General features: G+C 70.8%; 46 protein-coding genes, 1 tRNA gene and 2 pseudogenes (1 of these 49 only partly in view). 25 read left to right on the top strand and 24 right to left on the bottom strand.

Annotated elements, in window-relative coordinates:
- Positions 1-45: the beginning of a TetR/AcrR family transcriptional regulator gene (locus HJD23_RS24665; protein WP_171116681.1), read on the bottom strand. The gene continues 555 nt to the left of window position 1, outside the view; the window shows 45 of its 600 coding nt (coding positions 1-45); the start codon lies at positions 43-45; the stop codon falls past the left edge of the window.
- A 189-nt stretch (positions 46-234) separates the two neighbouring features.
- Between HJD23_RS24665 and HJD23_RS24660 the strand changes: the two genes are divergently transcribed.
- Positions 235-3,465 (top strand): S41 family peptidase, encoded by a 3,231-nt coding sequence (locus HJD23_RS24660; RefSeq protein WP_171116679.1) that lies wholly within the window; start codon positions 235-237, stop codon positions 3,463-3,465.
- Positions 3,466-3,542: 77 nt separating this feature from the next.
- Here HJD23_RS24660 and HJD23_RS24655 read toward each other — a convergent pair whose 3' ends face one another.
- From HJD23_RS24655 to HJD23_RS24640, 4 genes are all read right to left on the bottom strand, one after another.
- Positions 3,543-3,719 (bottom strand): hypothetical protein, encoded by a 177-nt coding sequence (locus HJD23_RS24655; RefSeq protein WP_171116677.1) that lies wholly within the window; start codon positions 3,717-3,719, stop codon positions 3,543-3,545.
- Between the two features lie 75 nt (positions 3,720-3,794).
- Positions 3,795-4,679: an SDR family oxidoreductase gene (locus tag HJD23_RS24650; RefSeq protein ID WP_171116675.1), complete on the bottom strand. Its 885-nt coding sequence runs from the start codon at positions 4,677-4,679 to the stop codon at positions 3,795-3,797.
- Positions 4,676-5,602 carry an alpha/beta hydrolase gene (locus HJD23_RS24645; RefSeq protein WP_171116673.1) on the bottom strand — a complete coding sequence of 309 codons (927 nt, stop codon included), beginning with the start codon at positions 5,600-5,602 and terminating at the stop codon, positions 4,676-4,678. Before HJD23_RS24645 ends, HJD23_RS24650 begins: the two co-directional genes overlap by 4 nt.
- A complete protein-coding gene (locus HJD23_RS24640; RefSeq protein WP_171116671.1) occupies positions 5,599-7,125 on the bottom strand; it encodes an NAD(P)/FAD-dependent oxidoreductase in 1,527 nt (508 codons plus the stop codon). The genes HJD23_RS24645 and HJD23_RS24640 overlap by 4 nt, the downstream gene beginning before the upstream one ends.
- Before the next feature lie 124 nt (positions 7,126-7,249).
- On the opposite strand from HJD23_RS24640, the gene HJD23_RS24635 reads away from it, so the two are divergent.
- Together HJD23_RS24635 and HJD23_RS24630 are read left to right on the top strand one after the other, a co-directional pair.
- Positions 7,250-7,894 (top strand): MerR family transcriptional regulator, encoded by a 645-nt coding sequence (locus HJD23_RS24635; RefSeq protein ID WP_171116669.1) that lies wholly within the window; start codon positions 7,250-7,252, stop codon positions 7,892-7,894.
- Between the two features lie 267 nt (positions 7,895-8,161).
- Positions 8,162-9,403, top strand: coding sequence for a recombinase family protein (locus HJD23_RS24630; protein ID WP_240980801.1), 1,242 nt, complete (start codon positions 8,162-8,164; stop codon positions 9,401-9,403).
- Between the two features lie 59 nt (positions 9,404-9,462).
- On the opposite strand, the gene HJD23_RS24625 is transcribed toward HJD23_RS24630, so the two are convergent.
- Positions 9,463-10,266, bottom strand: coding sequence for an exodeoxyribonuclease III (locus tag HJD23_RS24625; protein ID WP_171116667.1), 804 nt, complete (start codon positions 10,264-10,266; stop codon positions 9,463-9,465).
- Positions 10,267-10,335: 69 nt separating this feature from the next.
- Between HJD23_RS24625 and HJD23_RS24620 the strand changes: the two genes are divergently transcribed.
- A complete protein-coding gene (locus HJD23_RS24620) occupies positions 10,336-10,812 on the top strand; it encodes a GNAT family N-acetyltransferase (protein WP_171116665.1) in 477 nt (158 codons plus the stop codon).
- A 102-nt stretch (positions 10,813-10,914) separates the two neighbouring features.
- Here the strand turns inward: HJD23_RS24620 and HJD23_RS24615 are convergent.
- The 7 genes from HJD23_RS24615 to galU form a co-directional block, all read right to left on the bottom strand.
- A tRNA-Ala gene (locus HJD23_RS24615) sits at positions 10,915-10,988 on the bottom strand.
- Positions 10,989-11,070: 82 nt separating this feature from the next.
- Positions 11,071-12,327 (bottom strand): gephyrin-like molybdotransferase receptor GlpR, encoded by a 1,257-nt coding sequence (gene glpR / locus HJD23_RS24610; protein ID WP_171116663.1) that lies wholly within the window; start codon positions 12,325-12,327, stop codon positions 11,071-11,073.
- A 184-nt stretch (positions 12,328-12,511) separates the two neighbouring features.
- Complete coding sequence (locus HJD23_RS24605; protein ID WP_171116661.1) at positions 12,512-13,129, bottom strand: GNAT family protein; 618 nt, start codon at positions 13,127-13,129, stop codon at positions 12,512-12,514.
- 26 nt (positions 13,130-13,155) lie between these two features.
- Positions 13,156-13,692 (bottom strand): MogA/MoaB family molybdenum cofactor biosynthesis protein, encoded by a 537-nt coding sequence (locus tag HJD23_RS24600; RefSeq protein ID WP_171116659.1) that lies wholly within the window; start codon positions 13,690-13,692, stop codon positions 13,156-13,158.
- Positions 13,689-14,201, bottom strand: coding sequence for a cyclic pyranopterin monophosphate synthase MoaC (gene moaC / locus HJD23_RS24595; protein WP_171116657.1), 513 nt, complete (start codon positions 14,199-14,201; stop codon positions 13,689-13,691). The genes HJD23_RS24600 and moaC overlap by 4 nt, the downstream gene beginning before the upstream one ends.
- Before the next feature lie 83 nt (positions 14,202-14,284).
- Positions 14,285-15,607: a gephyrin-like molybdotransferase Glp gene (gene glp / locus HJD23_RS24590; protein WP_171116655.1), complete on the bottom strand. Its 1,323-nt coding sequence runs from the start codon at positions 15,605-15,607 to the stop codon at positions 14,285-14,287.
- A 4-nt stretch (positions 15,608-15,611) separates the two neighbouring features.
- Positions 15,612-16,514 (bottom strand): UTP--glucose-1-phosphate uridylyltransferase GalU, encoded by a 903-nt coding sequence (galU, locus tag HJD23_RS24585; RefSeq protein ID WP_171116653.1) that lies wholly within the window; start codon positions 16,512-16,514, stop codon positions 15,612-15,614.
- A 94-nt stretch (positions 16,515-16,608) separates the two neighbouring features.
- Between galU and HJD23_RS24580 the strand changes: the two genes are divergently transcribed.
- Positions 16,609-17,235, top strand: a complete 627-nt coding sequence (locus tag HJD23_RS24580) for a 5-formyltetrahydrofolate cyclo-ligase (protein WP_171116651.1) — start codon at positions 16,609-16,611, stop codon at positions 17,233-17,235.
- A gap of 69 nt (positions 17,236-17,304) precedes the next feature.
- On the opposite strand, the gene HJD23_RS24575 is transcribed toward HJD23_RS24580, so the two are convergent.
- Positions 17,305-20,106 (bottom strand): penicillin acylase family protein, encoded by a 2,802-nt coding sequence (locus HJD23_RS24575; RefSeq protein ID WP_171116649.1) that lies wholly within the window; start codon positions 20,104-20,106, stop codon positions 17,305-17,307.
- Positions 20,107-20,285: 179 nt separating this feature from the next.
- On the opposite strand from HJD23_RS24575, the gene HJD23_RS24570 reads away from it, so the two are divergent.
- From HJD23_RS24570 to mscL, 6 genes are all read left to right on the top strand, one after another.
- Positions 20,286-21,803, top strand: a complete 1,518-nt coding sequence (locus tag HJD23_RS24570) for a potassium/proton antiporter (protein WP_171119021.1) — start codon at positions 20,286-20,288, stop codon at positions 21,801-21,803.
- 303 nt (positions 21,804-22,106) lie between these two features.
- Entirely contained in the window at positions 22,107-23,381 is a 1,275-nt protein-coding gene (locus tag HJD23_RS24565; protein WP_171116647.1) for an MFS transporter, read from the top strand.
- A gap of 67 nt (positions 23,382-23,448) precedes the next feature.
- On the top strand, positions 23,449-23,769 hold the full coding sequence (locus tag HJD23_RS24560; protein ID WP_171116645.1) for an FmdB family zinc ribbon protein: 321 nt from the start codon (positions 23,449-23,451) through the stop codon (positions 23,767-23,769).
- Positions 23,770-23,875: 106 nt separating this feature from the next.
- Positions 23,876-24,709, top strand: a complete 834-nt coding sequence (locus HJD23_RS24555; protein WP_171116643.1) for an S-methyl-5'-thioadenosine phosphorylase — start codon at positions 23,876-23,878, stop codon at positions 24,707-24,709.
- A 242-nt stretch (positions 24,710-24,951) separates the two neighbouring features.
- Entirely contained in the window at positions 24,952-25,530 is a 579-nt protein-coding gene (locus tag HJD23_RS24550) for a hypothetical protein (protein ID WP_171116641.1), read from the top strand.
- 129 nt (positions 25,531-25,659) lie between these two features.
- Positions 25,660-26,118, top strand: coding sequence for a large conductance mechanosensitive channel protein MscL (mscL, locus tag HJD23_RS24545; RefSeq protein WP_171116639.1), 459 nt, complete (start codon positions 25,660-25,662; stop codon positions 26,116-26,118).
- Between the two features lie 4 nt (positions 26,119-26,122).
- Here mscL and HJD23_RS24540 read toward each other — a convergent pair whose 3' ends face one another.
- A complete protein-coding gene (locus HJD23_RS24540) occupies positions 26,123-26,308 on the bottom strand; it encodes a hypothetical protein (protein ID WP_171116637.1) in 186 nt (61 codons plus the stop codon).
- 254 nt (positions 26,309-26,562) lie between these two features.
- Between HJD23_RS24540 and HJD23_RS24535 the strand changes: the two genes are divergently transcribed.
- The 4 genes and pseudogenes from HJD23_RS24535 (at position 26,563) to HJD23_RS24520 (ending at position 31,279) form a co-directional block, all read left to right on the top strand.
- Positions 26,563-27,801 carry a low temperature requirement protein A gene (locus tag HJD23_RS24535; protein WP_171116635.1) on the top strand — a complete coding sequence of 413 codons (1,239 nt, stop codon included), beginning with the start codon at positions 26,563-26,565 and terminating at the stop codon, positions 27,799-27,801.
- An 89-nt stretch (positions 27,802-27,890) separates the two neighbouring features.
- A pseudogene (locus HJD23_RS24530) lies at positions 27,891-28,924 on the top strand (P1 family peptidase).
- 161 nt (positions 28,925-29,085) lie between these two features.
- On the top strand, positions 29,086-30,312 hold the full coding sequence (locus tag HJD23_RS24525) for an Ig-like domain-containing protein (protein ID WP_171116631.1): 1,227 nt from the start codon (positions 29,086-29,088) through the stop codon (positions 30,310-30,312).
- Positions 30,313-30,532: 220 nt separating this feature from the next.
- A complete protein-coding gene (locus tag HJD23_RS24520) occupies positions 30,533-31,279 on the top strand; it encodes a DUF6227 family protein (protein ID WP_171116629.1) in 747 nt (248 codons plus the stop codon).
- A 114-nt stretch (positions 31,280-31,393) separates the two neighbouring features.
- Here the strand turns inward: HJD23_RS24520 and HJD23_RS24515 are convergent, their stop codons facing one another.
- The 4 genes from HJD23_RS24515 to HJD23_RS24500 form a co-directional block, all read right to left on the bottom strand.
- Positions 31,394-33,517 (bottom strand): fructose-specific PTS transporter subunit EIIC, encoded by a 2,124-nt coding sequence (locus tag HJD23_RS24515; RefSeq protein WP_171134074.1) that lies wholly within the window; start codon positions 33,515-33,517, stop codon positions 31,394-31,396.
- A 169-nt stretch (positions 33,518-33,686) separates the two neighbouring features.
- Positions 33,687-34,634 (bottom strand): 1-phosphofructokinase, encoded by a 948-nt coding sequence (gene pfkB / locus HJD23_RS24510; RefSeq protein WP_171116627.1) that lies wholly within the window; start codon positions 34,632-34,634, stop codon positions 33,687-33,689.
- Positions 34,631-35,392 (bottom strand): DeoR/GlpR family DNA-binding transcription regulator, encoded by a 762-nt coding sequence (locus HJD23_RS24505; protein WP_171116625.1) that lies wholly within the window; start codon positions 35,390-35,392, stop codon positions 34,631-34,633. The genes pfkB and HJD23_RS24505 overlap by 4 nt, the downstream gene beginning before the upstream one ends.
- A 186-nt stretch (positions 35,393-35,578) precedes the next feature.
- A complete protein-coding gene (locus HJD23_RS24500; protein ID WP_171116623.1) occupies positions 35,579-37,120 on the bottom strand; it encodes an MFS transporter in 1,542 nt (513 codons plus the stop codon).
- Positions 37,121-37,183: 63 nt separating this feature from the next.
- Between HJD23_RS24500 and HJD23_RS24495 the strand changes: the two genes are divergently transcribed.
- Positions 37,184-38,146, top strand: a complete 963-nt coding sequence (locus tag HJD23_RS24495; RefSeq protein ID WP_171116621.1) for a YafY family protein — start codon at positions 37,184-37,186, stop codon at positions 38,144-38,146.
- Between the two features lie 16 nt (positions 38,147-38,162).
- Here HJD23_RS24495 and HJD23_RS24490 read toward each other — a convergent pair whose 3' ends face one another.
- Both HJD23_RS24490 and HJD23_RS24485 read right to left on the bottom strand, forming a co-directional pair.
- Complete coding sequence (locus HJD23_RS24490; protein ID WP_171119019.1) at positions 38,163-38,762, bottom strand: TetR family transcriptional regulator; 600 nt, start codon at positions 38,760-38,762, stop codon at positions 38,163-38,165.
- Positions 38,763-39,316: 554 nt separating this feature from the next.
- Positions 39,317-40,315 (bottom strand): sigma-70 family RNA polymerase sigma factor, encoded by a 999-nt coding sequence (locus tag HJD23_RS24485; RefSeq protein WP_171116619.1) that lies wholly within the window; start codon positions 40,313-40,315, stop codon positions 39,317-39,319.
- Positions 40,316-40,498: 183 nt separating this feature from the next.
- Here HJD23_RS24485 and HJD23_RS24480 point away from each other — a divergent pair, with 183 nt between their 5' ends.
- Positions 40,499-41,017 carry a GNAT family N-acetyltransferase gene (locus tag HJD23_RS24480; protein ID WP_171116617.1) on the top strand — a complete coding sequence of 173 codons (519 nt, stop codon included), beginning with the start codon at positions 40,499-40,501 and terminating at the stop codon, positions 41,015-41,017.
- 38 nt (positions 41,018-41,055) lie between these two features.
- Here the strand turns inward: HJD23_RS24480 and HJD23_RS24475 are convergent, their stop codons facing one another.
- Positions 41,056-41,847, bottom strand: coding sequence for a class III extradiol ring-cleavage dioxygenase (locus HJD23_RS24475; RefSeq protein WP_171116615.1), 792 nt, complete (start codon positions 41,845-41,847; stop codon positions 41,056-41,058).
- Between the two features lie 116 nt (positions 41,848-41,963).
- Here HJD23_RS24475 and HJD23_RS24470 point away from each other — a divergent pair, with 116 nt between their 5' ends.
- A complete protein-coding gene (locus tag HJD23_RS24470; RefSeq protein WP_171116613.1) occupies positions 41,964-42,491 on the top strand; it encodes a MarR family transcriptional regulator in 528 nt (175 codons plus the stop codon).
- A gap of 94 nt (positions 42,492-42,585) precedes the next feature.
- Here the strand turns inward: HJD23_RS24470 and HJD23_RS24465 are convergent, their stop codons facing one another.
- Together HJD23_RS24465 and HJD23_RS24460 are read right to left on the bottom strand one after the other, a co-directional pair.
- On the bottom strand, positions 42,586-44,115 hold the full coding sequence (locus HJD23_RS24465) for an MFS transporter (RefSeq protein ID WP_171116611.1): 1,530 nt from the start codon (positions 44,113-44,115) through the stop codon (positions 42,586-42,588).
- 138 nt (positions 44,116-44,253) lie between these two features.
- The gene (locus HJD23_RS24460; RefSeq protein ID WP_171116610.1) at positions 44,254-44,898 is read right to left on the bottom strand and encodes a TetR/AcrR family transcriptional regulator; all 645 of its coding nucleotides are present in this window, start codon (positions 44,896-44,898) and stop codon (positions 44,254-44,256) included.
- 304 nt (positions 44,899-45,202) lie between these two features.
- On the opposite strand from HJD23_RS24460, the gene HJD23_RS24455 reads away from it, so the two are divergent.
- The 7 genes and pseudogenes from HJD23_RS24455 to HJD23_RS24425 form a co-directional block, all read left to right on the top strand.
- Positions 45,203-46,492 (top strand): M6 family metalloprotease domain-containing protein, encoded by a 1,290-nt coding sequence (locus HJD23_RS24455; protein ID WP_171116608.1) that lies wholly within the window; start codon positions 45,203-45,205, stop codon positions 46,490-46,492.
- Between the two features lie 206 nt (positions 46,493-46,698).
- Positions 46,699-48,372: an IclR family transcriptional regulator C-terminal domain-containing protein gene (locus HJD23_RS24450; protein WP_171116606.1), complete on the top strand. Its 1,674-nt coding sequence runs from the start codon at positions 46,699-46,701 to the stop codon at positions 48,370-48,372.
- A gap of 376 nt (positions 48,373-48,748) precedes the next feature.
- The gene (locus tag HJD23_RS24445) at positions 48,749-50,128 is read left to right on the top strand and encodes a non-reducing end alpha-L-arabinofuranosidase family hydrolase (protein WP_232107738.1); all 1,380 of its coding nucleotides are present in this window, start codon (positions 48,749-48,751) and stop codon (positions 50,126-50,128) included.
- A gap of 406 nt (positions 50,129-50,534) precedes the next feature.
- The gene (locus tag HJD23_RS24440) at positions 50,535-52,181 is read left to right on the top strand and encodes a lectin (RefSeq protein WP_171116602.1); all 1,647 of its coding nucleotides are present in this window, start codon (positions 50,535-50,537) and stop codon (positions 52,179-52,181) included.
- Positions 52,182-52,294: 113 nt separating this feature from the next.
- Positions 52,295-53,401 (top strand): ricin-type beta-trefoil lectin domain protein, encoded by a 1,107-nt coding sequence (locus tag HJD23_RS24435; protein WP_171116600.1) that lies wholly within the window; start codon positions 52,295-52,297, stop codon positions 53,399-53,401.
- A gap of 222 nt (positions 53,402-53,623) precedes the next feature.
- Positions 53,624-56,251, top strand: a complete 2,628-nt coding sequence (locus HJD23_RS24430; RefSeq protein WP_171116599.1) for an RICIN domain-containing protein — start codon at positions 53,624-53,626, stop codon at positions 56,249-56,251.
- A gap of 252 nt (positions 56,252-56,503) precedes the next feature.
- Positions 56,504-57,077: pseudogene (locus HJD23_RS24425) on the top strand (transposase); the annotation flags it as partial.
- Between the last annotated feature and the right edge of the window lie 594 nt (positions 57,078-57,671).

Raw genomic sequence — 57,671 nt, 5'->3', positions numbered from 1 at the left:
CTCGGGTGTGATGCGACTGCGACGCGCCGTTGCTGTCTCAGCCACGTGACTCACCCTTCCTGCTCAGTCGCCATCTCTGTACGACACGGTCTCGTACACGACGAATGTAGCGCAGGGGCCTGAGAAACGAAACCGTTTCGTACGTGTCCCGGGTCACGTGCCGCCCACCAGGCATTCCCGAGCGGCGTTTTGCACGACTTGCTCTGGTCCGTCCCCCGGGCGAAGCATGGGAAGGTGACCTATCTGCGTCTGCCCCACCTCAGCGGTGACCTGCTGTGCTTCGTCGCCGAGGACGACCTCTGGCTCGCCCCCCTCGACGGCCCGGGCCGCGCCTGGCGGCTCACTGTCGACCGCACCAAGGTCGGCCACCCGCGCTTCTCCCCCGACGGCCGCCGAATCGCGTACACGAGCTGGCGCAGCCTCGACCCGGAGGTGTTCCTGGTGCCGGTGGAGGGCGGCACCGGTCGCCGCCTCAGTTACTGGGGCAGCTCCGACACCCAGGTGTGCGGCTGGACCCCGGACGGCGACATCCTCGCCGTCGCCTCGCACGGCGAGCCGTTCTCGCACTACACATGGGCCTACAAGATCTCCACCGACGGCGACCCGGGCCGCAAGCTGCCCTGGGGCCCGGTCGCGGAGATCCAGGTCGCCGACATCGAGGACGGACACCGCACCCTCCTCCTCACCGGCACCCCGCCCCACGAACCGGCCTCCTGGAAGCGCTACCGCGGCGGCGCCACGGGCCGCCTCTGGCTGCACGGCAAGCGGCTGCTCGCCGACCTCGACGGCCATCTGCACTCCCCGATGTTCGTCGGCGGGCGGATCGCCTTCCTCTCCGACCACGAGAGCGTCGGCAACCTCTACTCCTGCGCCTACGACGGCTCCGACCTGCGCCGGCACACCGACCACGACGCCTTCTACGCCCGGCACGCATCCAGCGACGGCACGCGGGTGGTGTACCAGTGCGCCGGGGACCTGTGGCTCGTCGACGACCTCGCCGCGGACTCGGCGCCCCGCCGACTCGACGTGCGCCTGAGCGGTCCGCGCGCGGGACGCCGTACCTACCAGGTGCCCGCCGCCCACCACGTGAACGGCATCTCGGTCGACGAGACCGGGCGGGCGAGCGCGGTCGTCGTCCGCGGGAGTCTGTACTGGCTCACGCATCGCGACGGTCCCGCCCGCACCATCACCGACACTCCGGGCGTACGGGTCCGGCTGCCGGAGATGCTCGGCTCGGGCGGTCGGCTCGCATATGTGACGGACGCGGAGGGCGAGGACGCCATCGAGTTCGCCTATCTGCCGCGCGCCACCGGCGACCGCGAGCCGCGACGGCTGGCCCGGGGCGAGCTGGGCCGGGTGCTGGAGATGGTCTCCGACCCGGACGGCGAGCGGCTCGCCGTCGCCGCGCACGACGGACGGCTGCTGCTGGTCGACGCGACCGAGGAGTCGAACGGCGAGGTGACCGAGCTGATCCGGTCGATCAACGGGCCGGTGCGGGACCTCGCCTTCGCACCGGACGGTTCCTGGCTGGCGTGGTCGCATCCGGGCATCGGCCGGACGCTGCGGCAGATCAAACTGGCCCGGATCAAGGACCGTTACATCGTCGACGTCACCAACGGCCGCTTCGAGGACGAGAACCCGGTCTTCACCAGCGACGGCCGCTATCTCGCCTTCCTCTCCTGGCGCGGCTTCGACCCGGTGTACGACGTCCACACCGGCGACCTGTCCTTCCCGCTGGGCTGCCGCCCGTACCTGGTCCCGCTGTCCTCGGCCACCCCGTCCCCCTTCGCGCTGAACCCGGAGGGCCGCCCGGCCGCCGGCGGCCTTGACCCGTTGGACGAGGAGGAGCCGGGCGAGGGCGGTGCGGTGACCGTCGAGGTCGAGGGCCTGGAGAGCCGGGTCACGCCCTTCCCGGTCGCCGCCTCCAAGTACTCGGGGATGTCCCCGGTCGCGGGCGGCGGGCTGGTCTGGTTGCGGTGGCCGATCTCGGGCGCCCTGGGCGAGACGTTCGCCAACCCGGACGACCCGAGCGAGCGGCCGACCCTGGAGCACTTCAACCTCGCCAAGGCGAAGAAGTCCGAACTGGTCTCCCGCCTCGACTGGTTCTCGGTCAGCGGCGACGGCACGCGCCTGGTCCTGCTCGACGAGGGTGAGCTGCGCGCGGCGCCGTCCACCGAGGTCGGCGACAGCGACACCACGACCTGGATCGACGTACGTCGCATCATGCACGAGGTCGACCCGGGGGCCGAGTGGCGCCAGGCGTACGAGGAGGCCGGGCGGCTCATCCGCGCCTACTTCTGGGAGCCGGGGATGTGCGGCATCGACTGGGACGCGGTGCTCGACCAGTACCGGCCGCTGGTCGACCGGGTCGCCTCGCCGGACGAGTTCGCCGACCTGCTGCGCGAGGTGCTGGGCGAACTGGGCACCTCCCACGCCTACGTCTCCGCCGCCCGCCGCAACGAGGGCCCGGCCCACTACCAGCGCCGGCAGGGCCTGCTCGGCGCCAACTTCGTCCACCGCGAGGGCGGGTGGATGGTCAAGCGCATCCTCCCCGGCGAGTCCTCCGACTCCAAGGCCCGCTCCCCGCTGGCCGGTTCGGGCATCCGCGAGGGCGCGATCCTGACCCACGTGGACGGCCGCCCGGTCGACCCGGTGACCGGCCCCTACCCACTCCTCGCGGGCGCGGGCGGTACGACGGTGGAGCTGACGTTCACCCCGTCCGAAGGGGAGGGCCGCTCCCGCCGCGTCGCCGTCGTCCCGCTCGTCGACGAACGCCCGCTGCGCTACCAGGACTGGGTCGCCAAACGCCGGGCGGTGGTACGGAAGTTGAGCGGCGGCCGCTGCGGCTATCTGCACATCCCCGACATGGGCGGCTCCGGCTGGGCCCAGTTCAACCGCGACCTGCGCATGGAAGTGTCCCGGCCCGCACTGATCGTGGACGTACGCGGCAACGCGGGCGGCCACATCAGCGAACTGGTCATCGAGAAGCTGACCCGCACGATCCTGGGCTGGGACCTCACGCGCAACGCCCAGCCGGTGTCGTACACCTCGAACGCGCCACGCGGCCCGGTGGTGGCGCTGGCGGACGAGGCCACGTCCTCCGACGGCGACATGATCACGGCCGCCTTCAAACTCCTCAAACTGGGCCCCGTGGTCGGCCAGCGCACCTGGGGCGGCGTCGTCGGCATGACGGGCCGTCACCGCCTGGGCGACGGCACGGTCATCACCGTACCGATGAACGCGGCCTGGTTCGACGCGTACGGCTGGTCCGTGGAGAACCACGGCGTCTCCCCCGACGTGGAGGCCCTGCGCACCCCCCTCGACTGGGCGGAGGGCCGCTACGCCCAACTCGACGACGCGGTCCAACTGGCCCTGAACCTCCTGGAGACGGAGCCCGCGGCAGCGCCGCCGGACTACAGCCACGTACCGGACAGGTCGAGGCCGAAGCTCCCACCGAGGACGTGACCCGCACCCGAAAAACATGAACGCAGGGCACCCTCCGAAGAAGGGCACCCTGCGTCACGGGCGAAGCCGACTACGCGTTACGCGTCGTAGTCCTGCTCGAACCGGTCCTGCTCCTCGCGGCGCTGACGCTCCATCTCCTCGTCCTCGCGCTGCTGGCGGCCACGCTGGCCACGCTCCTTGGCCTCACCGGCCTTCTGCTTGGCCTGCTCCTGCAGACGCTCGGACTTCTCCTGGAACTGGTCCTTCATACCCATGTGGGTTCACTCCCGTGGGGGTGAGGGGATCTGGCACGACCAGATTCACACGGGTGATAACCCTGCGCATGTCGATCACTTACGCACCGTAGTGCGGTGCTGCTCGTCGGCCGCGCCACCCGCGCCCACCAGCCCCGTCCGCATCCCCCGCAGCCGGGGCGCGAACCGCCGCATCTCACGCTGCCCCACGGTCCCGACGAGCCCCGGCAAGTACCCGCGCACGCCCTGCATCCCGCGCAGCCACCACTGCCCGTACACATGGCTCGACCGCCGCTCGATCCCGGCCACGATCCGGTCCACCGCCGGGCCCAGCGGATACGTCTTGTTCGCCGGCCACGGCAGCCGCTGCCGCAACTCCCGCATGACGTCGTCCTGATCGGCCCCGCGCACCATGTCGGTGTCGGTCCACGACAGATACGCGACGCCGACCCGCACGCCCTGGTGGCCGACCTCGGCGCGCAGACTGTGCGCGTACGCCTCCACGCCCGACTTGGACGCGCAGTACGCGGTCATCATCGGCGCCGGTGTGATCGCGGCGAGCGAGGCGACCTGGAGCAGATAGCCCCGGCTCTCGATGAGCACCGGCAGGAAGGCGCGGGCGGTCACCGCGGAGCCGATGAGATTGACCTCGACGACCCGCCGCCAGGCCTCGATGTCCGAGTCCACGAAGGGCCCGCCGGTCGCGACGCCGGCGTTGGCCACGACGATGTCGACCTTGCCGAACCGCTCCTTGACCTCCTGCGCCACCTTCGTCATCGCGGCGTGGTCGGTGACGTCGGCGTACCAGTGGCCGCTCTCGCTGTGCAGCCGCGCGGAGACCTGCTTCAGCTCGTCCGGCTCCAGCCCGACCAGCGCCACCTTGGCGCCGCGCGCCGACAGCTTGCGGGCGAGCAACTCCCCGACGCCCCGCGCGGCCCCGGTGACGACCGCGACCTGCCCCTCCAGGCTGACCCTGCTCATGCGCCCTCCTTGACCGGTTCCTCCGGCGCGTATGCGGTGACGAGTTCGCGTATCTTCCCGGTGACCAGCTCGGGAGCCTCCACCGGTGTCATGTGGCCGAGCCCGGGCAGCTCCGTGAGCCCGACGCAGCGCGGCAGCGCGGCGACCAGCGCACGGGCGTGCACCGGGGGCGTGAGCCGGTCCTGCGCGCCGACGACGACCGCCGTGGGTGCCTGCAACTGCCGTACGCCGTGGTCGAGATCGAGCAGGCTCAGTACGTGCGACCAGGTGTGGCGCACGGTGCGCGGGCAGGCGTGCACGATCCGTGCGCACGCCTCCACCATGTGCGGGGCGGAACCGGCGCCCATGGTGGCGTACTTGAGGATCCTGCGCGCCAGGGGCGTGACCGGACCGAGGGGCGCGCGGGAGCCGAGGATGTGGCGGGTCAGCCAGGTCCGCAGCCTGCCCGCCCTGATCGGTACGACGGTCGACTCGGCGACCAGCCGCGAACTGCCCGTGCTGCACAGCAGGACGGCCGCCGCGTGCGCCCGGAAGCGTTCCCGTTCGGCCGCCGCCATCACGGTCATGCCGCCCATGGAGTGCCCGGCGATCACCGCCCGCTCCCCGGGCGCGAGCGTCGCGGCCAGTACGGCTTCCAGGTCGTCGGCGAGGGCCTCCGTAGTGCACACGCGGCTGGCGGGGCTGCGCCCGTGGCCGCGCTGGTCGTAGGCGATGACGCGGTGGTCGGCGGCGAGGGCGCGGATCTGCGCGGCCCAGAAGGCGGTGGAGCAGGTCCAGCCGTGCACCAGGACGACGGCGGGCGCGCGTTCGGGGCCGTGCACCTCGACGTGCAGGCGTGCGCCGTCGGCGGAGGTGATGGTCAGTTCGCGGGCGGGGACCGGTGGGGCGTAGGGGCCGGACGAAACGTGCAGGAGGCGGCTCATACGGTGGCCTCCTGAGCCTCGTCGGTGACTCGTGCCGCGGACGGGCTTCCCGCGGACGGGCGCAGCACCTCGTACTCCCCCAGATCCACCCGCCGCGTTGCGCGCCGGAACTCGCTCGTCGTACCGGGCCAGATGGTCGTGTTGCGCCCGCTCGCATCCAGGTACCAGCTGTTGCACCCACCGGTGTTCCACACCGTGCGCTTCATCCGCTCCTGCACCCTGTGGTTCCAGGCGCGGACGGCGGAGGGGCGTGCGTCGAGGGCCACGCGCCCGCCGAGCACCTCCAACTGCCGTACGTAGTCGGCCAGGTAGTTCAGCTGGGACTCGATCATCAGGATCATGGACGAGTTGCCGAGGCCGGTGTTGGGCCCGATGATCGTCATCCAGTTCGGGAACCCGGCGGCGGACGCCCCGCGCAGGGCCTCCATCCCGTCCTTCCAGGTCTCGGCGAGCGTGCGCCCGTCCGCGCCCACCACCCGCTCGGCGATCGGCATGTCGGTGACGTGGAAGCCGGTGCCGAAGACGATCGCGTCGACCTCGGCCTCGCTGCCGTCGGCGGCGACGACCGTCGAGCCGCGGATCTCGGTGAGCCCGCCCGCGACGACCTCCACATTGGGCTGGGCGAGCGCCGGATAGTAGTCGCTGGACAGCAGGATCCGCTTGCAGCCGATGCGGTAGTCGGGGGTGAGCCTGGCGCGCAGGGCGGGGTCCTTGATGGCGCGGGCCATGTTCCGCTTGGCCAGCTGCTCGACGAAGCCCAGCTCACCCGGGTGCTTGGTGAAGGCCTGGACCTGCAACTCCCGGATGCCCCACAGCAGTCCGCGCCGGAGCCGGGTGGTCAGCGGAAGGGCGCGGTGCAGTCGGCGCTCGGCGTCGCTGATGGCGCGGTCGACGCGGGGCAGCACCCAGGGCGGGGTGCGCTGGAAGAGGACGAGCTTCGACACGGAGGGCTGGATGGCGGGCACGATCTGGATGGCGGACGCGCCCGTGCCGACCATGGCGACCCGCTTGCCGCGCAGGTCGTAGTCGTGGTCCCAGCGGGCCGAGTGGAACACCGCGCCGGGGAAGGTGTCGAGCCCGGGGATGTCGGGGATCTTCGGGTCGGACAGCGGCCCGGTGGCGGAGACGACGAGGTCGGCGGTGAGGGTGCCGGAGGCGGTCTCGATCTCCCACCTCAGCTCGGCGGCGTCCCAGGTCATCCGCTTCACCTCGGAGTTGAAGCGGATGTGCGGGCGCAGCCGGAAGACGTCCGTCACACGCTCCAGGTAGGCGCGGATGTGCTCCTGTCCGGAGAAGGCGCGCGGCCACTCGGGGTTGGGTGCGAAGGAGAAGGAGTACAGATGCGACGGCACGTCACACGCGCACCCCGGATAGCTGTTGTCCCGCCAGGTGCCGCCGACGCTGTCGGCCCGTTCCAGGACGACGAAGTCGGTGATCCCCTCGCGGCGCAGCCGCACGGCAGCCCCGAGCCCGCCGAACCCCGATCCGACCACCGCCACCCGTACATGCTCGTGCTCCGCCATACCGACGCCCTCCCTTCGACCCTGCCAGTGAACACTGGCGCAATCGGGAGAGTAGAGGAGCCGCGTACTGCTGGGTAGGGGTCGGTGCGAGGAAGTTACCGGCGGTACGACTTAGGGTTCGGACGTGGCAGAAAAGCGTGAGTACCGCATGGAGGAGCTGGCCCGGCTGGCCGGCATCACGGTGCGCACCCTGCGCTTCTACCGCGAACGCAAGCTGATCCCGCCGCCCCGCCGCGAGGGCCGTATTGCCTGGTACGACGACCACCACCTGGCCCGGCTGCGCACGATCGCGGCGCTGCTGGAACGCGGCCACACACTGAACGGCATAGCGGAGCTGGCCGAGGCCTTCGACCACGGCCGGGACGTCGCCGACCTGCTCGGCGTCGGCGCCCCCACCGAGGAGGAGCCGGTCCGCCTCACCCCCGAGGAACTCGCCGACCGGTTCGCGGGCCAGGCCACCCCCGAGAACCTCGCCGCCGCGCTGGAGCTGGGCTACCTCGGCACGGACGGCGACGAGATCGTCCACATCAGCCGCCGCCTGCTGGACGTGTCGGCGGCGCTGGTACGGGAGGGCATCCCGCTCGCGGAGGTGCTCCGGGCGGGCAAGGAGGTCCGCTCCCACGCCGACGCCCTGGCCGAACTCTTCGCCGCCCTGGTCCTGCGCCACACCTCGGAGGAGGACCTGCCCCGCCTGCGCCCGCTGGCCCGCAGTGTGGTGGAGGCGGAGCTTTCGCTGGCGCTGGACCGGAGGATGCGGAAGCAGCAGTAGCTCAAGCTCCCTGAAAATCCCGAAGATTCACGCTATCAAGGTACCTTTTCGCCTTCGATACCCGGAATGACGTTCGCGCTCAGAGAGTGAGATCGAAAAGGCCCCGGCGGCTGTGCGACCAGCCCCGGGGTATGGCCGACTCTGACTAGGAGCGTCGACGTGCCCAAGCGTAGTCACCGACCAGCCCTGTGCACTCCCTCCCGCTCGGCTTCCGGCGAGCGAGGGCCGAGGGCCCTTGCCGCCTTGCGCCTCAGTTGCGTCACCACTGTGACCACTTCACCCAGCCGACAACGGTCCGTCATCCAACTCTCAGCCGAGAAGCTCGGCTTCACCCTGATCGCGGAGGCATCAGACCTCGGGGTCTCGGCCCGCCAGACGTCCCCGTTCGAGAGGCCCTCCCTGTCATCCTGGCTGCGTCAGCCGCATGAGTACGAAGTCGTCATTTGGTCACATGTGGATCGCGCCGTGCGCTCCGTGGCGCACATGGCCGAGTTGATCGCATGGGGGCGAGAGCACACCCGGACACTTGTGTTCGGCATGCCGGAGGACGATCACCCGCTCGTCGTGACACCGCAGGCGGACGGCTCGACCATCCGGCGGTGTATGGACCTCGCTCACGACGCCGAGCGGGAAGCCCGCACCATCTCCGCCCGGCTCAGCAGCAGTCACGAAGCGCTGCGCGCAACCGGTCGCTACGGCGGTGGACTGATTCCGTTCGGCTACCAGAAGGCACCCCACCCCTCGGGCAGCGGATGGTGCCTGACTCCTGATCCCGAGACCGCCGCAGTCGTCCGCGTGATCGTGGAGCAGGTACACGCGGGACAGTCGCTGATCACCATCGCCCGCGAGCTGAACGACTCAGATGTCCTGGTGCCCCGCGACCGTCATGCCCAACGCCAGGGGCGCCCGACAGGTGGCCTTCGCCACGGACGTGACTTCGAACGATTCCAGTGGACCTCAGGCACGCTGTCCAAAGTGCTGCGCAGCCCGTCACTGATGGGGCACCGGACTCATGGCGGCAAGACGGTTCACGACGCAACCGGTGCCCCGGTACTGATCGGACAGCCGCTGCTGTCCGACGAGGAGTTCCACGCCCTGCAACACGCCCTTGACGCACGTTCCAACGGCACTCGTCAACCGAGGAGTCGGACGACTGCGCTGCTCACCGGCGTCGCACACTGCTCGGGCTGCTATGGACGCATGTACTTCGCAGCCCGTAAGGGCTATCCGTACGGCGACTACACGTGCCGCGCGACCGCGCGGGCTGAAGTGTGCCCTGCCCCGGCCGGGATGCGGTCCGACTGGCTCGAGGCGTATACGGTCGACCGTTACCGCGCGGCCACGGCGACGGACACCGCCGTTTCCCGAGAGCTTCTCCTCGACAGCGGCGCTCGTGTCATCGTCGCCAAGGGTCGCTGCGGCGGTGGCCCCGCCCGGCTTGCCGGGCCGGACACCTCACGCTTGACCTTCACGCTTGATGAACGCATCGGAGCGCGCCAGAACGGCTGAGTTCCGGCAGGCCGGCCGAGCGAGGCATGCGATTTCCCGATCACCTCGCTCGGCCCGCGTCACATCTCGAAGACCACCGATACCGGGGCATGGTCCGACCACCGCTCCTGGTGGCTTGCCGCTCGCTCCACGACTGCCTTGACGGCCCGTGCCGCGAGCCCAGCGGTCGCCACGGCAAGATCAATGCGCCACCCTGAATCGTTGTCGAAAGCGCGCCCCCGATATGACCACCACGTATACGGCCCATCGATGTCCGGATGCAGCGCCCGTACGACATCGACGTAACCGCCTGCGGCCGGGTCGAACACCTGCGTGAGCCACTCCCGTTCCTCCGGCAGGAAGCCGGAGTTCTTGGTGTTGCCGCGCCAGTTCTTCAGGTCGGCCTGCTGGTGGGCGATGTTCCAGTCGCCGCAGACGAGGACCTCGCGGCCGTCGGCGGCGGCACGCTCCCGCAGGCCCTTGAGGTAGGCCAGGAACTCGCCCATGAAGCGCACCTTCTCGTCCTGCCGCTCGGTGCCGACCTCGCCGGACGGGAGATAGAGGGAGGCGACCGTCACACCGGGCAGGTCCACCTCGACGTAGCGCCCGCTGCCGTCGAACTCGGCCGACCCGAACCCGACCCGGACGGCGTCCGGCGCGCGCCGGGTGTACAGGGAGACGCCCGCGCGCCCCTTGGTGGCCGCCGGCGCGTGCACCACATGCCAGCCCTCCGGCGCACGCACGTGCTCGGGCAGCTGCTGCGGCTCGGCGCGCACCTCCTGCAGGCACAGCACATCGGCTTGCGTACCGGCGAGCCACTCCACAAAGCCCTTCTTCGCGGCGGCCCGCAGTCCGTTCACATTCACAGAGGTCACAGTGAGCACCGGGGCACCCTACCGGCACACTGGACAAAGTCCGGATTCCCCGTTCTGCATAGGTGTACGATCCCCAGCATGCATATACGCCGCGTCCCCTTCGACCACCCCGACGCCGTGAAGCTCAACGACGAGGTCCAGGCCGAGTACCACGAGCGCTACGGCGACGGCGGCGACGCCACCCCCCTCGACCCGTCGGACTTCCGGCCGCCGAACGGCGTGTATCTGATCGCCTACGACGAGGCCGACCGCCCTGTGGCCACCGGCGGCTGGCGCAGCCAGGACAAGAACGACGAGGGCAACGAGGACGGCGACGCCGAGCTGAAGCGGATGTACGTGATCAAGGAGCTGCGCGGCCGCGGTCTCGCCCGGCGCATGCTCGCCGCCCTGGAGGACGACGCCCGCGCCGCCGGCCGTATCCGCATGGTCCTGGAAACCGGCACCCGCCAGCCGGAGGCCATCGCCCTCTACACCTCCAGCGGCTATGAGCCGTGCGCCAAGTTCGGCTACTACCGCTTCTACGAGTCCAGCCGCTGCTATGCGAAGGCCCTGTGACGGGGGCCACTTGAGGGGCGGTCACCTGGCGTGCGGCACGACGTCACCTGACCCACAACGCACTAGAGCCCCGTCGGGATCCCGACGGGGCTCTATGCTGCGTGGACCTGAGGGGATTTGAACCCCTGGCCCCCTCGATGCGAACGAGGTGCGCTACCGGACTGCGCCACAGGCCCTTGCAACGAGTGAAACTTTAGCACCCCGATCGGTGTGCTTGGAAATCCGTTCCCGCTTGGACGCGGGGCCGGGGCCCGGCGGCTACTCGTTGGCCGCCCGCGGCCGCTCCCCGTCCTCGTACTGGTCGAACAGCGGCGTACGCCCCCGCTCCCGCGCCCGCCGCGCCGAAGCCGCCCGGCGCCGCGCGTCCCCGCGCCCCTCGCCGTCCGCCTTGCCCGCCGCGCCGTCCGTCTCCCGGGCCTCCCCCGGCTCCTCCGCGTGCGCGTCGGACGGGGACGCCGGGGCGGGCACCCCGGAGCCGTGCTTCCGCGAGCCCGCGACCGCCTCCTGGTCCCGCGCCACCGGACTCGACCGTGCCGAACTCCACGCGTCCAGCGCCCCGAGATCCACATCCGGCGTCGCCCGCGGCGCGACCGGCGCCGTCACATACGTCGGCAACGGCACCGGCACGGGCTCCCAGCTCTCCCCGCGCCCGGGGCGCCGCTGCCGCTCCCGCTGCTGATCGACCCACTCGGCGTGATCGGTCTGCTCCACCAGCGCACGCCGGTCCGCGGCCAGCGCCGACATCCCGGGGGCGGCCTCCGGCTCGGGTCCCTCCTCCGGTTCGTCGGCCTCGGCCTCGGCCGTCGGGTGCCGGCGCGGCTGGCGCGCCCGCTCGCGGAGCCGCTGGGCCGCGGCCTCGGCCCGGCGCCGGTCCATCTGGTAGGCGAACCGGCGGCGCTCCTGTGTGCGCAGATACGCGATGTACCCGCTGAGCAGCACGGCGGGCACGCCGGGCGCCCACAGGAACGCGAGCCCGCCGACGGCCGCGACGATCGCGCCGAGCGTGAAGGCGAGGAAGAGCATGATGGTGGTGCGCCTGCGGCGCGCCAGCACCTTCGAGCGCTGGGCGCGCGCTGCGGCCGCCTCCGCGCCGGGGGCGCGTCGGGCCGGGGGGATCGGCTTGCGCGGGGACGCGGACGCGTCCGGCCGTGCCGGGGCGGGGACGGTGCCGGCGGTGCGGGCCTCGGCCGCCTGCCCGGTTCCGGGCGCCGCCTCCATGGCGCCGCTCACCTGAGGGCGTGTCGGAGGCACGGCGAAGGCCCGGACGTCCACCGAGTCGGTGACGGCGTCCGGGGCGTCGATATCGGGCTCCCCCTCGTCGGCGGAGCGCGCCCGCAGGTCCTTGGCGTACCGGCGCTCCATGCCCGCCCGTCCGGACAGCAACCGGATGGCTGTGCTGAAGCGTTCCGTCGGACGGGCCTCGTTCAGCTCGTCCTGCCTACGGAGCCACATCGGCACCAAGTAGGCGGCCCAGGCCCCGACGATGACTGCGTAGATGAGGCCGCTGCTGCTCACGCCTCACACGGTAGAGGGGTTTGCGTGAGGCCATCTGCCAATTGAGCCGGTGTGTCGCACGATCTGGCTGATATTTCGAGCTTTTTTTGGGACCGATGCGATCAGCAGGCTGGCGCGCCCGCGAATTCATTGCCCCGGACCGGTCAGGAACCGATCATTTTCGAACACGTATTCAATTTCGGGGTTACGCGGGATTCCCGGGGGTGTTCTGCGGGGTGTTCCGCGTCCGGGTCCGGCGCCAGCGGGCCAGCAGCCCCTCGGGGACTTCTTCCGCCGTGAGCGCGAACACGAGATGGTCGCGCCAGGCGCCGTCGATGTGGAGATAACGGGGCCTGAGGCCCTCCTCGCGGAATCCGAGTTTCTCCACCACTCGGCGGCTGGGCCCGTTCTCGGGGCGAATGCAGACCTCGATGCGGTGCAGGCCGACGGTGCGGAAACAGTGGTCGACGGCCAGTGCCACGGCCGTCGGCATCACACCTCGGCCGGCCACCGCCTCGTCCACCCAGTAACCGACGTGCCCCGAGCACATCGAGCCCCAGGTGATCCCGGCGACCGTCAACTGCCCGACCAGCCGCCCCTGGTACTCGATGACGAACGGCAGCATCCGGCCCGCGTTCGCCTCGGACCGCAGATGACGGACCATCTGGCGGTACGTGGGCCGGTGCGCGATCGGCCCGCCGGGCGCGGGCGGCGGAATGGTCGCCTCCCAGGGGCGCAGCCAGTCCCGGTTGCGCCGGTTGACCTCACGCCAGGCCCGCTGGTCGCGCAGCTTTATCGGTCGGAGGACGACATCGCCCTCCACCAGTTCGACGGGCCAGGATGGGCTGTTCAGCTGGCACCCCCACTGCCGGGTCTGGGGTGGTCACCGCCGCGGATCTGGTCGACGGCGTGGATCAGCAGGGGCTCCAGGACGGCCAGTCCGTCCCGCACGCCGCCGGTCGAACCCGGCAGGTTGACGATCAGTGTCCCGCCCGCCACTCCGGCCAGGCCCCGGGAGAGCACCGCGGTGGGCACCTTGTCCCGGCCGTGGGCGCGGATCGCCTCCGCGATGCCGGGCACCTCGTGGTCGAGCACCGCGCGCGTGGCCTCGGGGGTGCGGTCGGTGGGCGAGATGCCCGTGCCGCCCGTGGTGACGATCACGTCGTACCCGGCGTCCACGCCCGCCCGCAGCGCGGCCTGGACGGGGTCGCCGTCCGGGACGACCTGCGGGCCGTCGACGGCGAACCCGAAGCCCTTGAGGCCGTCGGCGATCAGCGGGCCGCCCTTGTCCTCGTAGACCCCGGCGGCGGCCCGGTTGGAGGCGGTGATCACCAGGGCGCTGTACGGCGCGACCAGCGCGCCGCCGAGCGCCGCGTCGAGAGTCATGCCCGGCTCCAGTCGCCCGACTTGCCGCCCGTCTTCTCCTCCACCCGTACGTCCGTGATGACCGCTCCCTTGTCGACCGCCTTGACCATGTCGATCACGGTGAGCGCGGCGACGGAGACCGCGGTGAGAGCCTCCATCTCGACGCCCGTGCGGTCCGTCGTCTTCACCGTGGCCGTGATCTCCACGGCGTCGTCCGCCACCGACAGATCCAGTGTCACACCCGACACCGACAACGGGTGGCACAGCGGGATCAGGTCCGGCGTCCGCTTGGCGCCCATGATCCCGGCGATCCGCGCGGTGGCGAGGGCGTCGCCCTTGGGGACCCCTGCGCCGCGCAGCAGCTCGATCACGCGGGGCGAGACGAGGACGCGTCCGCTCGCGCGCGCGGTGCGGGCGGTGACGTCCTTGCCGGACACGTCGACCATGCGGGCGGCGCCCGCGTCGTCGAGGTGCGTCAGTCGGTCCTGCGCGGGGGATCCGGGGGTCTCCCCCCGGGAAGGCACGGTCATGGTGTGGCGCTCCTGGTCCGGGCCCGTCGCGGTGCGGCGCACGGGCCTGTTGTGCGCGACACGGTACCGCCAACCCGGGGCGCTCAGCCGAGCAGGACCACCTCGACCTCGGTCCCGGGCTCGACGGTCTCGACGTCCTCGGGGATCACGATCAGCGCGTCCGCGTGCGCGAGGGCGGCGACAAGGTGCGATCCGGCGCCCCCGACGGGGGTGGCCTTCCCGTCGGCGTACGTCCCGCGCAGGAACTGCCTGCGTCCCTTCGGCGAGGTCAGCGGCTTGGCGGCGGTCAGGGTGGCGCGGGTGCGGGGGCGGTGGACGTCCGTCAGGCCCATGAGGGTGCGGATCGCGGGGCGGACGAACAGTTCGAAGGAGACGTACGACGACACCGGGTTGCCGGGGAGGGCCAGCAGGGGGGTGTGGTCGGGGCCGATGGAGCCGAAGCCCTGGGGCTTGCCGGGCTGCATGGCGATCCTGCGGAACTCGATGCCGCTGCCCGCCACGTCCTCGTCGCCGACGTGCGACAGGGCTTCCTTGACGACGTCGTACGCCCCGACGCTGACGCCGCCCGTGGTGACCATCAGGTCGGCGCGCACCAGCTGGTCCTCGATGGTGGTGCGCAGGGTCTCGGCGTCGTCGGCGACGGCGCCCACCCGGTAGGCGATGGCGCCGGCGTCGCGGGCGGCCGCGGTGAGGGCGAAGCTGTTGGAGTCGTAGATCTGGCCGCGGCCCAGTTCCTCGCCCGGCTGGACGAGTTCGCTGCCGGTCGACAGCACCACCACGCGCGGGCGCGGGCGTACGCGTACCGTGCCGCGGCCGATCGCGGCGAGCAGCGCGATCTGCGGCGGGCCGAGGACGGTGCCCGCTTCGAGGGCGCGGTCACCGGCCTTGACGTCGCTGCCCTTCGCGCGCACGTGCGCGCGTGCCTCGGCCGGCCGGTGCACACGCACCTGCCCTGAGGCGCCCTCGGGGCCGAGGCTGCGGGCCCGCATCCCGGTGACGGGGCCCTCGCCGAGGCCGCCGTCGGTCCACTCCACGGGCACGACCGTCTCCGCGCCGGGCGGCAGCGGGGCGCCGGTCATGATGCGGGCGGCCTGGCCGGGGCGCACGGTCCGCAGCTCGGCCTGGCCCGCCGCGACGTCCCCGACGACCTCCAGGACCGCCGGGAACTCCTCGCTCGCGCCCGCTACATCCGCGACCCGTACCGCGTACCCGTCCATGGAGCTGTTGTCGAACGGCGGCAGGGACACCGGCACCGTGACGTCGTCGACCAGGACGCAGCCCTGGGCGTCCAGCAGTTGCAGCTCGATGGGTTCGAGGAAGCGGACGGTGTCGAGGATGTCCTCCAGGTGTTGGTCCACCGACCACAGGTGGTCCTGGCCGGTGGCGCGGGGCGCGGCGGTGCTCACGTGGCTACATCTCCTCGGTGACGTAACTGCGAAGCCAGGTCCGGAACTCCGGGCCCAGGTCCTCACGTTCGCACGCGAGTCTGACAATGGCACGCAGGTAGTCGCCGCGGTCGCCGGTGTCATAGCGGCGGCCCTTGAAGACGACGCCGTGCACCGGGCCGCCGACCTTCTCGTCGGCGGCGAGCTGCTGGAGGGCGTCGGTGATCTGGATCTCGCCGCCGCGGCCGGGCTCCGTCTTGCGCAGTACGTCGAAGATGCGCGGGTCGAGGACGTAGCGGCCGATGATGGCGTAGTTGGACGGGGCGTCGGCCGCGTCCGGCTTCTCGACCAGGTCGCTCACCTTGACCACGTCGCCGTCCTCGGTGGTCTCCACGGCCGCGCAGCCGTAGAGGTGGACCTGCTCGGGCGCCACCTCCATGAGCGCGATCACGCTGCCGCCGTGCTGCTCCTGGACCTCGATCATGCGCTTGAGGAGCGGGTCGCGCGGGTCGATCAGGTCGTCGCCGAGGAGCACCGCGAAGGGCTCGTCGCCGACGTGGGGGGCCGCGCACAGGACGGCATGACCCAGTCCCTTGGGGTCGCCCTGGCGCACGTAGTGCATGGTCGCGAGGTCGCTCGACTCCTGGACCTTGGCGAGCCGCTCGGCGTCGCCCTTCTTCTCCAGAGCCGACTCGAGCTCGTAGTTGCGGTCGAAGTGGTCCTCAAGGGGCCGCTTGTTGCGGCCCGTGATCATGAGGACGTCGTCGAGACCGGCCGAGACGGCCTCCTCGACCACGTACTGGATCGCCGGCTTGTCCACGACCGGCAGCATCTCCTTGGGAGTGGCCTTGGTGGCCGGCAGGAACCGGGTGCCGAGGCCTGCTGCGGGAATGACAGCCTTGTTGATCCGTGGTTGCGCCTGAGTCATGCCCGCAACCATATCCGGTGCCTTTGTGGGGAATCCTCGGCTCCGGTCAGTTGACGCTCATATGAGCACATAGAACACGGTACGGGAGCGGCGGATGGGTCACCTCGGACGCACGGGCGAGCCTGACAAGCGCACATTGCGGCGAGAGCTCCTCGCGGTGAGAAACAGGTTGCCCGCAGGTGACGTGGAGGCGGCCTCGGCCGCATTCGCCGAACACGCGCTCGAACTGGACGAGCTGGCGCACGCGCGCACCGTGGCGGCGTACGTCTCCGTGGGCAGCGAGCCCGGCACGCTCGCGCTGCTCGACGCGCTGCACGCGCGCGGGGTACGCGTCCTGCTTCCGGCGCTTTTGCCCGACAACGACCTCGACTGGGGCGTCTACTCCGGGAGGGACTCCCTTGGGCTCGTCCAACACGCCGGGAAGATGGCCCTTTTGGAGCCCATCGGCGAGCGGCTCGGCCCGGACGCCGTGACCGGCGCCGACGCCGTGCTGCTGCCCGGGCTCGCGGTCGACGCGCGCGGGAGGCGGCTGGGGCGCGGCGGAGGGTCGTACGACCGGGTGCTGGCGCGTCTGGAGCGCGCGGGCGCCCGTCCCGCGCTGGTGGTGCTGCTGTACGACACGGAGGTCGTCGCGCGCGTCCCGGCGGAGCCGCACGACCGGCCGGTGCACGCGGTGGTGACGCCGTCGGGCGTGCGCCGCTTCCCGGGCTCGTGGATGTGAGGTCCGTCAGGCGAAAGGGCCCTCCACGCGCGCGTGGGGGCCCTTTCGGGTTGTTCGCCGTCAGTCGGGTCAGGGCTTCAGGACCAGGGTGTCGCTCGTGCCCTTGTCGACCGCCTGCTTGGTGAACGACCAGTCCAGCAGCTCGCCCTTGGCCCACTTGCCGGTCTGGTCGGTGTAGTGGGAGCTGTAGGCGTGCCCGGAGGCGCCGGTGAGGTTGATCCACCTCGACTTGTCGAAGTCGTCGAGGTTGACCACCATCCGCATCGACGGCACCCAGACGACGCCGTAGCCGCCGGCGGCGTTCCAGCCGGTCGCGTTGACCGTCGCCTCGCCGCCGCTGAGCTCCCAGGGGCCGCGGTTGAGGATGTACTGCAGGAAGCCGGGGCCATTGGTGCCGAGGGTCTGGTTCTTCAGGAACAGGCGGTGCAGCCGGCCCCAGCTCCAGGTGTCGATGTCCTTGCCGAGCTTGGCGGTCAGCTCCCAGCGGGCGTCGATCATGGCGCGCTCGAACAGCTCGTCGCGGTTGTCGGCGGACGGGCGGGTGCCCGACTTGGGGGTCGTCCACCAGTCGCTGTTCTCGTCGTCCATGAGGCTGCGCACCACCTCGAACCAGCGGTCGCCGCCGTCCGGCTGGGCCTGGTCCGCGTCGCGCTGGCCGCACTCGCGCACCCGCCGGTCGTCGTCCACCGGGCCGGTGGTGTTGACCGGCTCGACCCACAGGCACTGGCCCTTGACGCGCAGCTCCTTGGGCAGTTTGTTACCGAACGCCAGCTTGAGGATGTTGCGCCAGACCGAGTTGAAGTAGGCGGCGGCCGCCGAGTCGGCGTCCTGGGTGTAGTCCCAGCCCTCCAGGAGCTTCTGCGCGTCGCGTACGTCCTTGTCGTCGACGTCGATCTTCAGCAGCTGCGGGACGAGCAGCTTGGCGATCTCGCTGCTGCTGTCCATCTGCATCTGCCGCATGTCCTCGGTGGAGATCTTGCCGCCGCCCTTGATCTTCGACTCGATCAGGTCGGTGATCCGCTGGCTGCGGGTGCCGTAGCCCCAGTCCGTGGTCAGCGTGTGCGGGTAGTCCGTGCCGACGACGGCCTGGTTGGCGGTGACGATGTAGCCGCGCTGCGGGTCGTACTCGTAGGGCAGCTCGTCCTGCTCGATGTAGCCGGTCCAGCGGTACTTGGAGTCCCAGCCCGGCGCCGGGACGGAGCCGTCGTGGTCCTTCGCGCGCGTGGGGATCTTTCCGGGCAGCGTGTAGCCGATGTGGTTCTCGGTGTCGGCGTAGACGAGGTTCTGCGAGGGCACGTCGAACAGGGCCGCCGCGGCGCGGAAGTCCTCCCAGCCGGCCGCCTTGTTCATCGCGAAGACGGCCTCCATGGTGGTGCCCGGCTCCAGCGCGGTCCAGCGCAGGGCGATGCCGTAGCCGTCGCCGCGGTCAGGGGCGGCGGTGTCGACGGTGGCCTTCCTGCCGACCTTCACGAGCTCGCTGCTGCGGTCGGACAGGAGGGGCCCGTTGTTGGTCTCCCGGACCACGATCTTCTTGGACGCGCCGCCGGCGACCTTGATGGTCTCCTCGTACGTGGTGAAGGGCTTCACCTTGCCGTCGTAGAGGTAGCCGTCGCCGGTGAGCTTCTCCAGGTACAGGTCGGTGACATCGACGCCGGAGTTGGTCATGCCCCAGGAAATGTCCTGATTGTGACCGATGATCACACCGGGCATGCCCGCAAAGGTGTAGCCGGAGACGTCGTACTGGCACTTGCTGGAGACCGTGCGGCAGTGCAGGCCCATCTGGTACCAGACGGACGGCAGCGAGGCCGACAGGTGCGGGTCGTTGGCGAGCAGCGGCTTGCCGGTGATGGTGTGTTCGCCGCCGACGACCCACGAGTTGGAGCCGATGCCGCTGCCGTTCACGCCGACGGCCTCGGGCAGGTCCTCCAGCTCGTCGTAGAGGCCCGAGAGCTGGGTCTGGAGCGCCGAGGAGCCGGTGGACGAGGACGTGCCCGTCGAGGTGCCCGTGGACGTCCCTGTGCCGCCTGCGGAGCCGCCGCCCGTGCCATCGGCGGACGTGCCGCTTTCGCCGTCCGAAGAGGCGCCGCCGTCGAACGTCTGGGTGAGTTCGTCGAACTGGCCCTGCTGGACGATGACCTGGTTCCGGTCGTACGGGTACCGCGGGTACAGGTCGCCGATCTGCTTGGGGCCGAGGCGGCTGGTCATCAGGGCGCGGTCGATCTCGTCCTGCATGTTGCCGCGCAGGTCCCAGGCCATCGCCTTCAGCCACGCCACCGAGTCGACCGGGGTCCACTTCTCGGGCTTGTAGTCGTTGCTGAAGCCGAGCGCCGCGTACTCCACGGAGATGTCCTCGGCGCCCTTGCCCTCCAAGTAGGCGTTGACTCCCTTGGTGTACGCCTGGAGGTACTTCTTGGCGGCGGCGGACAGCTTGGTGTCGTATTCCTTCTGCGCGGTGCGCTGCCAGCCCAGCGTGCGCAGGAACGCGTCGTTGTCGACCTGGCCCTTGCCGAACATCTCCGACAGGCGCCCGGCGGTCATGTGCCGGCGGACGTCCATCTCGTAGAACCGGTCCTGCGCCTGGACGTAGCCCTGCGCCATGAACAGGTCCTCGTCCGAGGAGGCATAGACCTGCGGTATGCCGTAGCCGTCACGCTTGACGTCGACGGGTGCGGTCAGGCCGGGCAGCGTGATCGAGCCCTTGGTCTGCGGGAAGGACGCGCGCACCGTACTGACGGACCAGTACGCCCCACAGGCGGCGCCGACGACAATGGCCAGCACCAGCACGAGCACGATCAGTCGGGCTTTGCGCCCCTTCTTCCTGCCGGACTTGCCGGGCTGCTGACCCGTTGAGGCGGTGGTATTGGGGGGCATCGCTGTCCTTGCTGTCCTAACGCGAGCGGCAGGCGGTACTGGAGTGCTGGAGCAACCATAGGCGCAGGGCCCGGTGCGACTTGACGCGGAGTGGTGAACCAGCGCGGACTGACGTTCGATCTTGCCCGGGCGAGTGTCAAGAAATCGTCAAGAGTTAGGTAAGGTAACGAAGTAAGTGCATCAGGGAAAGGGATCGGCCGCTGAGTATCCACGACCTCAATGAACTCCTGCTCGTCTGCTCGCTCGTCCTGCTCGTCGCCGTGGCCGCGGTCCGGATCTCCTCGCGCAGCGGGCTCCCCAGCCTGCTCGTCTACCTGGGCATCGGCGTTGTCATGGGCCAGGACGGGATCGGCGGCATCCGCTTCGACAACGCCGAGCTGACCCAGGTCATCGGGTACGCCGCCCTGGTCGTGATCCTGGCCGAGGGTGGTCTCGGCACGAAGTGGAAGGAGATCAAGCCCGCCCTGCCCGCCGCCAGCGCGCTCGCGCTGGTCGGGGTCGCGGTGAGCGTCGGGGTCACAGCGACGGCGGCGCACCACCTGGTCGGGCTGGAGTGGCGGCAGGCGCTCATCATCGGTGCGGTGGTCTCCTCCACGGACGCGGCGGCGGTCTTCTCCGTGCTGCGGAAGATCCCCCTGCCCGCGCGCGTGACGGGCACGCTGGAGGCCGAGTCCGGCTTCAACGACGCGCCCGTGGTCATCCTGGTCGTCTCGTTCTCCATGGCCGGACCGTTCGAGCACTGGTACGTGCTGGTCGGCGAGATCCTGCTGGAGCTCGCCATTGGTGCCGCCATCGGCATCGCCGTGGGCTGGCTGGGCTCCTGGGGCCTGCGGCACGTGGCCCTGCCCGCCTCCGGCCTCTATCCGATCGCCGTGATGGCGATCGCGGTCACCGCGTACGCGGCGGGCGCGCTGGCGCACGGCAGCGGCTTCCTCGCCGTCTACCTCGCCTCGATGGTGATGGGCAACGCGCGCCTGCCGCACTGGCCCGCCACGCGCGGCTTCGCCGAGGGCGTCGGCTGGATCGCCCAGATCGGCATGTTCGTCCTGCTCGGCCTGCTGGTCACCCCGCACGAGCTGGGCGTCGACATCCTGCCCGCGCTGGTCATCGGGCTGGTGCTGACCATGGTGGCGCGCCCGCTGAGCGTCGTGGTATGCCTGCTGCCGTTCCGGGTGCCGTGGCAGGAGCAGGCGCTGATGTCCTGGGCCGGGCTGCGCGGCGCCGTGCCCATCATCCTGGCGACCATCCCCATGGTGAACGGGGTGGAAGGCAGCCGTCACATCTTCAACATCGTCTTCGTACTGGTCGTCGTCTACACCCTCCTCCAGGGCCCGACCCTGCCCTGGCTCGCCCGCCAGCTGCGCCTGGGCGACGGCACCGAGACCGCCGACCTCGGCATCGAGTCGGCGCCCCTGGAGCAGCTGCGCGGACACCTGCTGTCCGTCAGCATCCCGCCCGAGTCGAAGATGCACGGCGTCGAGATCAACGAGCTGCGGCTGCCCGCCGGGGCCGCGGTCACCCTCGTCGTCCGGAAGGGCACCTCGTTCGTGCCGCTGCCCACGACCGTGCTGCAGCGGGGCGACGAACTGCTCGTCGTCGCCACGGACCCGGTGCGGGACGCCGCCGAGCGGCGACTGCGGGCGGTCGGGCGCGGCGGCAAGCTGGCCGGGTGGCTGGGGGCGAACGGATCGACCTAGTCGCAGGTATCGGCGTCGTCGCACGGCATCGAGTGAATCGCGGCATCGAATAAATCGCAGGTGGTGCACCGTGTGGTGCTCGGTTTCACAGGCGCACCAGGCCTTCACCCCTGTACGATGCAGGCGTCACCCAGATCGAACCAACTCTGCCTGACGCAGAGCTGGCGCGACCGTATGGCGGCCGGAAACGCCCTTCGACGCAGTGGGCGCCGGTATCTACCGCAGTGCGCGCAAGAGGACAGCTCTCGGCGCCCGGCCCACTACAAGCGGGCCGCGCTACCAGGCGGCAGAAAGGCAAGGGCCGTGGCGTCCACGGTCACCTCGTCGAAGACCTCGCGCCCGGGATACGGGCACCTGCTGCGCACCCGCGGCGTCTGGACGTTCCTGCTTCCCGGCTTCGCGGCACGTCAGCCGTTCGCGATGCTGACGATCTCCATCGTGCTGCTGGTGCAGCACACCACCGGCTCCTACGGCGCGGCAGGCGCCGCAGCGGCCGTCACCGGCGTCTCCATGGCGCTGTTCGCGCCGTACACCGGGCGACTGGCGGACCGCTTCGGGCAGCGCGCCGTACTGATCCCCGGCGTGCTGGTGCACGCCCTCGCGGGCCTCACCCTGACGGCACTCGCGCTGGCGGACGCCCCCCTGTGGGCGCTGTTCGCGGCAGCCGTCCCCACGGGTGCCTCGGTGCCGCAGATCGGCCCCATGGTGCGGGCCCGCTGGGGCGTGAAGCTTCAGGGCTCCCCTCTGATGACCACCGCGGCGGCCTTCGAGTCCGTCACGGACGAGCTGACCTTCGTCGTCGGCCCGCTGCTCGCCACCGCCCTGTGCACCACCGTGGACCCGGCGGCGGGCCTGGTGACCGAGGCCACGCTGACCCTGGTCGGCGGTCTGCTGTTCGCCGCGCAGAGGAGCACGCAGCCGACGGTCACCACCGGCGGGCACGCGCGTGTGGAGCACGTCTCCGCGCTGCGCGTCCCCGGGGTGCGGGTGCTGGCCGTGGCGTTCCTCGGCATCGGGTCCGTCTTCGGCGGCATGCAGGTCTCGCTGGCCGCGTTCACCGAGTCGATCGGCGAGCCCGGCCTGAACGGCGTCCTGTACGGGATCTTCGCCGCGGGCAACATGCTCTCCGGCATCGCGTGCGGCGCCATCGCCTGGAAGGCGGCCCCGCAGCGACGCCTGGTCGTCGGCTACGGCGCCCTCGCCCTGGCCGCCGCCGGCCTGTGGGCCGCGCACTCCGTGCTGCTGCTCGCCGGGCTCGGCCTGCTGGTCGGCATGTGCATCGCGCCCGCCCTGATCACCGGCTACACCCTGGTCGAGAGCCTGGTTCCGGCCGGGGCGCGCACCGAGGCGTTCACCTGGCTGACCGGCGCGGTGGCGCTCGGACAGGCGGGTGCCGTCACGGTCGCCGGACAGCTGGAGGACCGCTTCTGGGACGGCGCCGGGTTCCTGGTTCCGTTCGGGGGTACGGCGCTCGCGCTGGCGACGCTGGTCGCCCTCAGGTCGCGGCTGGCCGCCCGGCCCCGGAGCCGTACCGTCGCACGTGGCGTCGGTCACCGCACGGCGGTCGCAGTGGACTGATCCCGAGGAATGCGTCACTATGGACCGTCGTTAGCACTCATCGAGTGAGAGTGCCAGGAGGAAGACAGTGCCGACCTACCAGTACCAGTGCACCGCGTGCGGCGAGGGCCTCGAGGCGGTGCAGAAGTTCACCGACGACGCCCTGACCGAGTGCCCCAGCTGCCAGGGCCGCCTGAAGAAGGTGTTCTCCGCGGTCGGCATTGTCTTCAAGGGCTCCGGTTTCTACCGCAACGACAGCCGCGGCTCCTCGTCGAGCAGCTCGCCGGCGTCCACGAGCTCGTCCTCGTCGTCGTCCTCCTCCTCTTCCTCCTCCTCGTCTTCGTCGTCTTCGTCCTCGGACTCGAAGTCGTCGAGCGCCGGGACGTCGTCCAGCAGCACCGCCGCCTGAGGCGCACCCACACTCACGGGACCCCGCCGTCGTACGACTGGTGGGGTCCTCGGTGTTTCCGGCACCGGCTCCTGCGGTCACACCGGTGGCGGCTACTGTGCTGAGCATGGCGAACGCAGAGATCGGTGTAATCGGCGGCTCAGGCTTCTACTCGTTCCTCGACGACGTGACCGAGCTCCAGGTGGACACGCCGTACGGGCAGCCCAGCGACTCCCTCTTCCTCGGCGAGATCGCCGGCCGGCGGGTCGCCTTCCTGCCCCGGCACGGGCGCGGCCACCATCTCCCGCCGCACCGGATCAACTACCGGGCCAACCTCTGGGCGCTTCGGTCGGTCGGCGTGCGCCAGGTGCTCGGGCCCTGCGCGGTGGGCGGGCTGCGCCCCGAGTACGGGCCGGGCACGCTGCTCGTCCCGGACCAGCTGGTCGATCGTACGAAGTCCCGGGTGTCGACGTACTTCGACGGACTCCCGCTGCCCGACGGCACCATGCCGAACGTGGTGCACGTGTCCCTGGCCGACCCCTACTGCCCCACCGGACGGTCGGCCGCCCTGAAGGCCGCGCGCGGGCGGAACTGGGAGCCGGTGGACGGCGGCGCGCTCGTCGTGATCGAGGGGCCGCGCTTCTCCACCCGTGCCGAATCGTTGTGGCACCAGGCGCAGGGCTGGTCGGTGGTGGGCATGACCGGCCACCCCGAGGCGGCGCTCGCCCGTGAGCTGGAGCTCTGCTACACCTCGCTGAACCTCGTCACCGACCTGGACGCGGGCGCCGAGACCGGGGAGGGCGTCTCGCACGACGAGGTGCTGCGGGTGTTCGCCGCGAACGTGGACCGGCTGCGGGGGGTGCTGTTCGACGCGGTGGCGGCGCTGCCCGCGAACGAGGAGCGGGACTGTCTGTGCGTCAACGCGCTGGGTGGCATGGATCCGGGGTTCGAGCTGCCGTGACGCGGGTTACGAGGTGGGGGCGGGGGCGGAACTACACGTTCGAGGTGGGGACGGCGGCGGAACGTCACGTTCGAGGTGGGGCGGGGGCGGAACGTCACGTTCGAGGTGGGACAGAGGCGGAACGTCACGTTCGGGTGAGGGAGTTGTCCACAACCCGTCGGTAGTGCACGGGCCTCAGCGGGCGGCGGCGCGAAGCCTCATCGTGGGCTGCAACCGATCCGTCGTCACAGGTGGTGGTCCTCATGTCCTTCGCTGCGTCCTCCGTACCGTCCCCCGCTCCGCGCCCTCCCCGCCCGCTCGGCACCGACGCGCCTCCGACCTGCGAGGTGCCGCACTTCGCTCCCGTTCGCGTGCGTGGCGGGCGGTATCAGCTGCGCCGGTTCGTACGGCATCGGCGGCGGGCCCTGGCCGCCGGGCTGGCGATCACCGCCGCCGCGCTGGTGGCGGCCGGCCCGCGTGCCCCGGCCGACGCTCATCAAGACGCTCATCAGGGCGACCGGGCCCGCGGGCACCCCGTGGCGGACCGCGCTCCGGAGCGCCGGGCCGTGGAGCGGGTGTCCGCGCCCGTGCGGATCGCCGACGCGGCGACGGTGCGGCTGCTGCGCCCCGGCGACCGGGTCGACGTCGTCGCCGCCGAGGAGACGGCGCCGGGCGGTGCGGCCGATGTGGTCGCGCGCGGTGCGCTGGTGACCCAGGTGCCCGAGCCGCTGGACGGCGAGGTCGACAGCGGGGCGCTGGTCGTGCTCTCGGTCCCGCGCGCCACCGCGGCGCGCCTGGCGGGCGCGAGCGCGACGGCTCGGCTGGCGGTGACGTTGTGCTGAGCCGGATCGTGCGCGACGCCCTGTCAAGTCCTTCGAAGGAAGGGCCCGATTGGACAGGATGGCCGAGCGCTGACGTAGGTTGCGGGGCGGTCTGTTCCACAACGTGTGCGTCCGAGGGGTGGCTTCGAAGTGAGCGAGAAGAAGGAACCGAGCGTCTGGGAGGGCTTCAAGGCCTTCCTGATGCGCGGGAATGTCGTCGATCTGGCCGTGGCGGTGGTCATCGGTGCCGCGTTCACCAACATCGTCAACGCGGTGGTGAAGGGGATCATCAACCCGCTGGTCGGAGCGATCGGCACCAAGAACCTCGATCACTACAGCACGTGCCTGAGCTCGACGTGCCAAGGCGAACAGGGCATTCAGATCCTGTGGGGCTCCGTCCTCGGCGCGACTCTCAGCTTCGTCATCACCGCGGCCGTCGTCTACTTCCTCATGGTCCTGCCCATGGCGAAGTACCTGGCACGGGTGGAGGCCCGGCGCAAGGCGAAGGAGGGCGCGCAGGAGGTCATCGAGGTGACCGAGCTGGAGGTGCTCAAGGAGATCCGCGACGCCCTGGTCGCACAGCGGGGCTCGGGGCCCAACCAGCGGTAGCGGCTCAGATGTGGTGGGGCGGCTTCTCGTCGAGGAAACGCTTCAGGTCATCGGCCGCGTCACCACCGGCTCCCGGCCGCTCGCCCCAGCCGCGGTCCATGTCGTCCGAGGACTGCTCGTCCAGCGGATCGTCGAAGATCAACGCGGCCTTGGGCCGTTCACGCGGCTCGGGGGCGGGGGAGGTACTCATGCCTACAGGGTACGGGGCGAATACCCACGGACACCGGGGGCGAGGTGGCGGGGGCCGAGGGGTCGCGGGCCGAGGTGTCGGGAGGCGAGGTGTCGCGGGCCGAGGTGTCGCGGGCCGAGGTCTCGGGGGTCGAGGGTTCGGAGGCCGAGGGCTCGCGGACCGAGAAGTCGGCGACCGAGGAGCCAGGGACCGAGGTATCCGGCGGGTCCTCACTTACCAAGATTTTCCGGTCGGTATCTGCTGTCCTTGGAATCATGACGTCCAGCCCGACTCCGCCGCCCGCATCGTCCGACGCGTCGGCCCATCGGAGGCCGCTGCGCCGGCTCACTGCCCGCGGTCGCGACGAGGTGCACCGCGCCGCCACGCCGCTGGAACTCTTCTTCGACCTGTGCTTCGTCGTGGCGATCGCGCAGGCGGGATTCCAGCTGGTGCACGCCATCGCCGAAGCACATGCCGGCGAGGGCATCCTGAACTACGCGATGGTGTTCTTCGCCATCTGGTGGGCCTGGATGAACTTCACCTGGTTCGCCTCGGCGTACGACAACGACGACGCCCTCTATCGCGTGGTCACCCTGGTGCAGATCGCCGGTGTCCTCCTGCTCGCCGCCGGGGTCTCACGGGCCTTCGAGGCCCACGACTTCCTGCTCGTCTGGCTCGGCTACGTGGTGATGCGGCTGGCCATGGCCACGCAGTGGCTGCGGGCCGCGCGGTCCGCCGAGGGCGCGGAACGCACCACGGCGCTGCGGTACGCCGGTGGTGTGCTGCTCTGCCAGGTCGGTTGGACGGGGCTGGTGCTCTTCCCGGCGCCCGCACGCCCCTGGGTGTTCCTGGTGATGGTGATCGTCGAGCTGTGCGTGCCGGTCTACGCGGAGAGGGCCCGGCCGACGACGTGGCATCCGCACCACATCGCCGAGCGGTACGGGCTGTTCACGATCATCGTGCTCGGCGAGACGATCGCCGCGGCCACGGTCGCCGTGAAGACGGGCGTCGACGAGAACGACGCGCTGGGCGAACTGCTGCCGATCGCGGCGGGTGGCCTGCTGATCGTGTTCTCCGCCTGGTGGATCTACTTCGTGGTGCCGATCCACGGGCGCCTGCGCTCCAGCCGGGAGGCGTTCGTGTGGGGCTACGGCCACTACCTGATCTTCGCCTCGGCGGCCGCGATCGGTGCGGGCCTGGAGGTGGCCGTCGAGCAGACGGTCGGCAAGGCGCACATCTCCACGCTGTCCGCGTCCGCCGCGGTGACCCTGCCGACGGCGCTGTATCTGCTCGCCGTCTGGGCCCTGCACTCACGCCACTTCAAGGTCGGCATCGCCCAGCAACTCGTGCTGCCGACGGCGGCGTTGCTGGTGATCTGCTGCACCTTCCTGCGCGACTGGGCGGTCCTCGCGGCCGGCATCGTGTCGGCGCTGGCGGTGGTGACCGGGACGACCCTGACGGCACGCCTGGCCGCCCGGGAGCACCGGACACAGACGGGCTCTCCAGCCGGCTGACGTGGCACGGGACGCAGACGGGCTTTCCAGCCCGCTGACTTGGACCGTGCGCTGACGAAACGCCCGCCGGGGGCAGGACACTGGTCCGCATGACAGTTGATGCTCTGACGGACGTGACCGGCCTGCGGGTGGGGCACGCGACACGCACCGGCGAAGGCTGGCTCACCGGCACCACGGTCGTTCTCGCACCCGAGGGCGGGGCCGTCGCCGCGGTGGACGTGCGCGGCGGTGGCCCCGGCACCAAGGAGACCGACGCCCTCGACCCGCGCAATGTGGTGCAGAAGGCCGAAGCGGTGGTGCTGACCGGCGGCAGCGCGTACGGGCTCGACGCGGCGTCGGGTGTGATGGCCTGGTTGGAGGAACAGGGGCGCGGGGTGCGCGTCGGGCCGGATCCGACGCATGTCGTGCCGGTCGTGCCCGCCGCGTGCGTCTTCGACCTGGGCCGGGGCGGCGACTTCCGGGCCAGACCGGACGCGTCCCTCGGCCGGGCGGCCGTCGAGGCGGCCGCGGCGAGCGAGATCGGCGCACCGGTGCCGGAGGGCTGCGTGGGCGCCGGTACGGGTGCCGCGGTCGGGCTGATGAAGGGCGGCATCGGCACCGCGAGCGTCGTCCTCGACTCGGGGATCACGGTGGCCGCGCTGGTGGTGGCCAACGCGGCGGGGTCGGTGCTGGACCCGGAGACGGGGGTGCTGTACGGGGAGTTGTTCCAGGGGCGCGTGAACTACCCCGACGCGCAGGTGCACGAGGCGGCACGCACGCGGCTTGCCGAGAGCGCGGCGAGGAACGCGCCGCCTCCGCTGAACACCACGCTCGCGGTCGTCGCCACGGACGTGGACCTGACCAAGGCGCAGGCGCAGAAGCTGGCGGGCACGGCACACGACGGCATCGCGCGCGCGGTGCGGCCGGTGCACCTGCTGCACGACGGCGACACGGTGTTCGCGCTGGCCACCGGACAGCAGCCGCTCGACGCCGCACAACCGCTGGCGCTGAACGAGATCCTGGCGGCGGGCGCGGACGTGGTGACGCGCGCGATCGTGCGGGCGGTGCGGGCGGCCGAGTCGGTGGAGGGGAGGGGGGAGGGCGGGGGGTACCCTCCTATACGGAACTGTACGGAGGGAGTTGAGCGGCCCACCGTCGCTGCCCCGCGCCCGAGTTCGGTAATTGTCCCGGTTCTGTCACGTGATGGCGTCCCCGGCGAGTGGAGGGAACCCCACCGGTCCCGGTCCGCTCTTTCTCCACGCAACCGGAGCGGATCACCCACATCACACGAACATGGAGCAGCCCGTGACAACGCCGGACATAGCAACTCGGCGCACGCTGGGGGCCTGTGCCGCCCTGATGGTCGGCGCGCTCACCCTCACCGCCTGCGGCGGCAACGCCAAGGCCAGTGACGACGGCAAGGGCGGCGGTGGCAGTGGCGGCGAGGCGAAGACCTCGGCGGCGCGGATCGTCATCTCGGCCAAGGACGGTTCGACCGGCGCGTCGATCAACACGACGGGCGTGAAGGTCAGCGACGGGAAGCTGACCGAGGTGAAGATGACGGTGGCGGAGACGGGGCAGGCCGTGCCGGGGGCCATCTCCGCGGACGGGCGGAGCTGGAAGCCGAAGGAGCAGTTGGAGCGGGGGACGAAGTACGCGATCGCGGCGACCGCGAAGGACGCGAACGGCAAGGCCATCGCCGCCGACTCCACGTTCACGACGGTGACATCGGCGAACAGCTTCATCGGGACGTACACGCCGGACAACGGGACGACGGTCGGGGTCGGGATGCCGGTGTCGTTCACGTTCGACAAGGTGATCAGCGACAAGAAGGCCGTGCAGTCGCACATCACGGTCACGTCGAGCAGTGGCCAGAAGGTGGTGGGGCACTGGTTCGGGGCGCAGCGGCTCGACTTCCGGCCGGAGGAGTACTGGAAGGCGGGCTCCAAGGTCACGATGAAGATCGACCTGGACGGGGTGGAGGGCGCGAACGGCGTCTACGGGGTGCAGAAGAAGACGGTCACCTTCACGATCGGGCGCTCGCAGGTCTCCACCGTGGACGCGGGTACGCAGACCATGACGGTCGTGCGCGACGGCAGGACCGTCAGGACGGTCCCGATCTCGGCGGGCAGCCCGGAGTTCCCCACGTACAACGGGCAGATGGTGATCTCCGAGAAGGTGGTGGAGACGCGGATGGACAGCCGTACGGTGGGCCTCGCCGACGCGTACAACATCCCGAACGTGCCGCACGCGATGCGGCTGACCACGTCCGGCACGTTCATCCACGGCAACTTCTGGCACAAGAAGGCCAATCCGCCCTTCGGCCGCTTCGGCAGCAGCCACGGCTGTGTCGGGCTCCAGGACGTGGAGGGCGGGCAGGGTGACACTCCGGCCAAGTGGTTCTACGACAACTCGCTCATCGGGGACGTCGTGATCGTCAAGAACTCCGCCGACTCCACGGTGGCGCCGGACAACGGGCTCAACGGCTGGAACATGGCGTGGAGCGAGTGGATCGCCGGGAGCGCCGACTGACGAACACCGGCCGGGAGATCCGCATGAACTACCGGCCGGGAGATCCGTACGACGGCCGCCCGGCCGACAACTTTTGACGGTGCGTCGGGTCGCGTGGGAACTTCTCGCGCGGCCCGGCCGTTTTCCCGGCGTACGTTTTCTCGGTTCCCGGACATGATGTCCGACCGAGGGGCTACGGTATGCACCCACAAGGTGACATGCAGCAACGCCGGGAGAAACCTTGAGCGTTCCGTACGAGGCGGCAGCGTACGAACCACCCGATGCGCACGAGTCTCCGGAGGAGCACCTCGCGCGCCTGCTCGGACGCGCCCTGAACTCGTTCGAGCTGCCCGACGAGACGATAGGGCGGCTCGACAGCGCGCTGGCGCACGACAGCTCGCTGCACTGTGCGCACCACAGCGCGGGCCTGCACCAGGAGACGTACCGGCACACCTGGCTGCTCGCGGACGGCTCGGCGCTCACCCTCTGGGAGCTCGTTCACAACACCACGCCGGGCGGCGTCCCGCAGCACGAGGTGTACGTCGACTCGGAGGAGTTGCGCGTCGCGGGCTCCCGGCTCGCGCTGCCGCCGGACACGCCGGACTTCGAACTGCCGGTGCCGGAGGAGCTGTCGTCGATTCCCACGCCACGGCACGCGTACGTGCCGGACGACTCGGCGGACCACGCCCGTCGGCTGCTGCGCCGGGCGGAGAACCCGGACCGGCCAGGCGCGCAGACGGCCACGCTGCTCGCCACGGCGTGCGCCCACCAGATCACGCAGGCCTTCGGGCGCCCCTGCCGCGCCGGACGCGCCGCGCTGGGTTTCTCGCTGTACGAGCACGCGTTCCTGCTGTGCGACGGGCAGGAGGTCTCCCTGTGGGAGGTCGAGCACACGGCCACGCCGGACGGACGGCACATGTGCGAGGTGTATACGACCGAGGACGCGGCACGGGACGCGATGGAGCGGAGGGCCGCGCAGCTGTCCTGAGGGCGGGGCGCGTATCTCGAACAAGCCGGGTCATGAACAAGCAGGTCATGAACAAGCAGCACGGTCCGGTACCGACCTCGGTACCGGACCGTGCTGCCGATCCGCAGTCGGTGCCTACGCCGCCACCGGCTGCTTCGGCTCCGTCGGCACCGCGACCGGCTCGGGCTCCTTCGCCCCGGGGGCCGGCTTGCGCAGGCCCTTGAGGAGGATGACCAGGCCCGCCGTGACCGCCGTACCGGCCGCGATGGCCAGCAGGTACAGCAGCGGCTTGCCGATCAGGAAGGTGACCCAGATGCCGCCGTGCGGGGCGCGCAGGGTCGAGCCGAACGCCATGGTCAGGGCGCCGGTGACCGCGCCGCCCGCCATGGAGGCGGGGATGACGCGCAGCGGGTCGGCGGCCGCGAAAGGGATGGCGCCCTCGGAGATGAAGGAGGCGCCGAGGACCCAGGCGGCCTTGCCGTTCTCGCGCTCGGCGCTGGTGAACAGCCTCTTGCGGACGGTGGTGGCCAGGGCCATGCCCAGCGGCGGGACCATACCGGCGGCCATCACGGCGGCCATGATCTTCATCGCGGAGTCGCTGGGCGCCGCGACCGAGATACCGGCCGTCGCGAAGGTGTACGCCACCTTGTTCACGGGGCCGCCGAGGTCGAAGCACATCATCAGGCCGAGCAGCACGCCGAGCAGGACGGCATTGGCGCCGGACAGGCCGTTCAGCCAGTCGGTGAGGGCCTTCTGGGCCTCGGCGATGGGCTTGCCGATGACCACGAACATCAGGAACCCGACGACCGCCGAGGAGATCAGCGGGATCACCACCACCGGCATGATGCCGCGCAGCACCGGCGGGATGTTGATGCGCTGGATGCCGAGGACAACCCCACCGGCGATCAGACCGGCGGCCAGACCACCGAGGAACCCGGCGCCGATCGTCAGCGAGATCGCGCCGCCGACGAAGCCGGGCACGAGACCTGGCCGGTCGGCCATGCCGTAGGCGATGTAACCGGCGAGGACCGGGACGAGGAAGCCGAAGGCCGCAGCGCCGATCTGGAACAGCAGGGCGCCCCAGCTGTCGACCTGGCCCCAGTCGAAGTGCTCGGTGACGGACTTGGCCTCGTTGATCTGGTAGCCGCCGATCGCGAAGCCGAGGGCGATGAGCAGACCGCCGGCGGCGACGAACGGGACCATGTAACTCACGCCGGACATCAGCCACTTGCGCAGCTTGGTGCCGTAGCCCTCGCCGGGCTCACCGGCGCGCTCGACGGGGGTCCCGCCGGGCCGGGCGGCGGCCGTGACCTCGCCGCGCGCCGCCTTGCCGCGCACGTCGGCGATGAGCTCGGCGGCACGGTTGATGCCCGCCTTCACGCCGACGTCGACGGTGGGCTTCCCGGCGAAGCGGTCCTTCTCCCGTACGGGCAGGTCGTGCGCGAAGATCACGCCGTCCGCCGCCGCGATGACCGCCGGGTCGAGCCGGTCGAAGCCGGCCGAGCCCTGCGTCTCGACGACGACCTCGACACCGGCCTCGCGGCCCGCGTTCTCCAGGGACTCGGCCGCCATGTAGGTGTGGGCGATGCCGGTGGGGCAGGAGGTGACGGCGACGATACGGAAGGGGCGCTCGCCGTCCGAGTCGCTGCCGGAGTCGGCGGACTCGGCGGACTCGGCGGACTCGGCGGACTCGGCGGACTCGGCGACGGTGTCACCCGTGGCGGCGTCGGCGGAGGCCGCCCCCGACGCCGCCACGGAGTCTGTGGAGCCCGCGGAAGCGGCCGACCCCGTGTCACCGGCGCCGGCGGCCGCCGGAGTCTCGCCCCCGAGGATGAGCGCCGCCGCGGTCCCCGGGTCCCCGACGGCCCGCAGCGCGTCGGTGAACTCGGTGTTCATCAGCTGCCGGGCCAGCGCCGACAGGATCCCGAGGTGGGCGTCGTCGGCGCCGGTGGGCGCGGCGATCAGGAAGACCAGGTCGGCAGGGCCGTCCGCCGCACCGAAGTCGATCCCGGCCGCGCTGCGCCCGAAGGCGAGCGTCGGCTCGGTGACGTGCTCGCTGCGGCAGTGCGGGATGCCGATGCCGCCGTCGAGGCCGGTCGGCATCTGCGCCTCGCGGGCGGCCACGTCGGCGAGGAAACCGTCCAGGTCGGTCACCCGGCCCAGGGCCACCATGCGCTCGGCGAGAGCGCGCGCCGCCGCTTCCTTGGTGTCGGCGGACAGGTCGAGGTCGACCAGGTCCGCGGTGATCATGTTGCTCATCGCGGGCTCCTTAGCACGCATATCGCCCGTGAGGTGGGGTGGGCGGGGGAGGGGACGGGGGTGTTGTGAGGGTTTGGGGGGAGTGCGGGGGTGAGGGAGAAGGGGCCGGGGGAGCCCCGCCGCACACCGGCTGTTTCGGGATACGCCGGACAAATGGCCGTACGCACGCTCATGAGACCGGCTCCTTCAGCTCGCGGTCAACCGGTACGTCGGAGGTGACCGTCACCGCGCCCAGGTCCAGGTCGCCCGGCGTCGGCATCACGCTGCCGGGCAGCTGGACGGCGGCCGCGCCGTGCGCGATGGCGGAGGCGAGGGCCTCCGGGCCGCTGCCGCCGGCGATCAGGAAGCCGGCGAGCGAGGAGTCACCGGCGCCGACGTTGGAGCGCACGACGTCCACGCGGGCGCTGCCGAACCAGGTGCCCGCTCCGTCCACGAGCAGCTGCCCGTCGGCGCCGAGGCTCGCCAGCACGGCGCGTGCGCCCCGCTCGCGCAACTCCTCGGCCGCCTTCATCGCGTCGCCCACCGTCGCCAGGGGCCGCCCGACGGCCTCGGAGAGCTCCTCGGCGTTCGGCTTCACCACGTCGGGCCGCTCCCGCAACGCCTCCAGCAGCGCACGCCCCGAGGTGTCCAGCGCGATCCGGGCGCCCCCGGCGTGCGCCCGCGCGACCAGCTCGGCGTACCAGGACGGCGCGAGGCCGCGCGGCAGGCTGCCGCAGCACGCGATCCAGTCGGCGTCCAGCGCCTGCCTGCGCACCGTCGTGAAGAGCAGCTCCTGTTCCTCCGCCGACAGCTCCGGCCCCGGCGCGTTGATCTTCGTGAGGACGCCGTCGGCCTCCGCGAGCGCGATGTTCGAGCGGGTGGCGCCCGCGATCGGGACCGGTGCGACCTCGATGCCCTGCGCGTGGAGCAGATCGGCGACGAGCGCGCCCGGCGCACCACCCAGGGGCAGCACCGCCACCGTGCGCCGTCCGGCGGCCGCGACGGCGCGCGAGACGTTCACGCCCTTGCCGCCGGGGTCCATGCGCTCGCCGGTGGCGCGGATGACCTCGCCGCGCTCCAGCGAGGGGACCTCGTAGGTGCGGTCGAGGGACGGGTTGGGGGTGACCGTGAGGATCATGCGCGCACTACTTCCGTGCCGCCGCGCTCGATGGCGGTGGCGTCTTCGGGGCTCAGCCCAATGTCGGTGATCAGCAGGTCCACGTCGCTCAGGTCGCCGAAGCGGGCGAAGTGCTCCTGGCCGTGCTTGGAGGAGTCGGCGAGCAGCACCACGCGGCGGGCGGCGGCGAGGGCCGCGCGTTTGACGGCGGCCTCGGCCAGGTCGGGGGTGGTCAGACCGTGCTCGGCGGAGAAGCCGTTGGCCGCCACGAAGACGACGTCCGCGCGGATCTCGCTGTACACCCGCAGCGCCCAGGCGTCCACGGCGGCGCGCGTACGGTGCCGTACGCGGCCCCCGACGAGATGGAGCTGCATGCCCGGGTGGTCCGCGAGGCGGGCCGCGATCGGCAGGCTGTGGGTGACGACGGTGAGCGAGGCCTCCAGCGGGATGGCGGCAGCCAGCCGGGCCACCGTCGTACCGGCGTCGAGGATCATCGTGCCCTCGGTGGGCAGCTCGGCGAGGGCCGCCTTGGCGATGCGGTCCTTCTCGTCGGCGGCCGTGGACTCGCGCTCGGCGAGGTCCGGCTCGAAGTCGAGACGGCCGACCGGGATGGCGCCCCCGTGCACCCGGCGGACGAGGCCGGCGCGGTCGAGGGCCTTCAGGTCCCGGCGGATCGTCTCCGCGGTGACCTGGAACTCCTCGGCCAGCGACACCACGTCCACCCGGCCGCTGTCGCGGGCGACACGGAGGATCTCCTGTTGCCGCTCCGGTGCGTACATGCCCGTTCGCCTCCGACCCATGCCCGAACGTGTGGTTTCACTCGGAGGCTACGCCGGGATTTCCGGAAAGTAAACAGGCTCAGACCTCATTCGGGCATGAACGGACTTTCGCGAGCCCTGTCGAGCACGGCGGCAGCGCAAAGGGCCCGGCACGATCAGTGCCGGGCCCCACTGGGAACGGGCGCCTCAGTGCACCAGCTCCGCCTCCTTCTTCTCCACCACGGCCACGGGCTCCTGCTCCACACCGCCGTCCCCATGCTGCGCAGGCCGCCTCGGCAGCGCGAACATCAGCAGGAAGATCACCACCATCACCCCCGCGACCCACCCCACCGCATGCTGGAAGCCGTCCACGAACGCGGGCCCCGGCTGCACTGCCTCCGCCACCCGGTCGTCGACCACGCCGAAGAACACCACGGACACCAGTCCAAGCCCGAGCGCGTTGCCCATCTGCTGCACCGTGCTGATCAGTCCGGACGCCGAACCGGCGTGCTCGCGCGGCACCTCGGAGAGGATCGCGTCGGTCAGCGGGGCGACGATCAGGCCCATGCCCGCACCCATCACGACCAGCGGCAGCGCCATCTGCCAGGAGGCGATACCGAGCCCGTACCGCTCGGACTCCCAGATGTAGAGCGCCAGCCCGGCGGCCATCACCAGCGCGCCCGCCTGCAGCACCCCCCGTCCGAAGCGCGGCACCAGCTTCTGCACCGACACCCCGGCCGCCACCGACACCGCGATCGAGAACGGCACCCCGGTCAGCCCGGCCCGCAGCGGGCCCCAGCCGAGGCCGTACTGCATGTACAGCGTCCACACCAGGAAGAAGATGCCGAGCGCGATCCCGAACACGGTCTGCACGGCGATACCGGCGGCGAAGCTCTTCACCTTGAACAGCGACAGCTCGATCAGCGGGGAGCCGTCGCGCGCCGCCTTGCGCCGTTCGTACCCCACCAGCGCGCCGAACACGACGAGCGCGGCGCCCATCGAGACGTACCCCCACAGCGGCCAGCCCAGCTCGCGGCCACGGGTCAGCGGGTAGAGCAGCATCAGCAGGCCCAGCGTCACCAGGGCGACGCCGACGAGGTCCAGTTTGATGGCGTACGGCGCCCTGGACTCGGTGATGAAGCGGCGGCCCAGGATCAGGCCCGCGATGCCCACCGGGAGGTTGATCAGGAAGATGGGGCGCCATTCGAGGCCGAAGAGGTTCCACTCGGTCAGCAGGGCGCCGAGCAGCGGGCCGGAGACCGCGCCGAGGCCGACGACCGCGCCGAACAGGCCGAAGACCTTGCCGCGTTCGTGTGCCGGGAAGGTGGCGTGCACGATCGCCAGGACCTGCGGCACCATCAGCGCCGCCATCGCGCCCTGCAGGATCCGGGCGCCGACCAGCATCTCCGGAGTGGCGGCGAGCCCGCACAGCGCGGACGCGAGAGTGAAGCCGCCGATACCGATGAGGAAGACGCGTTTGCGGCCGTGGATGTCGCCGAGACGGCCGCCGGTGATCAGGCCCGCGGCGAAGGCGAGTGCGTAACCGGCGGTGATCCACTGGATCTGACTGAAGGATGCGCCCTCATTGCGCTGGATCGACGGGATCGCGATGTTCACGATCGTGACGTCGACGAGGTCCATGAAGGCAGCGGTCATCACGATCGCGAGCGCGAACCAGCGACGGCGATCCGGTCCGGATGCGGCCACGGGCCGAGAGGCCATGGGCGGAGAGGTCTCGGTGGAGGTCATGCCTCGGAAACTACGGCCGCATTAGGTCAGGTCATGTCCTACTTCTGCAGCATCCTCGGACTCATGACGACGGACACTCCGGCTCGGCTCCTTCAACTGCTCTCCCTCCTCCAGACGCCACGCGAATGGCCCGGCGGCGAGCTCGCCGACCGGCTCGGGGTCTCGCGGCGCACGGTACGGCGGGACATCGACCGACTGCGCGAGCTGGGCTATCCCGTGCAGGCGACCAAGGGCGCGGACGGCGGCTACCGGCTCGTCGCGGGCAAGGCCATGCCGCCGCTCGTCCTCGACGACGAGGAGGCGGTGGCGATCGCGGTGGGCCTGCGCGCCGGCGCCGGGCACGCGCTGGAGGGCGTGGACGAGGCGTCTGTACGGGCGCTGGCCAAGCTGGAGCAGGTGCTGCCGAGCCGGCTACGGCACCGGGTGGCGACCCTGCAGACCGCGACGACGGCACTGACCAGCGGCGACGGCCCGAGCATCGCACCCGAGACGCTGACCGTCATGGCGTCGACGGTGGCCGGTCACGAGCGGCTGCGCTTCGCCTACCGCGCCGGGGACGGCAGTGAGTCGCGGCGCCTGACCGAGCCGTATCGGCTGGTGTCCACGGGGCGCCGCTGGTACCTCGTCGCGTACGACCTCGGGCGCGAGGACTGGCGCACCTTCCGCGTCGACCGGGTCAGCGAGCCGTTCGCGACCGGGGCCCGGTTCACGCCACGGGAGTTGCCGACGGGGAGCGCGGCGGAGTACCTGCGGCAGTCGATCCGGCGTCAGCAGGAGACGTACGAGGTCACGGTCACGTTCGACGTGCCCGCCGACGTCGTCGCGGCGGGGCTGCGGGGCTGGCTGGGGGCGCCCGAGCCGCTCGACGAGGGCCGGTGCATGCTGCGGGGCAGTACGGCCGACGCGGTGGAGTGGGTGGCGGTACGGCTGGCGATGCTGGGGTGCGAGTTCACGGTGCGTCAGCCGACGGAACTCGTGGCGTATGTGCGGGAGTTGGGGGGACGGTTGAGCCGGGCGGCAGGGTGAGGGTGCGCCTACGGGCTCACCCCCACCGGAAGTCCCGCAGCGCCCCCAGGTTCCGCAGCGCCAACTCCGCCGGACCCTCCGGTCCCGTCGGCGGGGCGGTCCCCGCCGCCCAGGATTCGACGGCCACGCGTACGACCGCACTCGCGACGGCGGCGGTGAAGCGCAGCTCCGAGGGCGTGCTCCCGGCAACGTTGTCGTCACCCTTCGTGATCCCGGGTCCTGCCCTCTCCACGAGCACCTCCACCAACGTGTCCTCCGCAGCCCGGCACACCTCGGCCCACACCTTCCGCAACGCCGGGCTCGCCTCGGACATCCGGATCAGCGTCCGCACCCACTCCCACGACGCCGCCGACACGCCCACGCCCGGCGTCAGCGTGTGCCGTACCGCGCGCTCCAGGACCTGAGGGAGGGGCAGTCCGCCGGGGGCCTCGCGGACGGCTTCCACCCAGCGTTGGGTGCCGGCCGCGTAGAGGGGGGCGACGGCCTCCTCCTTGGTGGCGAAGTAGCGGTAGAAGGTGCGTGGGGCGATCCCCGCGGCCTGGGCGATGTCCTCGGCGCGGGTGGCGCGCAGCCCGTGCCGTACGAAGAGGCCCGCCGCCGCGCGGGCGATCTCCATCCGGGTCTCCGCCTTGCGCCGCTCGGTCAGGGAGGGGGACGAGGACGACGAGGACCGCGAGGACGGCGAGGACGACGGCGAAGAGCGCCGGGGCTGCGGTGCTGGGGTGGTGCTGCTCACGTCGGCAGGCTATGCCCATGTGGCACAATCTGCCATCCGGCGGGCCACCCCGGGGTTCAGGTACGGGGTGCCCCGCCACCCAGGCGTGCCCTCAACCCGGGGAAGGCCGGGCGCGACGCAAAAGAGCCGGGCCCCGACGCCCGGGGGAAGGCGCCGAAGCCCGGCTCGGGGAGGTCCCGGCGCCGGGGGGAGTGCGTCGGGACGTGGCCTCAGGTGTGCCGGTACGGCAGCTGCTGGTCACCTGCGGTGCCGCGCGGCGTGCCGCAGGGACCGTCGGTGCCCGGGGGATCATCCTCGGGCCCGAACTACCGTGCCAGGGGTCTTGTTCCCGGCACGCGTCGTTTGAAGCGGCGTTACACGGCCATGTTCGCGCGGGCCTTCGCCCCCCGGCGTACGCCCCCGCAACGATCGTCGTGCGCCATCTCCGACGCCCCTCACGCCGCGGCGTCGAAGCCGGTCTGACGTGCCAGCTTCTTCAGCTCCAGCAGGGCGTGCTTCTCGATCTGGCGGATGCGCTCACGGGTCAGGCCGTGCTCCTTGCCGACCTCGGTCAAGGTCCGCTCCCGGCCGTCCTCGATGCCGTACCGCATCTTGATGATGGACGCCGTGCGCTGGTCGAGGCGGCCGATGAGGTCGTCCAGCTCCTCGCTGCGCAGCAGGGTCATCACGGACTGCTCGGGGGAGACCGCCGACGTGTCCTCCAGCAGGTCGCCGAACTGGGTCTCGCCCTCGTCGTCCACCGACATGTTCAGCGAGACCGGGTCACGGGCCCAGTCCAGCACGTCGGTGACGCGCTCGGGCGTCGAGCCGAGCTCGTCGGCGATCTCCGCGGGCTCCGGGTCACGCCCGTGCTCACGGTTGAACTCGCGCTGCACGCGCCGGATCCGGCCCAGCTCCTCCACCAGGTGGACGGGCAGCCGGATGGTGCGCGACTGGTCGGCTATGGAGCGGGTGATCGCCTGGCGGATCCACCAGGTGGCGTACGTCGAGAACTTGAAGCCCTTGCGGTAGTCGAACTTCTCGACCGCGCGCACCAGGCCCGCGTTGCCCTCCTGGATCAGGTCCAGCAGGGGCAGGCCGCTGCGCGGGTAGCGACGGGCGACCGCGACGACCAGGCGGAGGTTGGAGCGGATGAAGACGTCCTTGGCCCGCTCGCCCTCGGCCATCAGGGCCTCCAGCTCTTCGCGGGTGGCGTCCACCTTCGACTCCTCGTAACCGTCGAGGACCTGTCGCGCGAACACACCCGCCTCGATGGTCTGGGAAAGCTCGACCTCCTTGGCGGCGTCGAGCAGCGGCGTCCGCGCGATCTCGTCGAGGTACATGCCGACCAGATCGCGGTCCGCGATCTCGCCGCCATGGGCGCGAACACTGCTGGCCGCGTCGACGGTCCCGCCTTCGGCGGACGTACGACGGGCGACGGCACGGGTTGCCATGCGTGCTCCCTTGCGATGGTGAGGTCAGCGGGTGGTCCTTCGGACACTCAGCACCCTCTCCGGTATCCCCTGCGGGTGCCCTGCATCCGATGGAAACAACGACTGGAATCAGGACAGAATTCCCAACCCACCCCTCATTTTTCTGATCATGCAGTACCCTGTCCCGCCACACGAGGAGGATCGATGCCGTCGGGACGTACGGAGGTGCAGGTCAGACCGGGAGTCGAGGGTGATCTCGGGGCCCTCACCGACCTCTACAACCACTACATCCGTGAGACGCCCATCACATTCGACACGGCGGTCTTCACTCCGGAAGAGCGCCGCCCTTGGCTGCTCTCCCACCCGGAAGACGGGCCGTACCGGCTGATGGTTGCCACGGACGCGGACTCACAGGAAATCCTGGGGTACGCCACATCCAGCCCTTATCGCGCGAAGCCCGCGTACTCCACCTCCGTGGAGACGACGGTCTACGTCGCCCCGCACGCCGGCGGCCGCGGCGTCGGCACGCTGCTGTACAAGGCCCTCTTCGAGGCCCTGGCCGGCGAGGATCTGCACCGCGCCTATGCGGGCATCGCGCAGCCGAACGAGGCGTCCACGCGGCTGCACGAGCGGTTCGGATTCCGCTACGTCGGCACGTACCGCGAGGTGGGCCGCAAGTTCGGGCGGTACTGGGACGTGGCCTGGTACGAGAAGGAGCTGTAGGTCAGCCGAGCTGTAGGTCAGCCGGCGAGAAGTGCGGGTCAGCCGAACTGCACCGATCGCTTCGCCAGCCCCATCCAGAACCCCTCGATCACGGACCTCTGTTCCCCCAGCTCCCCCACGGCATCCGCCGCGCCCATGGTCACGAACAGCGGTGCGAAGTGCTCGGTGCGCGGGTGGGCGAGCCGCCCGGCCGGGGAGGTGCGGGTGAAGTCGAGCAGCGCGTCCACGTCACGGGCCTCCAGCGCCCGCCGGCCCCAGTCGTCGAACTCCGCCGACCAGCTGGGCACTCCCCCGCCGGGATGCCGCAGCGCGGCGAGGTTGTGGGTGAAGAAGCCGGAGCCGACGATGAGCACGCCCTCGTCGCGCAGTGGGGCGAGCTTCCGGCCGATCTCCATCAGTCGCGCCGGGTCGAGGGTCGGCATGGAGATCTGCAGGACGGGGATGTCGGCCTCGGGGAACATCTCGACCAGCGGGACGTACGCGCCGTGGTCCAGGCCCCGCTCCGGGACGTCCTGCACCGGCATGCCCGGCGCCCGCAGCAACTTCCGTACGGAATCCGCCAGTTCGGGGGCGCCCGGAGCGTCGTACCGCACCTGGTAGTAATGCTCGGGGAAGCCCCAGAAGTCGTAGACGAGGGGCACGGTCCGGGTGGCGCCGAGGGCGAGCGGGGCCTCCTCCCAGTGGGCGGAGACGACGAGGACGGCCCGCGGGCGGGGCAGCGCGGCGGACCAGGCGGCGAGCTGACCGGGCCAGACCGGGTCGCCCGCCAGCGGTGGGGCACCGTGACTGAGGTACAGGGCGGGCATGCGCTCCTGTGTGGCGGCGGACATGACGACGGCTCCCTCCGGGAGGACTCACTTGCTTTAACTCTAAAGCTCTCGCGTTGACCCCGACTCTAGGGCTTGTTAGTTTAAGTTTCAAGGAGCGGTCTCGTAGAGTGGAGCCCATGAACACGGCATCCGCATCCGCACCCGCGTCCGCACCCGTCGACGAGCCGAACTGGCTCACCGACGAGGAGCAGCGCGTCTGGCGCTCGTACATCGAGGCCGCCACGCTCCTGGAGGACCATCTCGACCGCCAGCTCCAGCGTGACGCGGGCATGCCGCACGTCTACTACGGCCTGCTCGTCAAGCTCGCCGAATCCCCGCGCCGCCGGCTGCGGATGACCGAGCTGGCGATGCACGCGAAGATCACCCGCTCCCGCCTGTCCCACGCCGTCGCCCGGCTGGAGAAGAACGGCTGGGTCCGCCGCGAGGACTGCCCCTCCGACAAGCGGGGCCAGTTCGCGGTGCTCACGGACCAGGGCCTTGAGGTGCTGAAGCAGTCGGCGCCCGGTCATGTGGCCGCCGTACGGCAGGCCGTGTTCGACCGGCTCACCCCTGAACAGCAGAAGTCCCTCGGCGAGATCATGCGGATCGTCGCCGAGGGACTTCAGCCCAGCGAGGCCGGGGCGGACCTGCCCTGGCTTCGCTGAGGCCGTGCGGATGCCCGAAGGAGTACGCCGGGACTGCCCCGGGACTACGTACTGATTGCCCGAAGGAGTACGCCGGAACAGGCGCCGTCAGCGGTCAGTGCGCGACCACCGGCACCGGCACCTCGTCCTCGGCGCCCTCGCCCGCACCGGCGGCCGCGCCCATGTTCGGGCGGCCGGCGTTGACGAAGGTCAGAGCGATCACCGCGGCGACGACCAGGATGCCGACGGCGAACCAGATGGCGCTGGTGTAGCCCTGCACCAGGCCCTCCAGCTGGACCAGCTGCTGCTGCGAGGGGGAGGTCGCCGAGCCGATGTGGTCGGTGATGTACGCCGTGGTCGCCGAGGCGGCGATGGTGTTCAGCAGGGCCGTGCCGATCGCGCCGCCGACCTGCTGCGAGGTGTTGACCATCGCGGAGGCGACACCGGCGTCCCGCGGCTCGACGCCCTGCGTGGACAGGGACATCGCCGGCATGAACGCCGTACCCATGCCGAGGCCCAGCAGCAGCATCGCGGGCAGCAGCAGAGCGGCGTACGAGGAGCCGATCTCCAGCTGGGTCAGCAGCAGCATGCCGACCGCGGCGACCAGGAAGCCGGGGCCCATCAGCAGGCGCGGGGCGACCCGGGTCATCAGGCGGGTGCCGATCTGGGTGGAGCCGGTGATCATGCCCGCGATCATCGGCAGGAAGGCGAAGCCGGTCTTGACCGGCGAGTAGCCCTTCACGACCTGGAGGTAGTAGGTCAGGAAGAGGAACAGGCCGAACATCGCGATGATCGCGAGGCCGAGCGAGAGATAGACGCCACCGCGGTTGCGCTCGGTGAGCACGCGCAGCGGCAGCAGCGGGGCCTTGACCCGCGACTCGACGACCACGAACGCGGTGAGCAGGACGGCCGACGCGGTGAACATGACGACGGTCACGGAGTCGCCCCAGCCGTCGGACTCGGCGCGGGTGAAGCCGTACACCAGCGCGACCAGACCGAGGGTGGACAGGACGACGCCCGGGATGTCGAGCGGGGAACGGTTGCGGCCGCCCTCCGGCTCACGGATGACGAACCAGGCACCGGCCGCGGCGATGACCGCGAACGGGATGTTGACGAAGAACGTCCAGCGCCAGTCCAGGTACTCGGTGAGGAAGCCGCCGAGGATCAGACCCACGGCACCGCCACCACCGGCGATGGCGCCGTAGATGCCGAACGCCTTGGCGCGCTCCTTGGCGTCGGTGAACATCACGGCGAGCAGGGAGAGCGCGGCGGGCGCGAGCAGGGCGCCGAAGACGCCCTGGAGAGCGCGGGAGCCGAACATCATCGCCTCGTTGGTGGCCGCGCCGCCGAGCGCGGAGGCGGCGGCGAAGCCGGCCAGACCGAGGACGAAGGTGCGCTTGCGGCCCCACAGGTCGGCTATCCGGCCGCCGAACAGCAGCAGACCGCCGAAGGCGAGCGCGTAGGCCGTGACGACCCACTGCCGGTTGCCGTCGGAGATGCCCAGGTCCTGCTGGGCGGAGGGCAGCGCGATGTTCACGATGGTGGCGTCGAGGACGACCATCAGCTGGGCGAGCGCGATGAAGACCAGCGCTTTCCAGCGGTTGGCGTCGGGGACGCCGGGAGCCTTGACGGCTGTTTCAGACATGGGGGTACCCACTTCGGGACTTCGGGACGGAAAAGTGACGGTGAGTGACGTAAGTGGCGTAGGTGGCGATAGGTGGCGATGGGTGACGTAAGTGACGAAAAGTGACGGAAAACTGGTGAGGTGAAGATCAGTCGGCGGTCAGGCCCGGCGCAGGTCCTCCAGGGTCACCGCCGTGCCCGGCAGGTCGGAGCGGGCCGGGACCCGCAGACCGTCCAGGAACAGCTGCAGATGCCGGTGCACGAAGCGGTCGACGCTGAGGCACGCGGCACCCGCCGGTGGGCGGCTGAGCTGAGCGACGACGATCATCAGATCGCCGACCCCCACGTCGGCGCGGAGCTGCCCGGCCGCCTTGGCCCGCGCCATGACCATCTCGACCAGCTGCTCGACCCGGTGGCGTGCGGCCTCCAGGTCGGGGTGGTGCGCGTCGAAAGTGCTGGAGATCATCGGGCACAGCGCGCTGATCCGCTCGTCGGCGGAGGCGTGCACAAAGCGCTCCAGCGCCGCGAAGGCGTCGCCGTGCTCCGCGAGGGCCTGCTCGGCGGCCAGGGCCGTACGGTCCATGACCGAGCAGACGACCTCGCGCACCAGGGCGTCGCGGTCCGGGAAGTTGCGGTACACCGTGGCGTTGCCCACGCCGGCCCGGCGGGCGATCTCGTCGAGCGGCACGTCCGGCCCGTGCTCGACGAACATCTCCCGGGCGGCGGTGACGATCCGCTCCCGGTTGCGCAGGGCGTCGGCGCGCGGCCGGGTCGCTTTGCGCGGCACGGGGGTGGCGGTCTGCACGGTGCACTCCTGGGCGTCAGTGGGGCGATCCAGTGGGGCGATCCGGGGAGTGATCCCCCGTTTCGCTCGTACGCCGGGTTAAACGGGGAATCGCTCCCCGGTTATTTCCCATCCCCCGAAAGACGCCCTGTGACCCGTGTCACAGCGCTCCCCCGCCTCGGGTCGGACCCCCGCTGACCGGCGCTTACTCAGCGAAAACCCACGATCGGTCTCCTCCAGCGCGCGCCCGCGCCGCACCCGGCCCAGGGTGAATCAAAAGGGTGCAGCCGGAGACCGGTGGCTGCCTGGAGCGAAAGGTCCATGCATGCAGCCGCAGCCGTCCCGCCGTCGGATACGCCCGCGCCGAGCGGCCGCGCTCGGCGCCGTGACCGCTGTGACCTTTGTGGTGAGCACCTCGGCCGGGACGGGCCACCACACAGTGGGCTCGGCGACGGCGGGAGCGCGGCCGCTCGGCGCCCTGTCCCGTTCCTCCGCTCACGCGCCCTGCCTGATCAGCGGCAGGGCCGGCGTCCAGATGTCGGAGGGCATCCCGACCTCCGGCGGCTACTCCCGCTCCACCGGCACCGTCCGCGCCCTCACCCTGATGATCGACTTCTCGGACGCGCCCGGAAAGGGCAGCGCGCTGGACCGGTTCAAGGAGTTCTTCCCGCAGACCAGGGAGTGGTTCCGCACCAGTTCGTACGGCCGCCTGGACTACCGCCCGGAAACCCCGATCGCCGACTGGCTGCGGATGCCGAAGTCGTTCCAGGCGTACGGCATAGACCGCGGCGCCCCCTTCGACCCCGGCTACCGGCGGCTGGTGCAGGACATAGTGGCCGAGGCCGATCCCAAGGTCGACTTCCGCGAGTACGACCTGCTGAACGTGCTGGTGACGCCGAACGCGGGCCCCTCGGCGCTGGACACGGTCCTCTCGGTGACCTTCGCGGGCAACAACGAGGCGCCCACGGCGGACGGCGTGTCCGTCGCCAACGCCTCCTTCGTCTACTCCCGCCAGGACGACGGCTCCGGCTCCTACGACCGGACCGGCTACCGCGTCCTGCCGCACGAGAACGGCCATGTCTTCGGCCTGCCCGACCTCTACACCCAGGAGGGCGGGGCCGCGGTCGGGCACTGGGACATCATGAGCGAGGACTGGGGCGCCAACAACGACCTCCTCGGCTGGCACAAGTGGAAACTGGGCTGGCTGGACACCACCCAGGTGACCTGCGTGTCCGCCCCCGGCACAACCGAGCACACCCTCACCCCGCTGGCCCGCCCGGGCGGCCTCAAGCTCGTCTTCATACCCCTCGACCGGAGCACTGGATACGCCGTGGAACTGCGCACCCGCGACGGCAACGACGAGACGGTGTGCCGGCCGGGCGTGCTGATCTACAAGGTCGACGCGGACGTGGACACCGGCCACGGCCCGGTGACGGTGTACGACTCCCACCGCGACAGCGGCGGCTGCACCCGCAGCCCGAACGTCCACGCCGAACTCTCGGACGCCACGTTCACCCCCGGGGAGTCCTTCGAGGACCGGGGGCGGGGGGTGCGGATCGTGGTGGCGGGGGCGGATCTGGAGGGGAACCATGTGGTGCGGGTGACTCGGCGGTAGGGGGTGGGGTGCTCAGCGGGCGGGGTGGGGTGCTCACCGGGCGGGGGTGGCGGTGGTGCCGGGCGGAGGTGGCGGCGGTGACCGGGCAGAGGTGGCGGCGGTGACCGGACTCCGACTGGAATGGCGGTGGTGATCGGGCGGGCCGGACACGATTCCGGGATCCGCCATTACCGTAGGCCTGCCGCGATCGCCGTACCGGAGAGAAGATGCCCGCCAACCCCACGTTGAAGGAGGCCGCCGCCCCGGCCGTGCCGGACGAGGCGGTCACGCCGTTGATCCGCGGGATCTCCGTGCTGCGGCAGCTGACGGAGACGGGCGGCACCCTCAGCCTGAGCGCGCTGGAACGCGCCACCGGCCTGGCCCGTTCCACGGTCGACCGCATCACCTCGACCCTCTCCCACATGGGGTACGTCCGCCTGGACGGCCGGGACGCGGTCCTCGCCCCCCGCCTGATGGAACTCGGCAACGCCTATCTGGCCGCCCTGCGCCTGCCCGCCCTGCTGGACGCCCGCGCGGACGCCCTCGCCGACGAACTGGACGAGTCGGTGTCCCTCGCGGTCGCCGACGGCGACGGCATCCGTTTCATCCACCAGGCGACCCGCCGCCGCGCGATGTCCCTGAGCTTCCGCATCGGCGACCTGCTGCCCGCCGAACGCACCGCGCCGGGCCCGCTGTTCGCGGCGGAGTGGACGGCGCAGGACTGGAAGCGCTGGCGGGCACGCCGGACGGCGAACCCGGAGAACCGCGACTTCCCCGCCGTACCCCCGGCCGAACAACCTCTGCCCCCCGAGGAGTTCACGCGCCGCACGAACCGGGCCCGGCAGGACGGATGGGCACTGGACGACCAGTTGATCGAGCCCGGGCTCGTCGCGGTGGCGGTTCCGGTACGGGATCCCCGTACCGGCCGGATCGCGTGCGCGGTGAGCGTGGTCAGCCACACCAGCCGGCACACCGCGGCCGGCCTGCGCGACACACTGCTGCCCCGGTTGCGCGCGGCGGTGGCGGCGATGGAGGAGGACCTGCGCACGGCACCCCGCCCGGAACCCACCCCGGCCCCGTCCGGGCTGGCGACCTGGACGGGCGCGTCGAAGCAGGAGCTGGGCCGGGAGTTCGTGGAGTCGCTGGCCCGCGGCCTGACCGTACTGACGGCCTTCGGCGAGGGCAGGGCGGAACTCACCCTGACGGAGGTCGCGAAGGCGACAGGCCTGGCCAGGGCAACCGCGCGCCGGTCCCTGATCACCCACGAGCACCTGGGCCTGGTCGCCCAGTCCCGCCCCGGCACCTTCACCCTCAGCCCCCAGGTCCTCTCCCTCGGCTACCCGCCCCTGTCGCGCACCTCCCTCCCCCACATCGCCGCCCCGCACCTGGCCGCGCTCGCCGAGCGCATCCACGAGTCGACGTCCCTCGCCGTGCTGACGGCGGCCGGGGACGAGATCCAGTACACGGCGCGGGTGGCGACGGCCCGGGTGATGAGCGTGAACATCACCGTGGGCACGCGCCTGCCCGCATACGCCACCTCCATGGGCCGCGTCCTGCTGGCCGACCTCCCACCCGCCGCCCGCACGCTCGGCCCCCTACGCCGGCTCACGCCCCGCACGATCACCGACCCGCGCACCCTGACCCGCACCCTGGACGAGGTCCGAAACCAGGGCTACGCCCTGGTCGACGAGGAACTGGAGGAGGGCCTGCGCTCCGTCGCGGTCCCGGTACGCGACCGCACGGGCCGCGCGGTGGCCGCCCTCAACACAGCGATGCACGCTTCCCGGCACACCCTCCGGCAATGCGTCGACCACCTGGTCCCGTCCCTTCGCGAAACGGCCGACGCGATCGAGGCGGACCTACACGTATCGAACCGCTTCACTCGGGTCCCCCTGACCTAGCCGCTGAGTTCGCCGATGCTCCTGCCTGCTCCGTGCCCGCACTACTACCCGCGCCTCACGCCAAGGACCCGCACAACGACGGAACTTGAAGCCGCCTGGTTTCAGCCTGCCAACGTTTCGGATCGCGAATTGTGCGAGAGGTATTGACGCTGATCACCGGTTCTCTCATCATCCAGTTGCTCGACACTTCGACCCTTGTTCGACATGGCGAACATTCAGGGCCGCACTACCGCATCACCGCACCACCCCGCCATCCGGACAGCCTCTGACGGGGCAAACCGGAGCCACTTGCTCAAGGATGACGAGGTCCCGCATGCACAGACATGGTTTCAGTCGCAGACATCCATCTGCGGTGCTCGCCGCCGCGGTTGCGACCATGGCCGCGTTAGCGGCGATGCTCGTAGCCGGCCCGGCTCAGGCGGCCACCACCAGCGCCGTGCGCGGCGTTGGTTCCGACCGGTGCCTCGACGTGCCGGGAGCCAGCCAGGCCGACGGCACGGAGCTGAACATCTGGGACTGCCACGGCGGGACCAACCAGCAGTGGACACTGACGGACGACAACCAGCTGACGGTGTACGGCAACAAGTGCCTGGATGTTCCGGGTCACGCCACCACGGCCGGTACCCGGGTGCAGATCTACACCTGTAACGGCGGTGCGAACCAGCAGTGGCGGGCGAACGCCGACGGCACGATCGTCGGCGTCCAGTCCGGGCTGTGCCTGGACGTCAGCGGCGGCGCCACGGCCAACGGCACGGCGGTGCAGCTCTGGAACTGCCACGGCGGCAACAACCAGAAGTGGACCGGCCTGTCCGGGACGTCGCCCACGTGTGCTCTTCCGTCGACATACCGGTGGACCTCGACCGGTCCGCTGGCGCAGCCGGCGAACGGGTGGGTCGCGCTCAAGGACTTCACCACCGTGCCGTACAACGGCCAGAACCTGGTCTACGCGACCACCTCTGACGGATCATCCGAATCACCGTGGGGCACGATGGCGTTCCGTCCCTTCACGAACTGGTCGGACATGGCGGCGGCCCCCCAAACCAGGATGGACCGGGGCCTGGCGGTGGCGCCCAAACTGTTCTACTTCGCGCCCAAGAACATCTGGGTGCTGGCCTCGAACGGGTGGGGTACTGCCTGGCCCTTCACCTACCGCACGTCCAGCGACCCCACCGACCCCAACGGCTGGTCCGACCCGCAGCCGCTGTTCACCGGCAGCCTCCCCGAAGAGTCGGAAGGCGTCCCGATCGACCCGACCCTGATCGCCGACGACCAGAACATGTACCTGTTCTTCGCCGATGACAACGGCAAGATCTACAGGTCGACCATGCCGCTCGGGAACTTCCCGGCCAGCTTCGGTTCCTCGTACACCACGGTCATGAGCGACACGAAGGCGAGACTGTTCGAGGCGCCGGAGGTCTACAAGGTCCAGGGCCAGAACCAGTACCTCATGATCGTCGAGGCCATGGGTGCGAACGGACGCTACTTCCGCTCGTTCACCGCCTCCAGCCTGAACGGTCCGTGGACCGTCCAGGCCGGCAGCGAGAGCAGCCCCTTCGCGGGCAAGGCCAACAGCGGTGCCACCTGGACCAACGACGTCAGCCACGGTGACCTGATCCGCGTCAACGCCGACCAGACCATGACCATCGACCCCTGCAACCTGCGGTTCCTCTACCAGGGCTACGACCCCAACACACCGCAGGGCACCCCCTACCAGCAACTGCCGTACCGGCCGGGCCTGCTCACCCTGCAGCGCTGACCCGCCCGACCCACGGTGATCGCGAGGTGGTGCGATCCGCCCACGCGTGGACGAGCTGTCCACGGCGTGGGCGGCTCCACCTGCCGACCGATGCTCACCGCCTTGAGAAACCCCGGCCGCACATCGGCTGGGGTTCCTCCCTGCCGTCGGTTCCGGCAGGTGCCTCCAGCGGTGGACGCTGACGGACAGCAACCATCCTCGTACCCCACGATCACGACCTGCAGTTCCTCTACCAGGGCACGTCCCCCGCCGCGGGCGGCGATGACGAGCCATGGCCGTACCGGCCGGGCGTCCTCACTCCGCAGCGCTGACCCGCGCGCACTGATCACCAGCTCGCGACCGTGCTCATGCCCATCGGACCCGCCAACGAGTGGCTTCCGCTTCGCCTCCCAGGAAGGAATTCCCCATGGTTCCCCTACGCAGTCGACTGCTGCGTCTCCTTTCGGCCACCGCACTGACGCTCACCGCCTGCGTCACGGCCTCCGCCGGCACGACCGCCGAGGCCGCGCCGGGCAGCCCCGCGCTCACCCCGCCGATGGGCTGGAACAGCTGGAACAGCTTCGGATGCGGGATCACCGAGGCGCAGGTCCGCCAGGCCGCCGACGCGATGGTGTCCTCGGGCATGAAGGACGCGGGCTACCAGTACGTCGTCGTCGACGACTGCTGGTTCGACCCGCAGCGCGACGCGCAGGGCAACCTGCGGGCCAACCCGACCAAGTTCCCCAGCGGCATGAAGGCGCTCGGGGACTACATCCACAGCAAGGGCCTGAAGTTCGGCATCTACCAGGCGCCCAACGAGGTCACGTGCGCGCAGGGCGTGGGCACCTACCCGGGTGCCACGGGCAGCAAGGGCCACGAGGCGCAGGACGCGGCCACGTTCGCCTCATGGGGCGTCGACTACCTCAAGTACGACTGGTGCTCCGGCAGCGGCACCCTCAGCGAGCAGGTCGAGCGGTTCACCATCATGCGCGACGCCCTGCGCGCCACCGGCCGCCCGATCGTCTACAGCATCAACCCCAACAGCTTCCACGCCCCCACCGGTGACAAGTACAACTGGGGCGAGGTCGCCGACCTGTGGCGGACCACCGAGGACCTGCTCGACATCTGGCAGAACAACAACACCAACAGCTACCCGATGGGCGTCGGGAACGTCGTGGACGTCACCGCGCCCCTGGCGGCGCAGTCGGGTCCGGGGCACTGGAACGACCCCGACATGCTGGTCGTCGGCCGTCCCGGCCTGTCCCTGACCGAGTCCCGCGCCCACTTCGCGCTGTGGGCGCTGATGGCGGCCCCGCTCATGGCCGGCAACGACATCCGCACCATGTCCGCCGACGTCAGCGCGATCCTGCGCAACCCCCGCCTGGTGGCGGTGAACCAGGATCCGCTGGGCGCGGGCGGCCGCAGAGTGCGCGACGACGGCGCCACCGAGGTGTTCGCCAAGCCCCTCGCGGACGGCTCGGTCGCGGTGGGCCTGTTCAACCGCGGCGACAGCACCACGACCATCACCACGACGGCCGCGCAAGTCGGCCTCACCGGCGGGTCGTTCACCCTCACCGACCTGTGGACCGGCGGCACGTCGAACACCTCCGGCCAGATCTCCGCGAGCGTACCCGCGCACGGTGTCGCCGTGTTCAAGATGACCGGCGGGACCCCGCTGGCCTCCACGACCGCACGTCTGCGCGGTACCGGGTCCGGCCGCTGCCTGGACGTGGACCGTTCCTCCACCGCGGCCGGGACGGCGACGCTGATCTGGGACTGCCACACCGCCGCCAACCAGCTGTGGACCACGTGGGCCGGAGGCGAGATCCGCGTCTACGGCGACAAGTGCCTGGACGCCTCCGGCCAGGGCACCACCAACGGCACGACGGTCATCATCTGGCCCTGCAACGGCCAGAACAACCAGAAGTGGACCACGCAAGCCGACGGGTCGATCCGCAACGTCCACGCCGGTCTGTGCCTCGACGTCAACGGAGCCGCCACCGCCAACGGAACCCCGGTCATCCTGTGGACCTGCAACGGCCAGAACAACCAGAAGTGGACCACGCTCCCGTAACCCGCCACCCGGTATGGCCGCCGACGCCCGGCAGAAGGCACTGCGGCCGAGCTCCTGACCGTACGGCGATCAGCCCCGCTGATTCAGCAATCACGCGCAAGAGAGGGAACCCCATGAGAAAGTCCTGGATTCGCCCCCTGATCACGCTTGTCGCCGCCGCGCTCGGGGTGACAGCGGCAGGGGTGGCCCCTGCCAACGCCGCCCCCGACACTCCTTTGCGGGTCATGCCGTTGGGCGACTCGATCACCTGGGGCGTGGGAAGCAGTACGGGCAACGGCTACCGGGCGCCGTTGTGGGACAAGCTCGCGGCCGACGGCCATCCGCTGGACTTCGTGGGCACATTGCGGGGCGGCTCGATGTCCGACCCCGACAACCAAGGCCACTCGGGATACCGCATCGACCAGATCGCCGCACTCGCCGACGCCTCGCTCACCCGCTACCGGCCCAATGTCGTGACGCTGCATATAGGCACCAACGACCTCAACAGGTCCTACCAGGTCTCCACCGCCACCGCCCGGCTGAAGTCCCTGGTCGGCCAGATCACCGCCGCGGCCCCTGACGCAACCGTCCTCGTGGCCTCCCTGGTCGTGTCCACCAGCGCCACGGAGGAGCAGTACCGTGCCGCGTACAACCAGGCCATCCCGCAGATCGTGAGCGAGGCACAGGCCGCGGGCAAGCGCGTCGCATACGTCGACATGAGCAGCCTGACCACGGCCGACCTGGCCGACGCCCTGCACCCCAACGATTCGGGCTACCAGAAGATGGCCGACGCCTTCCACCGTGGCGTCCAGGCCGCGGACCGCGCAGGGTGGCTGAGGAACCCGGCCCCCTCCCCCGCCCGCGTGCAGTCCGGCATCGCCGGCAAGTGCCTGGACGTCAACGGCGCCGGCACCGCCGACGGGACCGCCGTCCAGACCTGGAGCTGCGGCGACGGTGCCAACCAGTTCTGGTCCGCGTACACCGACGGCACCCTGCGCTCCATGGGCAAGTGCCTCGACGCCGCCGGCTGGGGCACCGCCAACGGCACCAAGGTGCAGATCTGGTCCTGCCACGGCGGCGCCAACCAGGTCTGGGAGCCCTACAACGGCGGCTACCGCAACCCCGCCTCCGGACGCTGCCTCGACGTTCCGGGCTCCTCCACGGCCGACGGCACGCAGCTCCACCTGTGGGACTGCAACGGCGGCTCCAACCAGAAGTGGACCACTCTGACCGCCGGATGACCGCCGGGGGCGGCACCGGACGCATCCGTGCCGCCCGGCGTCAGGACAGCCATCCGCGGCGGCGGCCCTCGCCGCGGATGGCGTGCAAGAAGACAGAAAAAAATTCCCGGCTCGCGGCAACCCTGTGCGTGGCCTGTGGCGACAAGGAAGCGGATCCGGCCAGTTCCGGGGTCGGGATCCGGCTTTCCACTGTTGAACAGCATGCAAGGAGAACGCCTCCCCATGAACAACCCCACGAACGGCGGGCGGCGCGGGCGTCACCGCCGTCGCTGGACCGCCACCGGTCTGCTGATCGGCGTGCCCGCCGTCCTCGTGCCGTACTTCCTGTTCGTGCAGGAGGACTCGCAGGCGGCGCAGGTTGACAGCAATGCCCACTACCGGCTGGTTTCCGTGCGCAGCGGCAAGGTACTGGACGTCAAGGGTTTCTCCACCGCCGACGGAACCCGTGTCCAGCAGTACACCGACCAGAACACGGCCAACCAGCAGTGGCGGCTGAAGGACGCCGGGGACGGCTACTACGAGCTCGTCAACCGCAACAGCGGCAAAGTGCTCGGCATAGCGGGCAACTCGACTTCCAAGAGGGCCGCCGTCGAGCAGCAGACCGACAGCTCCTCCGCTTCCCAGGAGTGGCGGATCGACACGGTGAGCGGCTCGGACGCGGTCACCTTCACCTCCCGCAAGAGCGGCCTGGTCCTGGACGTCTCGGGAGGCACCACGGCCCAGGGCGCGGCGGTCATCCAGTATCCGGGCCACGGCGGCACCAACCAGCAGTGGAAGCTGGTGAAGGTGACCGAGGCCCAGACGGCCGCGGCCGGACCGTACGCGTGGAAGAACGCCCAGGTGGTGGGCGGCGGTTACGTCACCGGGCTGGTGTTCAACCAGAAGGAGAAGGGCCTGCTGTACGCGCGCACCGACATGGGTGGCGCCTACCGCTGGGACACCGGGGCCGAGCAGTGGATCCCGCTGACCGACTGGCTCGGCGAGAAGGACTGGAACCTGCTCGGTATCGACTCGGTGGCCACCGACCCCGTCGACCCCAAGCGGCTCTACCTCGGGGCGGGCACCTACACCAACAACTGGGCGGGCAACGGCGCGATCCTGCGCTCCACCGACCAGGGCCGCACCTTCAAGCGCACCGACCTGCCGTTCAAGCTGGGCGCCAACGAGGACGGCCGCGGCGCGGGCGAGCGGCTCGCGGTCAACCCCGCAGACAACGGCACCCTGCTGCTGGGCACCCGCAAGAACGGCCTGTGGCGCAGCGACGACCACGGCGTGACATGGCGGCAGGTCTCCTCGTTCCCCGTCAAGGACGGGGCGAGCAGTGGCGCGGGGATCTCCTTCGTGACGTACGGCCCGGCCGGCAGCAAGACGATCTACGTCGGCGTCAACGACAGATCCACCTCCCTGTACCGCTCCACCGACGGCGGCAGCACCTGGCAGGCCGTCTCCGGGCAGCCCACCGGCCAACTGCCGCAGCACGGCGTGCTCTCCGGTGACGGCTCGCTGTACCTGACGTACACCAACAACCTCGGACCCAACGGCGTGACGGCGGGCTCGGTGTGGAAGTACACGCCGGACCGCGGGGCGTGGAAGAACATCTCCCCCTCCCAGGGCAACTACGGGTTCTCCGGTCTGGCCGTCGACCCGCGCAAGCCCTCCACGGTGATGGTCACCACCCTCGGCCGCTGGTGGCCCGAGGACGAGATCTACCGCAGCACCGACGGCGGCACGACCTGGAAGGCACTGGCCGACAAGTCGGTGCGCAACGCCTCCGCCGCTCCCTACGTCGGCGACCACACCGGGCACTGGATGACCGCTCTGGCCATCGATCCCTTCAACTCCGGGCACGTGCTGTACGGCACCGGCAACGGCATCTGGCGCAGCAAGAACGCGAACGCGTCCGACACCGGCGGCACCAGCCACTGGACCGCCGACGCCCGAGGGCTGGAGGAAACCGCGCTGCTGGACGCGATCGCCCCGCCCGGCGGCGCCACCGTCATCACCGCCATGGGCGACCAGGGCGGCTTCCGCCACGACTCCCTGACCAAGGTGCCCTCCGGGCGGCTGAAGAACCCGATGATGACCAACAGCACCGACATCGACTTCGCCCAGTCCAAGCCCGCGCTGATGGTCCGCGTCGGCCGTGGCGGCGACAAGGACGGCGCCTACTCCACCGACGGCGGCACCAGCTGGACCGGCTTCGGGACAGAGCCGGTGACCAGTGCCCAGGACGGCCACATCGCGCTCGCGGCGGACGGCTCCGCCATCATCTGGACCCAGGCCGGGCAGGCCCCGTACCGCTCGACCGACAAGGGGGCCAGCTGGTCGAGGGTCAGCGGCCTGGGCACCGACGCCGTGGTCGTCGCCGACCGCTCCTCGGCCACGACCTTCTACTCCCTGTCCGGCGGCACCCTCTACGCCAGCACCGACGGCGGCGCGACCTTCATCGCCCGCGCCACCAACCTGCCCGCCGACGGCCGACTCAAGGCCGTCCCCGGCATCGCCGGCGACTTGTGGATCGCGGGCGGTAGCAAGGGGCTGCTGCACTCCACCGACGGCGGCCGCACCTTCACCACCCTCAAGACGGTGCAGTCCGCCTCGGCCCTCGGCTTCGGCAAGGCCAAGCCGCGCACCTCCTACCAGGCCCTGTACCTGATCGGCACCGTCAAGGACGTCACCGGAGTCTTCCGCTCCACCGACCAGGGCGCCACCTGGCTCCGCGTCAACGACGACGCCCACCAGTGGGGCGCCATCGGCGGCGTCGGCGTCATCACCGGCGACCCCGACACCTACGGCCGCGTCTACGTCGGCACCAACGGACGCGGCCTCCAGTACGGCGACCCGTCCTGACCCCACCCCCGAACGGGGCCGCAGCCACAACGCTGCGGCCCCGCCAAGGCTGAGGGATCTCGCCCGGGACGTAGACCGCGTCACTTCCCGGGTGGGCCTCCAACACGGCCTGCTCAACACGGGCACCGACGGAGCGGAGCATCCTCCGAGCCCTTGGTGACCGATGGCGACGCTCGACCCAAAGACCGAAACGGCCATGGCGATCGCGATCAGCGCCACGGGTGAAGCACCGGGACGCCGCCCCTCCATTCAGAGAAGCACCCCCGCCGCGAAATCGTCGACGCGATCCGCCATGTCGTGGACACCGGCTGCAAGTGGCGGGCCCTGCCTGCGGATGACCCGCCCTGGCGCACGGTCCGGGGGTTCATGGCCCGCTGGGGCGCCGCCGGGATCGTCGGCCAGATCCGCGACCATCTTGCCGGCCGGATCCGTCGCGACATGGGCAAAGGCCCCCGCGCGGTGGCACCGTGATCGACTCCCAGAGTGCGAAAGGCGCGGAGACCGTCTCCAAAGCCACCCGCGGCCACGACGCCGGCAAGAAGATCAACGCGCGCAAGCGCCACCTGGTCGTCGACACCCGGGGCCTGCCCCTGATGATCATGGTCACCCCCGCCGATCTGCACGACGCCGCAGCGGCGAAGGACGCCGGGTGGTCGAGAGGTCGCTCGCCTGGATCATGCACGCCCGCCGGCACGCGAGGGACTACGAACGGCTCGTCCAGCACTCTGAGACCCTGATCACCTGGGCGGCGATCACCCTCATGGCCAGGCGTCTCGCTCGGAAGGGCGCTACACCGAGTCGGCCGAGGAGTGCCGCGCCGACCAGCGGCTGAACCATTTCCTGCTATCCGCGGTTCGAGTCATAGCCCCACCGAGCCCGACCGTCCTTGCCCATGAAGCATTTGGCGGGACGACCATCCTCAGCAATGCCGAGAGCACCGACGGGTGAACAGGCATAGCCGAACTGGATGCCCACCTGTCCGTCGAAGCCCCGGCCGCTGTCCGTCGTCATCGTGGACGACAGCTCCCATGATGGCTCGTCTTCAAGGTCATCCATTACCGAGACCATGAAATGCCCATGAGAGTGAGCGCGATAGCCAAGCCCACGCAGACGCCGAGGCATAAAGCTATCCGGCGAGCCTGTACCTGGTCGGGCCGAGCCTGGAGAGCGATCCTTCTGGCCCGCCGCCGGCCTCAACAGCACCTCGGGCTCAGACGACGGAGATTGTCGGGGCGAACACCGGCGGCGTCGTGGGTGATGTCGAAACACACCTACGACCCCAGCGACGACGGCAAACCGTACCGATCGCGAACCCGCTGAGGCATCAGCCTCTAGCCCACCACCCCACGCCGATCCGCTACCCTGTCAGGGGCCGCCACCTCAGTGGCGGTCCCTGGCCCTTGCCCAAACCGCGGTGAAT

This window comes from Streptomyces sp. Z423-1 (genome assembly GCF_013009255.1).
GTDB classification, from domain to species: Bacteria; Actinomycetota; Actinomycetes; order Streptomycetales; family Streptomycetaceae; genus Streptomyces; species Streptomyces gossypiisoli.
This window is presented reverse-complemented; position numbering and strand designations above follow the sequence as displayed.

Bases quoted from the DNA above. Each gene is read 5' to 3' on its own strand.
- HJD23_RS24655 (WP_171116677.1), bottom strand. From the start codon at position 3,719: ATGGGTATGAAGGACCAGTTCCAGGAGAAGTCCGAGCGTCTGCAGGAG.
- HJD23_RS24650 (WP_171116675.1), bottom strand. From the start codon at position 4,679: ATGAGCAGGGTCAGCCTGGAGGGGCAGGTCGCGGTCGTCACCGGGGCC.
- HJD23_RS24645 (WP_171116673.1), bottom strand. From the start codon at position 5,602: ATGAGCCGCCTCCTGCACGTTTCGTCCGGCCCCTACGCCCCACCGGTC.
- HJD23_RS24640 (WP_171116671.1), bottom strand. From the start codon at position 7,125: ATGGCGGAGCACGAGCATGTACGGGTGGCGGTGGTCGGATCGGGGTTC.
- HJD23_RS24620 (WP_171116665.1), top strand. From the start codon at position 10,336: ATGCATATACGCCGCGTCCCCTTCGACCACCCCGACGCCGTGAAGCTC.
- HJD23_RS24600 (WP_171116659.1), bottom strand. From the start codon at position 13,692: ATGACTCTCGACGCGGCGCTCGGCGGCGCGCTGGTCGCGCCGTACAGC.
- moaC (WP_171116657.1), bottom strand. From the start codon at position 14,201: ATGACCGTGCCTTCCCGGGGGGAGACCCCCGGATCCCCCGCGCAGGAC.
- galU (WP_171116653.1), bottom strand. From the start codon at position 16,514: ATGACTCAGGCGCAACCACGGATCAACAAGGCTGTCATTCCCGCAGCA.
- HJD23_RS24580 (WP_171116651.1), top strand. From the start codon at position 16,609: ATGGGTCACCTCGGACGCACGGGCGAGCCTGACAAGCGCACATTGCGG.
- HJD23_RS24575 (WP_171116649.1), bottom strand. From the start codon at position 20,106: ATGCCCCCCAATACCACCGCCTCAACGGGTCAGCAGCCCGGCAAGTCC.
- HJD23_RS24555 (WP_171116643.1), top strand. From the start codon at position 23,876: ATGGCGAACGCAGAGATCGGTGTAATCGGCGGCTCAGGCTTCTACTCG.
- HJD23_RS24550 (WP_171116641.1), top strand. From the start codon at position 24,952: ATGTCCTTCGCTGCGTCCTCCGTACCGTCCCCCGCTCCGCGCCCTCCC.
- HJD23_RS24540 (WP_171116637.1), bottom strand. From the start codon at position 26,308: ATGAGTACCTCCCCCGCCCCCGAGCCGCGTGAACGGCCCAAGGCCGCG.
- HJD23_RS24535 (WP_171116635.1), top strand. From the start codon at position 26,563: ATGACGTCCAGCCCGACTCCGCCGCCCGCATCGTCCGACGCGTCGGCC.
- HJD23_RS24515 (WP_171134074.1), bottom strand. From the start codon at position 33,517: ATGAGCAACATGATCACCGCGGACCTGGTCGACCTCGACCTGTCCGCC.
- pfkB (WP_171116627.1), bottom strand. From the start codon at position 34,634: ATGATCCTCACGGTCACCCCCAACCCGTCCCTCGACCGCACCTACGAG.
- HJD23_RS24505 (WP_171116625.1), bottom strand. From the start codon at position 35,392: ATGTACGCACCGGAGCGGCAACAGGAGATCCTCCGTGTCGCCCGCGAC.
- HJD23_RS24500 (WP_171116623.1), bottom strand. From the start codon at position 37,120: ATGACCTCCACCGAGACCTCTCCGCCCATGGCCTCTCGGCCCGTGGCC.
- HJD23_RS24495 (WP_171116621.1), top strand. From the start codon at position 37,184: ATGACGACGGACACTCCGGCTCGGCTCCTTCAACTGCTCTCCCTCCTC.
- HJD23_RS24490 (WP_171119019.1), bottom strand. From the start codon at position 38,762: ATGGAGATCGCCCGCGCGGCGGCGGGCCTCTTCGTACGGCACGGGCTG.
- HJD23_RS24485 (WP_171116619.1), bottom strand. From the start codon at position 40,315: ATGGCAACCCGTGCCGTCGCCCGTCGTACGTCCGCCGAAGGCGGGACC.
- HJD23_RS24480 (WP_171116617.1), top strand. From the start codon at position 40,499: ATGCCGTCGGGACGTACGGAGGTGCAGGTCAGACCGGGAGTCGAGGGT.
- HJD23_RS24475 (WP_171116615.1), bottom strand. From the start codon at position 41,847: ATGTCCGCCGCCACACAGGAGCGCATGCCCGCCCTGTACCTCAGTCAC.
- HJD23_RS24470 (WP_171116613.1), top strand. From the start codon at position 41,964: ATGAACACGGCATCCGCATCCGCACCCGCGTCCGCACCCGTCGACGAG.
- HJD23_RS24465 (WP_171116611.1), bottom strand. From the start codon at position 44,115: ATGTCTGAAACAGCCGTCAAGGCTCCCGGCGTCCCCGACGCCAACCGC.
- HJD23_RS24455 (WP_171116608.1), top strand. From the start codon at position 45,203: ATGCAGCCGCAGCCGTCCCGCCGTCGGATACGCCCGCGCCGAGCGGCC.
- HJD23_RS24450 (WP_171116606.1), top strand. From the start codon at position 46,699: ATGCCCGCCAACCCCACGTTGAAGGAGGCCGCCGCCCCGGCCGTGCCG.
- HJD23_RS24445 (WP_232107738.1), top strand. From the start codon at position 48,749: ATGGCCGCGTTAGCGGCGATGCTCGTAGCCGGCCCGGCTCAGGCGGCC.
- HJD23_RS24440 (WP_171116602.1), top strand. From the start codon at position 50,535: ATGGTTCCCCTACGCAGTCGACTGCTGCGTCTCCTTTCGGCCACCGCA.
- HJD23_RS24435 (WP_171116600.1), top strand. From the start codon at position 52,295: ATGAGAAAGTCCTGGATTCGCCCCCTGATCACGCTTGTCGCCGCCGCG.
- HJD23_RS24430 (WP_171116599.1), top strand. From the start codon at position 53,624: ATGAACAACCCCACGAACGGCGGGCGGCGCGGGCGTCACCGCCGTCGC.